56 protein-coding genes and 1 tRNA gene (2 of these 57 only partly in view) are annotated in these 57,317 nt (G+C 70.1%); 46 read left to right on the top strand and 11 right to left on the bottom strand.

Going from position 1 to position 57,317, the window contains the following annotated elements:
• Positions 1-2,127: the 5' portion of a xanthine dehydrogenase family protein molybdopterin-binding subunit gene (locus G515_RS0114870; protein WP_211221058.1), read on the bottom strand. It extends 210 nt beyond the left edge of the window; 2,127 of the gene's 2,337 nt are visible here — the first part of the coding sequence; its start codon is at positions 2,125-2,127; its stop codon lies off the left edge, out of view.
• 197 nt (positions 2,128-2,324) lie between these two features.
• Between G515_RS0114870 and G515_RS21715 the strand changes: the two genes are divergently transcribed.
• From G515_RS21715 to G515_RS0114975, 21 genes are all read left to right on the top strand, one after another.
• Positions 2,325-3,119 carry a helix-turn-helix transcriptional regulator gene (locus G515_RS21715; protein WP_084653630.1) on the top strand — a complete coding sequence of 265 codons (795 nt, stop codon included), beginning with the start codon at positions 2,325-2,327 and terminating at the stop codon, positions 3,117-3,119.
• A complete protein-coding gene (gene sufB / locus G515_RS0114880) occupies positions 3,116-4,558 on the top strand; it encodes a Fe-S cluster assembly protein SufB (protein ID WP_051218454.1) in 1,443 nt (480 codons plus the stop codon). Before G515_RS21715 ends, sufB begins: the two co-directional genes overlap by 4 nt.
• Positions 4,555-5,760 carry a Fe-S cluster assembly protein SufD gene (gene sufD, locus G515_RS21720; RefSeq protein ID WP_036555868.1) on the top strand — a complete coding sequence of 402 codons (1,206 nt, stop codon included), beginning with the start codon at positions 4,555-4,557 and terminating at the stop codon, positions 5,758-5,760. The genes sufB and sufD overlap by 4 nt, the downstream gene beginning before the upstream one ends.
• A 2-nt stretch (positions 5,761-5,762) precedes the next feature.
• On the top strand, positions 5,763-6,113 hold the full coding sequence (locus G515_RS0114890) for a non-heme iron oxygenase ferredoxin subunit (RefSeq protein ID WP_028660772.1): 351 nt from the start codon (positions 5,763-5,765) through the stop codon (positions 6,111-6,113).
• On the top strand, positions 6,110-6,874 hold the full coding sequence (sufC, locus tag G515_RS0114895) for a Fe-S cluster assembly ATPase SufC (protein WP_028660773.1): 765 nt from the start codon (positions 6,110-6,112) through the stop codon (positions 6,872-6,874). Before G515_RS0114890 ends, sufC begins: the two co-directional genes overlap by 4 nt.
• 61 nt (positions 6,875-6,935) lie before the next feature.
• Positions 6,936-8,213, top strand: a complete 1,278-nt coding sequence (locus G515_RS0114900; RefSeq protein WP_028660774.1) for a SufS family cysteine desulfurase — start codon at positions 6,936-6,938, stop codon at positions 8,211-8,213.
• Between the two features lie 2 nt (positions 8,214-8,215).
• On the top strand, positions 8,216-8,692 hold the full coding sequence (sufU, locus tag G515_RS0114905) for a Fe-S cluster assembly sulfur transfer protein SufU (RefSeq protein ID WP_036555869.1): 477 nt from the start codon (positions 8,216-8,218) through the stop codon (positions 8,690-8,692).
• 74 nt (positions 8,693-8,766) lie between these two features.
• Complete coding sequence (locus tag G515_RS0114910; protein WP_028660776.1) at positions 8,767-9,102, top strand: metal-sulfur cluster assembly factor; 336 nt, start codon at positions 8,767-8,769, stop codon at positions 9,100-9,102.
• Between the two features lie 185 nt (positions 9,103-9,287).
• Positions 9,288-10,169, top strand: a complete 882-nt coding sequence (locus G515_RS0114915) for an ABC transporter substrate-binding protein (RefSeq protein ID WP_028660777.1) — start codon at positions 9,288-9,290, stop codon at positions 10,167-10,169.
• Position 10,170: 1 nt separating this feature from the next.
• Entirely contained in the window at positions 10,171-11,040 is an 870-nt protein-coding gene (locus tag G515_RS0114920) for an amino acid ABC transporter permease (RefSeq protein WP_028660778.1), read from the top strand.
• Positions 11,037-11,774 (top strand): amino acid ABC transporter ATP-binding protein, encoded by a 738-nt coding sequence (locus G515_RS0114925; RefSeq protein WP_028660779.1) that lies wholly within the window; start codon positions 11,037-11,039, stop codon positions 11,772-11,774. Before G515_RS0114920 ends, G515_RS0114925 begins: the two co-directional genes overlap by 4 nt.
• A 76-nt stretch (positions 11,775-11,850) precedes the next feature.
• On the top strand, positions 11,851-12,684 hold the full coding sequence (locus G515_RS0114930) for an RNA methyltransferase (RefSeq protein ID WP_028660780.1): 834 nt from the start codon (positions 11,851-11,853) through the stop codon (positions 12,682-12,684).
• Positions 12,685-12,693: 9 nt separating this feature from the next.
• Complete coding sequence (locus tag G515_RS0114935) at positions 12,694-13,212, top strand: ASCH domain-containing protein (RefSeq protein ID WP_028660781.1); 519 nt, start codon at positions 12,694-12,696, stop codon at positions 13,210-13,212.
• Between the two features lie 27 nt (positions 13,213-13,239).
• Positions 13,240-13,863: an acVLRF1 family peptidyl-tRNA hydrolase gene (locus tag G515_RS0114940; RefSeq protein WP_028660782.1), complete on the top strand. Its 624-nt coding sequence runs from the start codon at positions 13,240-13,242 to the stop codon at positions 13,861-13,863.
• Positions 13,864-13,947: 84 nt separating this feature from the next.
• On the top strand, positions 13,948-14,874 hold the full coding sequence (locus G515_RS0114945) for an ABC transporter ATP-binding protein (protein ID WP_028660783.1): 927 nt from the start codon (positions 13,948-13,950) through the stop codon (positions 14,872-14,874).
• Entirely contained in the window at positions 14,871-16,436 is a 1,566-nt protein-coding gene (locus G515_RS0114950) for an ABC transporter permease (RefSeq protein WP_028660784.1), read from the top strand. The genes G515_RS0114945 and G515_RS0114950 overlap by 4 nt, the downstream gene beginning before the upstream one ends.
• A 10-nt stretch (positions 16,437-16,446) precedes the next feature.
• Positions 16,447-17,355: a phosphotransferase gene (locus tag G515_RS0114955; protein ID WP_028660785.1), complete on the top strand. Its 909-nt coding sequence runs from the start codon at positions 16,447-16,449 to the stop codon at positions 17,353-17,355.
• Between the two features lie 62 nt (positions 17,356-17,417).
• Positions 17,418-19,016, top strand: coding sequence for an ABC-F family ATP-binding cassette domain-containing protein (locus G515_RS0114960; RefSeq protein WP_028660786.1), 1,599 nt, complete (start codon positions 17,418-17,420; stop codon positions 19,014-19,016).
• A complete protein-coding gene (locus G515_RS22785; protein ID WP_051218455.1) occupies positions 19,013-19,795 on the top strand; it encodes a DUF3592 domain-containing protein in 783 nt (260 codons plus the stop codon). Before G515_RS0114960 ends, G515_RS22785 begins: the two co-directional genes overlap by 4 nt.
• Before the next feature lie 88 nt (positions 19,796-19,883).
• Complete coding sequence (locus G515_RS0114970; protein ID WP_028660787.1) at positions 19,884-21,773, top strand: ABC transporter transmembrane domain-containing protein; 1,890 nt, start codon at positions 19,884-19,886, stop codon at positions 21,771-21,773.
• Positions 21,774-21,901: 128 nt separating this feature from the next.
• A complete protein-coding gene (locus G515_RS0114975) occupies positions 21,902-22,648 on the top strand; it encodes an SDR family oxidoreductase (protein ID WP_028660788.1) in 747 nt (248 codons plus the stop codon).
• Between the two features lie 31 nt (positions 22,649-22,679).
• Here the strand turns inward: G515_RS0114975 and G515_RS0114980 are convergent, their stop codons facing one another.
• On the bottom strand, positions 22,680-23,591 hold the full coding sequence (locus G515_RS0114980; RefSeq protein ID WP_028660789.1) for an SURF1 family cytochrome oxidase biogenesis protein: 912 nt from the start codon (positions 23,589-23,591) through the stop codon (positions 22,680-22,682).
• Between the two features lie 33 nt (positions 23,592-23,624).
• On the opposite strand from G515_RS0114980, the gene moaA reads away from it, so the two are divergent.
• From moaA to G515_RS0115010, 6 genes are all read left to right on the top strand, one after another.
• A complete protein-coding gene (gene moaA / locus G515_RS0114985) occupies positions 23,625-24,656 on the top strand; it encodes a GTP 3',8-cyclase MoaA (RefSeq protein ID WP_425411237.1) in 1,032 nt (343 codons plus the stop codon).
• 143 nt (positions 24,657-24,799) lie between these two features.
• The gene (locus G515_RS0114990; protein WP_028660791.1) at positions 24,800-25,117 is read left to right on the top strand and encodes a DUF3099 domain-containing protein; all 318 of its coding nucleotides are present in this window, start codon (positions 24,800-24,802) and stop codon (positions 25,115-25,117) included.
• Positions 25,114-25,338 (top strand): hypothetical protein, encoded by a 225-nt coding sequence (locus G515_RS0114995; protein ID WP_028660792.1) that lies wholly within the window; start codon positions 25,114-25,116, stop codon positions 25,336-25,338. The genes G515_RS0114990 and G515_RS0114995 overlap by 4 nt, the downstream gene beginning before the upstream one ends.
• Before the next feature lie 109 nt (positions 25,339-25,447).
• A complete protein-coding gene (locus G515_RS0115000; protein WP_028660793.1) occupies positions 25,448-26,173 on the top strand; it encodes a beta-ketoacyl-ACP reductase in 726 nt (241 codons plus the stop codon).
• Between the two features lie 47 nt (positions 26,174-26,220).
• Positions 26,221-26,991 carry an enoyl-ACP reductase FabI gene (gene fabI, locus G515_RS0115005; protein ID WP_028660794.1) on the top strand — a complete coding sequence of 257 codons (771 nt, stop codon included), beginning with the start codon at positions 26,221-26,223 and terminating at the stop codon, positions 26,989-26,991.
• Between the two features lie 9 nt (positions 26,992-27,000).
• A complete protein-coding gene (locus G515_RS0115010) occupies positions 27,001-27,507 on the top strand; it encodes a SixA phosphatase family protein (RefSeq protein WP_028660795.1) in 507 nt (168 codons plus the stop codon).
• A 92-nt stretch (positions 27,508-27,599) separates the two neighbouring features.
• Here G515_RS0115010 and serB read toward each other — a convergent pair whose 3' ends face one another.
• Positions 27,600-28,829: a phosphoserine phosphatase SerB gene (gene serB, locus G515_RS0115015; protein ID WP_051218456.1), complete on the bottom strand. Its 1,230-nt coding sequence runs from the start codon at positions 28,827-28,829 to the stop codon at positions 27,600-27,602.
• Between the two features lie 44 nt (positions 28,830-28,873).
• Entirely contained in the window at positions 28,874-29,677 is an 804-nt protein-coding gene (locus G515_RS0115020) for a hypothetical protein (protein WP_028660797.1), read from the bottom strand.
• A gap of 45 nt (positions 29,678-29,722) precedes the next feature.
• On the opposite strand from G515_RS0115020, the gene G515_RS0115025 reads away from it, so the two are divergent.
• The 3 genes from G515_RS0115025 to G515_RS0115035 are packed head-to-tail and all read left to right on the top strand — an operon-like array spanning position 29,723 to position 32,000.
• The gene (locus G515_RS0115025) at positions 29,723-30,523 is read left to right on the top strand and encodes an ABC transporter ATP-binding protein (RefSeq protein ID WP_028660798.1); all 801 of its coding nucleotides are present in this window, start codon (positions 29,723-29,725) and stop codon (positions 30,521-30,523) included.
• Positions 30,523-31,278, top strand: a complete 756-nt coding sequence (locus G515_RS0115030) for a sulfite exporter TauE/SafE family protein (protein WP_028660799.1) — start codon at positions 30,523-30,525, stop codon at positions 31,276-31,278. Before G515_RS0115025 ends, G515_RS0115030 begins: the two co-directional genes overlap by 1 nt.
• 56 nt (positions 31,279-31,334) lie before the next feature.
• Positions 31,335-32,000 (top strand): nitroreductase family protein, encoded by a 666-nt coding sequence (locus tag G515_RS0115035; RefSeq protein WP_028660800.1) that lies wholly within the window; start codon positions 31,335-31,337, stop codon positions 31,998-32,000.
• Here G515_RS0115035 and G515_RS21730 read toward each other — a convergent pair.
• Entirely contained in the window at positions 31,973-33,010 is a 1,038-nt protein-coding gene (locus G515_RS21730) for an alpha/beta hydrolase (RefSeq protein WP_051218457.1), read from the bottom strand. The two genes, G515_RS0115035 and G515_RS21730, sit on opposite strands and share 28 nt — an antisense overlap.
• A gap of 94 nt (positions 33,011-33,104) precedes the next feature.
• On the opposite strand from G515_RS21730, the gene G515_RS0115045 reads away from it, so the two are divergent.
• The 6 genes from G515_RS0115045 to G515_RS0115070 all read left to right on the top strand — a co-directional run bounded on the left by G515_RS0115045 (position 33,105) and on the right by G515_RS0115070 (position 37,712).
• Positions 33,105-34,163: a prephenate dehydrogenase gene (locus G515_RS0115045; protein ID WP_028660801.1), complete on the top strand. Its 1,059-nt coding sequence runs from the start codon at positions 33,105-33,107 to the stop codon at positions 34,161-34,163.
• Between the two features lie 11 nt (positions 34,164-34,174).
• A complete protein-coding gene (cmk, locus tag G515_RS0115050; protein ID WP_028660802.1) occupies positions 34,175-34,864 on the top strand; it encodes a (d)CMP kinase in 690 nt (229 codons plus the stop codon).
• Positions 34,861-35,622: a lysophospholipid acyltransferase family protein gene (locus tag G515_RS21735; protein ID WP_245565427.1), complete on the top strand. Its 762-nt coding sequence runs from the start codon at positions 34,861-34,863 to the stop codon at positions 35,620-35,622. The genes cmk and G515_RS21735 overlap by 4 nt, the downstream gene beginning before the upstream one ends.
• Positions 35,622-37,025: a ribosome biogenesis GTPase Der gene (gene der / locus G515_RS0115060; RefSeq protein ID WP_028660803.1), complete on the top strand. Its 1,404-nt coding sequence runs from the start codon at positions 35,622-35,624 to the stop codon at positions 37,023-37,025. Before G515_RS21735 ends, der begins: the two co-directional genes overlap by 1 nt.
• Before the next feature lie 39 nt (positions 37,026-37,064).
• The gene (locus G515_RS0115065) at positions 37,065-37,544 is read left to right on the top strand and encodes a PPOX class F420-dependent oxidoreductase (protein ID WP_028660804.1); all 480 of its coding nucleotides are present in this window, start codon (positions 37,065-37,067) and stop codon (positions 37,542-37,544) included.
• A gap of 94 nt (positions 37,545-37,638) precedes the next feature.
• A tRNA-Pro gene (locus G515_RS0115070) sits at positions 37,639-37,712 on the top strand.
• Positions 37,713-37,846: 134 nt separating this feature from the next.
• On the opposite strand, the gene G515_RS0115075 is transcribed toward G515_RS0115070, so the two are convergent.
• Positions 37,847-38,620 (bottom strand): DUF427 domain-containing protein, encoded by a 774-nt coding sequence (locus G515_RS0115075; RefSeq protein WP_028660805.1) that lies wholly within the window; start codon positions 38,618-38,620, stop codon positions 37,847-37,849.
• Between the two features lie 476 nt (positions 38,621-39,096).
• Here G515_RS0115075 and G515_RS23955 point away from each other — a divergent pair, with 476 nt between their 5' ends.
• Positions 39,097-39,645: a Fur family transcriptional regulator gene (locus G515_RS23955; RefSeq protein ID WP_084653633.1), complete on the top strand. Its 549-nt coding sequence runs from the start codon at positions 39,097-39,099 to the stop codon at positions 39,643-39,645.
• Positions 39,646-39,710: 65 nt separating this feature from the next.
• Here the strand turns inward: G515_RS23955 and G515_RS0115085 are convergent, their stop codons facing one another.
• Positions 39,711-40,364, bottom strand: coding sequence for a TetR-type transcription factor C-terminal domain-containing protein (locus G515_RS0115085; RefSeq protein WP_036555871.1), 654 nt, complete (start codon positions 40,362-40,364; stop codon positions 39,711-39,713).
• A 167-nt stretch (positions 40,365-40,531) separates the two neighbouring features.
• Between G515_RS0115085 and G515_RS0115090 the strand changes: the two genes are divergently transcribed.
• Complete coding sequence (locus G515_RS0115090) at positions 40,532-42,037, top strand: class I adenylate-forming enzyme family protein (RefSeq protein ID WP_028660808.1); 1,506 nt, start codon at positions 40,532-40,534, stop codon at positions 42,035-42,037.
• Positions 42,038-42,052: 15 nt separating this feature from the next.
• The gene (locus tag G515_RS21740; protein ID WP_084653635.1) at positions 42,053-43,405 is read left to right on the top strand and encodes an MFS transporter; all 1,353 of its coding nucleotides are present in this window, start codon (positions 42,053-42,055) and stop codon (positions 43,403-43,405) included.
• A gap of 264 nt (positions 43,406-43,669) precedes the next feature.
• Here G515_RS21740 and G515_RS23355 read toward each other — a convergent pair whose 3' ends face one another.
• Together G515_RS23355 and G515_RS23825 are read right to left on the bottom strand one after the other, a co-directional pair.
• Positions 43,670-44,131, bottom strand: coding sequence for a hypothetical protein (locus G515_RS23355; RefSeq protein WP_157571136.1), 462 nt, complete (start codon positions 44,129-44,131; stop codon positions 43,670-43,672).
• A 403-nt stretch (positions 44,132-44,534) separates the two neighbouring features.
• Positions 44,535-46,376, bottom strand: coding sequence for a DNA/RNA non-specific endonuclease (locus tag G515_RS23825; RefSeq protein WP_028660809.1), 1,842 nt, complete (start codon positions 46,374-46,376; stop codon positions 44,535-44,537).
• 313 nt (positions 46,377-46,689) lie between these two features.
• On the opposite strand from G515_RS23825, the gene G515_RS0115105 reads away from it, so the two are divergent.
• A complete protein-coding gene (locus tag G515_RS0115105; RefSeq protein WP_028660810.1) occupies positions 46,690-47,421 on the top strand; it encodes a hypothetical protein in 732 nt (243 codons plus the stop codon).
• An 82-nt stretch (positions 47,422-47,503) separates the two neighbouring features.
• Positions 47,504-48,283 (top strand): hypothetical protein, encoded by a 780-nt coding sequence (locus tag G515_RS0115110; protein WP_028660811.1) that lies wholly within the window; start codon positions 47,504-47,506, stop codon positions 48,281-48,283.
• A 77-nt stretch (positions 48,284-48,360) separates the two neighbouring features.
• Here the strand turns inward: G515_RS0115110 and G515_RS21745 are convergent, their stop codons facing one another.
• Positions 48,361-49,641, bottom strand: a complete 1,281-nt coding sequence (locus tag G515_RS21745) for an MFS transporter (protein WP_051218459.1) — start codon at positions 49,639-49,641, stop codon at positions 48,361-48,363.
• A 92-nt stretch (positions 49,642-49,733) separates the two neighbouring features.
• Here G515_RS21745 and G515_RS0115120 point away from each other — a divergent pair, with 92 nt between their 5' ends.
• Complete coding sequence (locus G515_RS0115120; protein WP_028660812.1) at positions 49,734-50,600, top strand: LysR family transcriptional regulator; 867 nt, start codon at positions 49,734-49,736, stop codon at positions 50,598-50,600.
• Between the two features lie 310 nt (positions 50,601-50,910).
• Here G515_RS0115120 and G515_RS0115125 read toward each other — a convergent pair whose 3' ends face one another.
• A complete protein-coding gene (locus G515_RS0115125) occupies positions 50,911-53,562 on the bottom strand; it encodes a M14 family zinc carboxypeptidase (protein WP_028660813.1) in 2,652 nt (883 codons plus the stop codon).
• Between the two features lie 207 nt (positions 53,563-53,769).
• Here G515_RS0115125 and G515_RS0115130 point away from each other — a divergent pair, with 207 nt between their 5' ends.
• The 4 genes from G515_RS0115130 to G515_RS21750 form a co-directional block, all read left to right on the top strand.
• Positions 53,770-55,083: a GntR family transcriptional regulator gene (locus tag G515_RS0115130; protein ID WP_169570650.1), complete on the top strand. Its 1,314-nt coding sequence runs from the start codon at positions 53,770-53,772 to the stop codon at positions 55,081-55,083.
• Positions 55,084-55,307: 224 nt separating this feature from the next.
• Complete coding sequence (locus G515_RS0115135; protein WP_028660815.1) at positions 55,308-56,114, top strand: SigB/SigF/SigG family RNA polymerase sigma factor; 807 nt, start codon at positions 55,308-55,310, stop codon at positions 56,112-56,114.
• Between the two features lie 39 nt (positions 56,115-56,153).
• Complete coding sequence (locus G515_RS0115140; RefSeq protein ID WP_028660816.1) at positions 56,154-56,813, top strand: hypothetical protein; 660 nt, start codon at positions 56,154-56,156, stop codon at positions 56,811-56,813.
• 218 nt (positions 56,814-57,031) lie between these two features.
• Positions 57,032-57,317: the start of an MDR family MFS transporter gene (locus G515_RS21750; RefSeq protein WP_051218461.1), read on the top strand. It continues 1,733 nt past the right edge of the window; 286 of the gene's 2,019 nt are visible here — the first part of the coding sequence; it begins with the start codon at positions 57,032-57,034; the stop codon falls past the right edge of the window.

Consider the following 57,317-nt stretch of genomic DNA (forward strand, 5'->3'; position numbering starts at 1 on the left):
CGTCGAACCGATCGTCGCGGACTCGCCGATGCCCTTGGCACCGAGCGGGTTCAGCTGCGTCGGGGTCTCGGTGTTGAGGGCGTCGTAGTAGATCGCGTCGGCGGCGGTGGGGATGGCGTAGTCGGCGAAGGTCGAGGTGAGCGGGGTGCCCTCGGTGTCGTACTGGAAGTGCTCCCACAGCGCCTGCGACATGCCCTGGAGGGCCCCGCCGTGCTGTTGACCGCGCACCAGCAGCGGGTTCAGCACCCGCCCGCAGTCGTCGACCATGACCATCCGGAGAGGGGTGACGAAACCGGTCTCGACGTCGACCTCCACGACCGCGACGTGCGCACCGAAGGGGAAGGTCGCGGCCCCCGCGGTGAAGTCGTCGAACTCGTGGAGCGGGGTGCCCTCCGCGGCCGCGGCCGCCGCGATCTCGGCCCACCCCACGCTGGCCTCGGGCACACCCCGCACGGCCAACCCGGCGCCGCCGGGCTCGATGTCCTCGACGCCGGCCTCGAGGAGGCGGGCCGCGATCTCGCGGGCCCGGGCCAGCACCTTCTCCGCAGCCCGGCTGACGGCACTCCCGCCCAGTTGCAGCGAGCGGGAACCGCCGGTGCCGCCTCCCGAACGCACCTGGGCCGTGTCGGACTGGATGAAGTCGATCCGGTCCATCGGCAGGCCGAGCCGATCCGCCACGATCATCGAGTACGACGTGGCGTGCCCCTGGCCGTGGGCCGAGGTGCCGGCCTTCACGGTCGCCCGGCCCTCCTCGTCCAGCTCGACCGAGGCGAACTCGCTGCCGCCGAACCCGGTGATCTCGATGTAGGTGGAGATGCCGATGCCGAGCTGTCGTGGGTCGTTGCGGCGGCGTCGCTCGGCCTGCTCGGCGCGGAGCTCGTCCACCCCGGCGACCCGCAGCGCCTCGTCCAGGGCGAGGTCGAAGTCGGCGACATCGTAGGTGGCGCCGGTGACGGTCGTGAAGGGGAACTCATCGCGCGCGATGAAGTTGCGCCGACGGATCTCCTCCGGGGCGAGCCCGGTCTCCGCGGCCGCCACGTCCATCAGCCGCTCGATCAGCGCCGCTGCCTCCGGCCTCCCCGCTCCGCGGAACGCGCCGGTCGGTGCGGTGTTGGTCAGCGCCGCGATCCCGGCATAGGTGAGTCGCGGGACGGCGTACGCGCCCGAGGTCATCATGTGGGTCAGGCCCAGCACGAACCCGCCGCCGAACCCGCCGTAGGCGCCGGCGTCGCCGACCAGACGCAGCCGCACGCCGAGGATCCGGCCCTCGGCGTCGAGACCCATCTCGGCGTACTGCACCTGGCCGCGGCTCTGCATCGAGATCATCGCCTCGCTGCGGGTCTCGGCCCACTTGACGGGCGCGCCGAGGGCCCGGGCGGCCGCGACCACGGCGCAGTGTTCGGTGGTGGCGCCCGCCTTGCCGCCGAAGGCGCCGCCGACGTGGGGAGCCACCACTCGAACGCGCGCCGGGTCGAGCCCGGCGAAGCCGGCGAGGATGTCGCGCGCCTGATGGGGGTGCTGGGTGCCCAAGGTGACCTCGAGGTCGTGATCGGCCCCGGCATGCTCCCCGGGACGGACCAGGATCACGTGCGGTTCCATCGGCGACGAAGCCACCCGCTGGTTCTCGAACCGCGCCCGGACCACGTGGGCGGCGCCCTCCCACGGGTCCTCGCCGATGTCATCGCTCTTGCGCGAGCCGGCGATGTTGCTGCCGAGCACCGGGAACTGGAGCGATGCCTCCTCCTCCAGGGCTGCTTCCATGTCGGCCGCCACGGGCAGCGGCTCGAAGTCGGCGTAGACCAACTCCGCGGCGTCCACCGCCTGGGCGCGGGTCTCGGCCACCACCAGGGCGACGGGATCGCCGACGTAGCGGGCCACGTCGCCGGTGAGCGCGCCGCGCTCGATCCGGGGATTGAGCGCGGCGAAGGGAGGCACCGTCAGGTCCGCGAAGTCGGCGGCGGTGAAGACACCGACGACTCCCGGCGCCGCCTTCGCCTCGTCGAGCTCGATCCCGGTCAGTCGGGCGTGCGCGAACGTGCTGCGTACGAACACCGCGTGCAGGACGCCGGGTGATCGGTCGTTGTCGGTGAAGGTGGACCGGCCGACCAGCAGGTCGGGGTCCTCCACGCGGTGGACGGTTGTTCCCAAGATCGAGCCCGGCATGACGCTCCTGTCAACGCATCGGAGACACGTGAGTCGACGTACGGTTCTGACGCTCGTCAGACTAGGGGGTCGGAGCCGTCCCGTGGGGCAGGTCACACGGGCGGTGGAGGTTAGGTCAACCTTGCTTGAATGACGGTTTCGAATAACGGCACACTGGCGTTGTGAAATTCGACGAGCAGCCCCAGCGTGCCCTTTCCGGGCACGAGGGTGACGAGCCCACGCGTCAGCGCGTGGCTCGGTCCCTGCTCGTCGACGGCCCGTCCACCGCCGCCGAGCTCGCCGATCGTCTCGAGCTCACTCCGGCAGCGGTGCGTCGTCATCTCGACCAGCTCGTGGAGATGGGTACGGCGGAGGCCCGGAGTCCGCGTCCCGGTGCCCATCGCGGCCGCGGGCGACCGGCCAAGGTCTTCGTGCTGACCGACGCCGGCCGGGACAGCTTCGATCAGCAGTACGACGACCTCGCCGTGCAGGCGATGCGGTTCCTGGCCGAGACCGGCGGCGAGCAGGCCGTCCGGGAATTCGCGCACCGGCGCGCGTTGTTCATCAAGCAGGGCTTCGAGAAGGTGTCTGCCGCTTCGCCCGAACTCTCGCCGGCACAGGTGCTGGCGCAGGTGTTCAGCGACAACGGCTACGCCGCCTCGGTGACCCAGCTTCCGGTCGTGGGGGAGCAGTTGTGCCAACAGCACTGCCCGGTCTCCCACGTCGCCCACGAGTTCCCACAGCTTTGTGAGGCCGAGACGGCCGCGATCGGGGAGGTCCTGGGCACCCACGTCCAGCGGCTGGCCACGATCGCGCATGGGGACGGGGTGTGCACCACCTGCATCCCCGACCCGGCGCACGCCCTGGATCAGCAGGCCGATCCGGGCACCGGGACCCTCGGCAGGGCCGGAGCAGCTTCGCTCACCGAACACGAGAAGTCACCCCACCAAGAGAAGGAGCGGGTCAGCCAGTCATGACCTCCATCACTGAGCCTGATGGCTCGAAGATCGAGCAGCTCAACCCCGAGCTGAAGGGGATCGGCCGTTACGAGTTCGGTTGGTCCGACCCCGACGTGGCCGGTGCCGGTGCCGAGCGTGGCCTCAACGAGCACGTCGTGCGCGACATCTCGGCCAAGAAGGACGAGCCCGCCTGGATGCTCGACCTGCGACTGAAGGGCCTCAAGCTCTTCGGTCGCAAGCCGATGCCGACCTGGGGTTCGGACCTGTCGGGCATCGACTTCGACAACATCAAGTACTTCGTCCGGTCCACCGAGAAGCAGGCCCAGTCCTGGGAGGACCTGCCCGAGGACATCAAGAACACCTACGACAAGCTCGGCATCCCGGAGGCGGAGAAGCAGCGCCTGGTCGCCGGCGTCGCGGCCCAGTACGAGTCGGAGGTCGTCTACCACCAGATCCGCGAGGACCTGGAGGAGCAGGGCGTCATCTTCCTCGACACCGACACCGCGCTCAAGGAGCACCCGGAGCTGTTCCAGGAGTACTTCGGCACGGTCATCCCGGTGGGCGACAACAAGTTCGCGGCGCTCAACACCTCGGTGTGGTCCGGCGGCTCGTTCATCTACGTGCCCAAGGGCGTCCACGTCGACATCCCGCTGCAGGCCTACTTCCGGATCAACACCGAGAACATGGGCCAGTTCGAGCGCACCCTCATCATCGTCGACGAGGACGCCTACGTGCACTACGTCGAGGGCTGCACCGCGCCGATCTACAGCTCCGACTCGCTGCACTCGGCGGTGGTCGAGATCATCGTGAAGAAGGGCGGCCGTTGCCGCTACACGACCATCCAGAACTGGTCCAACAACGTCTACAACCTGGTCACCAAGCGCGCCACCTGCGATGAGGGCGCGACCATGGAGTGGGTCGACGGCAACATCGGCTCCAAGGTGACCATGAAGTACCCCGCCGTCTACCTGATGGGCGAGCACGCCAAGGGCGAGACCCTGTCGATCGCCTTCTCCGGCGAGGGGCAGCACCAGGACGCCGGCGCCAAGATGGTGCACGCCGCGCCGCACACCTCGTCCTCGATCCTGAGCAAGTCGGTGGCTCGCGGCGGTGGCCGCACCTCCTACCGCGGGCTGATCCAGGTCAACGAGGGCGCCCACGGCTCGAAGTCGAACGTGCTCTGCGACGCGCTGCTGGTCGACCAGATCTCGCGCTCGGACACCTACCCCTACGTCGACATCCGCGAGGACGACGTGTCGATGGGTCACGAGGCGAGCGTCTCGAAGGTCTCCGACGACCAGCTCTTCTACCTGATGTCCCGCGGCATGGCCGAGGACGAGGCGATGGCGATGATCGTGCGGGGCTTCGTGGAGCCCATCGCGAAGGAGCTCCCGATGGAGTACGCCCTCGAGCTCAATCGACTCATTGAACTGCAGATGGAAGGAGCCGTGGGGTGACCGCGGTGGCACAGAACCTGGCTGAGGCACTCGAGCAGGACTCGGTGGAGTCGCATCTCCACCCGCAGGGGTCCTTCGACCTCGAGGACCACGCCGTCCCGTCCGGTCTCGAGGAGATCTGGCGATTCACTCCGCTCAAGCGGCTCCGGGGCCTGCACCAGGACGCTCCGTTCGCGGACGGCGCGGTGAAGGTCGAGACCGAGCTCGCCGACGGCGTGGTCGTCGAGGCTCTGCCGGTCGACTCGCCGTACCGCGGGCTGTCCGGGCTCGTCCCGACTGACCGGGTCTCGGCCCGGGCCTGGGCCGCGGCGACCGGCGCGACCCTCGTGCGGGTGCCCGCCGAGGCGGTCGTGGACGGCGCGACCGTGCTCCGCCACCACGGCACCGGTAGCGAGATCGCCAGCGCCGGACACATCGTGATCGTCGCGGAGAAGTTCTCCAAGGCGACGGTGGTGCTGGCCTTCGACGGCACCGCCACCGTGGCCGACAACATCGAGATCGTCCTCGAGGACGGCGCCGACCTGACCGTCGTCTCGCTGCAGGACTGGGCCGACGACGCCGTCCATCACTCCACCCAGCACGCGCGGATCGGCCGCGACGCGACGCTCAAGCACGTTGCGGTCTCCTTCGGCGGCGACGTGGTGCGCCACGACGCCACCGCGGAGTACGCCGGTCCCGGCGGCTCCGTGGAGATGCTCGGCATGTACTTCGCCGACGAGGGTCAGCACATCGAGCACCGGCTCTTCGTGGACCACAACGCCCCCAAGACGAGCTCGAACGTGGTCTACAAGGGCGCGCTGCAGGGCGAGGGGTCGCACGCGGTCTGGATCGGCAACGTCTTGATCCGCAAGGTCGCCGAGGGCATCGAGACCTACGAGGAGAACCGCAACCTCGTCCTCACCGACGGCTGCCAGGCCGACTCGGTCCCCAACCTGGAGATCGAGACCGGCGAGATCGAGGGGGCCGGGCACGCCTCGGCCACCGGCCGCTTCGACGACAACCAGCTCTTCTACCTGCGCTCGCGCGGGGTCCCCGAGGACGAGGCCCGTCGGCTGGTCGTGCACGGCTTCTTCAACGACCTGATCCGCAAGATCAACGTCCCCGAACTCGAGGCCAAGCTGGTCGAGACGGTCGAGGCGGAGCTGGCCAAGAACGTGCTCAAGGCGTTCGCGTCCGCCGACGCCCCGGCAGAGCAGGGCTGAGGATGGCCTTCGAGAAGGTCGCAGCGCTCACCGAGCTCCGCACGGACGAGGCACTCGCGGTCACCGTGGGCGCCTACGACGTCGCGATCGCCCGCCACGGCGACGACGTCTACGCCCTCCAGGATCTGTGCAGCCACGCCGCGGTCGCCCTCAGCGAGGGCGACGTCGAGGAGTGCCAGATCGAATGCTGGATGCACGGCTCGTGCTTCGACCTGCGCACCGGCAAACCCACCGGCCTCCCGGCCACCGAACCAGTCGCAACCTTCCCCGTCGAGGTCCGCACCAACCCCGACGGCGAGCGCGACATCTATGTCGACACCACCATGACGTTGAACGGAGTCACCCCCTCATGAGCAAGCTGGAGATCAAGGACCTCAAGGTCTCGGTCGAGACCGAGGACGGTCCCAAGGAGATCCTCAAGGGCGTCACCCTGAGCATCGGTGACGGCGAGACGCACGCGATCATGGGCCCCAACGGGTCGGGCAAGTCCACCCTCGCCTACTCGGTCGCGGGTCACCCGAAGTACACCATCACCGAGGGCAGCGTGCTGCTCGACGGCGAGGACGTCCTCGCGATGTCGGTCGACGAGCGCGCCCGGGCCGGCCTCTTCCTGGCCATGCAGTACCCCGTGGAGGTGCCGGGCGTCTCGGTCTCCAACTTCCTGCGCACCGCCAAGACCGCCATCGACGGCGAGGCCCCCAAGCTGCGTACCTGGGTCAAGGAGGTCAACGGCGCCCTGGACCGGATGACCCTCGACCCGTCCTTCTCCCAGCGCTCGGTCAACGAGGGCTTCTCCGGCGGTGAGAAGAAGCGGCACGAGATGGCCCAGTTGGACCTCCTCGACCCCAAGGTCGCGATCCTCGACGAGACCGACTCCGGTCTCGACATCGACGCGCTCAAGATCGTCTCCGAGGGCATCAACCACTTCCGTGCGCGGGAGGGCAAGGGCGTCCTGCTGATCACGCACTACACCCGCATCCTGCGCTACGTGCAGCCCGACGTCGTGCACGTCTTCGTCGACGGCCGGGTAGCCGAGTCCGGCGGTGCCGAGTTGGCCGAGGAGCTCGAGGCGAACGGCTACGACCGCTTCGTCAAGGCTGCCGCCTCGGCCTGACCGGCGACGGCGTCCTGGACGCCGGCCGCGACGACGTACCGCACACCGAAAGGAAGAACCCATGGTGGAGCTACCGGGCCTGCTGCCCGAACTCGAGGTTGTCCGCAAGGACTTCCCCATCCTCGAGCGCTCGCTGGCCGGCGGCCTGCCGCTGGTCTATCTCGACTCGGCCAACACCTCGCAGAAGCCGCAGATCGTGATCGACACCATGGTCGACCACCTCGAACGGCACAACGCCAACGTCGCGCGCGCCATGCACCAGCTCGGTGCCGAGGCGTCGGCGGCGTTCGAGGAGGCCCGGGACACCGTCGCGGCGTTCCTCGGAGCGCCGAGCCGCGATGAGGTGATCTTCACCAAGAACGCCTCCGAGGCGCTCAACCTGGTGGCCAACACGCTGGCCTGGGCGAAGGGCGACCGGAAGATCGGCGAGGGCGACGTGGTGGTCACGACCGAGATGGAGCACCACTCCAACATCGTGCCGTGGCAACTGCTCACCGAGCGCACCGGGGCGACCCTGCGCTGGTTCGGCCTGACCGACGACGGGTTGCTCGACCTGTCGAACATCGACGAGTTGATCACCGAGCGCACCAAGGTGGTGACCTTCACCTGGGTCTCCAACATGCTGGGCACGATCAACCCGGTCGCCGAGATCACCCGGCGGGCGCACGAGGTCGGCGCGCTGGTCGTGGTGGACGCCTCCCAGGCCGCCCCGCAGTTGCCGATCGATCTGGCCGGCATGCCGGAGACCGACCGCCCCGACCTGTTGGTCTTCACCGGCCACAAGACGGTCGGTCCGACGGGGATCGGTGTGCTCTGGGGACGCCGAGAGGTGCTCGAGGCCCTGCCCCCGTTCCTGGGCGGCGGCGAGATGATCGAGACCGTCCGGATGGAGGGGTCGACCTACGCCGGCATCCCGCACAAGTTCGAGGCCGGCACCCCGCCGATCGTGGAGGCCGTCGGGCTCGGTGCGGCGCTGACTTACCTGGGCCACGTGGGCATGGAGCACATCCACGCCCACGAGCGGGCGATCACCGGATACGCCTTCGAGGGCCTGGCCACCGTGCCCGGCCTCACCGTGCTCGGTCCCGGTGACCCGGCCGTGCGAGGGGGCGCGATCTCCTTCGAACTGGAAGGGGTGCACCCGCACGACGTCGCGCAGGTGCTCGATGTCCGAGGCGTCGCCGTCCGCGCGGGGCACCACTGCGCCCGTCCGGCACACGCCCGGTTCGGCGTGCAGAGCTCGACCCGGATGTCGTCCTACCTCTACACGACCCCGGCCGAGATCGACGCCCTGATCGAGGCGCTGCACTACACCCGTTCGTACTTCAAGGTGGGATGAGCATGAGTCAACAGGCCACCGGTCAGGACCTCGATGCCCTGTACCAGGAGATCATCCTCGACCACTACAAGAACCCGCTGCACGCGGGCCTGCGCGAGCCGTTCGAGGCCGAGGTGCACCACGTCAACCCCACCTGCGGCGACGAGGTGACCCTCCGGGTCCACCTCGGCGGCCCCGAGGGTCGTACCGTGGAGGACGTGTCCTACGACGCCCTCGGCTGCTCGATCTCGCAGGCCTCCACCTCGGTGATGGCCGACCTGCTGATCGGCAAGACCGTGGACGACGCCCTGGCGATCCACACGGAGTTCCTCACCCTCATGCAGGGGAAGGGCACGGTCGTGCCCGACGAGGAGGTCCTCGAGGACGGGATCGCCTTCGCCGGCGTCGCCAAGTTCCCCGCGCGCGTCAAGTGCGCTCTGCTCTCGTGGATGGCATGGAAGGACGCCACCGCACGGACCCTGGAGGGCCAAGCATCATGACCCAGCACACCCACGAACACGACCACACCCACGACCACGGGTCGCCGGGCGAGGCGTTCGCTCCCGGCAACCAGATGACCACCTCGGTGGTGGAGGGCGCGACCCTCACCATCGAGGACGTCGAGGAGGCCATGAAGGACGTCGTCGACCCCGAGCTCGGGATCAACGTCGTCGACCTCGGCCTGGTCTACGGGCTGCACATCGAGGAGAACTCCCATGTCGTGGTCGACATGACCCTCACCTCGGCCGCCTGCCCGCTGACCGACGTGATCCAGGATCAGACCAACACCGCGCTGGACGGCATGGTCAACGACGTCGTGATCAACTGGGTCTGGATGCCGCCGTGGGGCCCGGACAAGATCACCGAGGACGGCCGGGAGCAGCTCAGGGCCCTGGGCTTCAACGTCTGAGAGCGTTCGCCGGACCGGGCCGGTGCGCCCGACTGGGCCGGCGCCTCACCGTCATCGCGATGCCCCCGCCGAACGGCGGGGGCATCGGCGCATCCGGGCCCGGCCGGTCCCGGGTCGTGGGAGCAGAACGGGCGCCGTCACGGAGAAGGTAAGGAACGCCTCCGGGTGGCCTTAGCATTCTGCTCATGCGCCTTCGCCGTAGTGCCCTGTTCGCCGCACCGATCGTGCTGGCTCTGACCTTCACCGCCTGCGCGGAGCAGACCGACTCCGCCGACTCGGCGGACTCGACCGAGGCCGAGGAGTCCGGCGCCGCGGCGGCGTCGTGCGCCCCCGAGGACCTCCCGCTCGAGCAGGCGGGCGTCCTCACCGTGGCCACCGACTCGCCGGCGTACGAGCCGTGGTTCTCCGAGAACGACCCGAGCAACGGCGAGGGCTTCGAGTCGGCCGTGGCCTACGCGGTGGCCGAGGAGCTCGGCTTCACCGCGGACCAGGTCACCTGGGTCAAGCAGACCTTCAACACCTCCTACACACCGGGGGACAAGAAGTTCGACTTCGACATCAACCAGATCTCGATCACCCCCGAGCGGGCCGCGGCGGTCGACTTCTCCAGCGGCTACTACGCCGCCTCGCAGGCGGTGGTCACGCTGAAGGAGAACGCCGAGCAGGCCGACTCCCTGGACGAACTCAAGCAGCTCAAGCTCGGGGCACAGACCGCGACCACCTCGCTCACCGCGGTGCGCGAGGACGTCGACCCCGAGCAGGAGCCGTTGGTCTTCGAGGATTCCAACCAGGCCAAGCAGGCGCTGCTCAACGGCCAGGTGGACGCGATCGTGCAGGACCTCCCGACCGCCTTCTACATGACCAGCGTCGAACTCCCCGAGGGCGTGATCGCCGGCCAGTTCGCCGGCAGCGGCGACCCCGAGGAGTTCGGGCTGCTCCTGGAGAAGGGGAGCGGCCTGACCGAGTGCGTCGACCAGGCCGTGCGGACGCTGCAGGACGACGGGACCCTGGCGGAACTCGAGCAGACCTGGCTCTCCGACGTGGTCGACGTACCAGTCCTGGACTGACGTGTCCTCGGCTCGAAGCGCCGTCGCGAGCGACGGCTGGGCGCCCAGCGCGCGTCAGCTGGAGCGCGAACAGGTCGCCCGACGGCTACGGATCCGACGCCGGTGGATCGCGTCCGCGGTCACCGTGCTCGTGCTGGCCGGCCTGGTCGCGGGAGTCGTCTCCTCGCCCGGCTGGGACCGGGTGCGCGAGTACTTCTTCTCCTGGCCCGACGCGCGTGACTCCTTCGCCGCCATCGCGGAGGGCTTCTGGATCAACCTCCGGATCTTCCTCGTGGCCGAGCCGGCGGTGCTGATCGTGGGCACCCTGGTGGCGATCACCCGGGTCACCGTGAGCCCCTGGCTGGCACCGCTGCGACTGCTCGCGGTCGTCTACACCGACCTGCTCCGCGGCGTACCCACCCTGCTCGTGGTCGCGCTGTGCGGCATCGGCATCCCGGCGCTGAACCTGGTGGGGGTCACCACCTCGTTGTTCTGGCTCACCACCTTCGCCCTGGTGCTGTGCTACGGCGCCTATGTCGCGGAGGTGATCCGGGCCGGCATCCTCGCGATCCACCCGACCCAGCGGGCCTCCGCCGAGGCACTGGCGCTCACCCGCACCCAGACGATGCGGCACGTGGTGCTGCCGCAAGCCGTACGCCGGGTCGTGCCGCCGCTGATGAACGACCTGGTCTCGCTGCAGAAGGACACCGCACTGATCTCCGCGGTGGGCGTCTTCGAGGCGCTGCGCGCTGCCCAGGACTACCAGGGCTACCACTTCAACGGCACCTCGATCCTGATCGCGGCCGGGTTCTTCCTGGTGGTCGCCGTACCGCTGACCCGGCTCACCGACTGGTTGATGCTGCGCTCGATCCGACGGGAGCAGGGCCGATGACGACGCCGCTGATCGAGGTCGAGGGCCTGCGCAAGTCCTACGGCGACCGGGTGGTGCTCCGCGACCTCTCCCTGAGCGTGCAACGCCACGACGTGGTCTGCCTGATCGGGTCCTCCGGCTCGGGGAAGTCGACGCTGCTGCGGTGCCTGGACCTGCTCGAGCCGATCGACGACGGCGTGATCCGACTTGAGGGGAAGGAGATCTCCGACCCCCTGATCGACCCGCGGGAGGTGCGCAGGCGGGTCGGGATGGTCTTCCAGGCCTACAACCTGTTCCCACACCTGACCGTGCTCGACAACTGCACCCTGGCCCAGGTCAAGGTCCACGGCGTCGGCCGCGACGAGGCGCGGGACCGGGCGGTCGACCTGCTCGGGCGCTTCGGTCTGGCCGACAAGGCCGGGGCGCGACCCGACGCACTCTCCGGCGGGCAGCAGCAGCGGGTGGCGCTGGTGCGCGCGCTCTGCACGTCGCCGGAGGTGCTCCTGCTCGACGAGATCACCGCGGCCCTCGACCCCGAACTCGTGGGCGAGGTGCTGGAGATAGTCCGGGCCGAGGCCCGGGCCGGCATGACGATGGTGCTCGCGACGCACGAGATGGACTTCGCCAGGGAGGTCGCGACCCGGGTCTGCTTCCTCGATGCCGGTGGGATCCTGGAGCAGGGCACCCCGGAGGAGCTCTTCGGGGCACCTCGGGAGGAGCGCACCCGCCGCTTCCTGGCGCGGGTGCTGCGCTGATGCGGCACCGGCCCGCCATCTCCATCGGCTGAGCCACCGACCACCCACTCGTCTCCATCGAAGAGGAAGGACTTCCGTGCCGACCGTCCAGCGGATCACCTCGCGCAACGCCCGTTTCCAGCAGTGGCAGGCGATGCTGACCAATCGCAACAAGCGGTCTCGGGCGCACGAGTTCCTGGTGCAGGGGGTCCGCCCGATCTCCCTCGCCGTCCAGCACGGGTGGCCGATCCACGCGCTGATCCACGACGCGGAGGCTCGACCGTCGACCTGGCTGGCCGAGCTGCTGGGCACGGTGCGGGCCGACCGGATCGAGATGGCCCCCGAGCTGCTGGCGGAGTTGGGGGAGAAGAACGAGACGCCGCCCGAGGTGGTCGCCGTCGTGGAGATGCCCGAGGACGACCTCGCCCGCATCCCCGTCTCCTCCGACTTCCTGGGGGTGGCACTGGACCGGCCGACGAGTCCGGGCAACATCGGCAGCATCGTCCGCTCCGCCGATGCGCTCGGCGCCCACGGCCTGGTCGTGACCGGACACGCCGCCGACGTGTACGACCCCAAGGCGGTGCGGGCGAGCACCGGATCGCTGTTCGCCCTGCCCGCGGTGCGGGTGCCCGCGCCCGGTGACGTCATGGACTGGGTGGCCGCCCGGCGTACCGCAGGCACACCGATCGCGGTGGTCGGCACCGACGAGCACGGCGAGTGCGACGTGTTCGACTTCGACCTCACCCGACCGGTGCTGCTGCTGGTCGGCAACGAGACCACCGGGCTCAGTCGCACCTGGCGGGAGGCGTGCGACCACCTGGTGAGGATCCCGATGGCCGGGGCCGCGAGCTCGCTCAACGCAGCCAACGCGGCGACCGCGATCCTGTACGAGGCTGCCCGGCAGCGGCGTATCGCGGGCCGCTCCGAGTAGGCTCCGCCCATGTCTGTCGAGAACGGTCAGGTCGGCCCCGAGGAGACCGAGATCAGCGCCTTCTGGGAGGTCGCCAAGCGGCACGCCCAGCTGGGCGACCTGCCCGGCTATTTCGGGGCCAGCCCGCTGGAGGCCCTCCAGCCCCCGGCCTGGGCCTTCGGCGGGACTCCGGAGCAGGCCGACGGACTGCTCGACCTGGTCCTGGAGGGCACCAAGACCGGTACGGCGAGCGCGCTGTGGGACTACGAGGTGACCGGTGAGCCCGTCCCCGAGGAGGGAGCCCTGAGCATCGTGCTCGACGGCCGCGGACACCCGAGGGCGCTGCTGGTCAGCCACGACGTCCGGGTCGTGCCGTTCGACGAGGTCGACGAGGAGCATGCCTACGCCGAGGGCGAGGGCGACCGCTCCCTGGCCCAGTGGCGAGAGGTGCACGAGCGGTTCTTCACCACCTACGCCGACCACGACCGCGGCTTCAGCCCCGACATGCCGGTCGTCGTGGAGCGCTTCAAGGTCGTGTACAAGAACTGAGTCCCCGCAGCCCGTAGGCTCCGGGGCATGCCCGAGGTGCGTGTGCCCGCCGACCGGATGGTGCACTGGGTGGAGAACTTCGAGCGACGGCACGGTGCCACCGCACTGGAGGTGGCCGACGGAGCACTGCTCGGGCGCGCCGAGGACGGATCTGCCTTCGTCGCCGAGCTCCCCTTCGCGAGGGCGTACGACGGTCCGCCCGACCCGGGCCGGCTGGTGCACGCGGCCGCCCTGCCGCCGGACTGGGGGATCCTGCTCGTCCGCAAGGGCGGCTTCGCGGTGGCACGGTTGCACGGCGCCGAGGTGGTCGCGCAGAAGGTGGGCCGTCGACATGTGCAGGGCCGGAGCAAGGCGGGCGGGTGGAGCCAGCAGCGATTCGCCCGGCGACGGGGCGAGCAGGCCAGGCAGGCCTTCGAGGCGGCCGCCGACCACGCCGCCCGGCTGCTCGACGGGTTGGGCCGGGTCGGCGGACCGCTGGTGACCGGGGGCGACCATGCCGCCGTGGAGGAGGTGCTCGACCGTCCCGGGCTCCGGGAACTGATGGTGGTCGGCCCGTGGCTCGCCGTACCCGACCCGCGCAGCGCCACCCTCGAGCAGGCCCGGGCCGATGCCTCGGCCGTGGCCGTGGCCGTCACCAACGCGGACGCGTGAGGCGCGGCCCCGGGCACCCGCCCGTGGTTTCCCGCGGTCGCGTCGGGCGGCGAACCGTCGGTGGCTCTCGGTAGCGTCCACCTCATGAGGGACGTGATCGAGATCCGCGGGCTGGTCAAGACCTTCGGCCGCTTCCGGGCGCTCGACGAGCTGGACCTGACCGTGGCCCAGGGGGAGGTGCACGGATTCCTCGGCCCGAACGGGGCGGGGAAGTCCACCACGATCCGGGTCCTCCTCGGTCTGCTGCGGCGCGACTCGGGCACGGCCACGGTGTTCGGTGAGGACGTGTGGAGCGAGTCGGTGTCGATCCACCGCCGGCTGGCCTACGTGCCCGGGGACGTGAGCCTGTGGCCCAACCTGTCGGGCGGCGAGGTGATCGACCTGCTCGGGCAGATGCGCGGCGGGCTGCGCGCCGACCGACGCGAGGAGCTGCTCGAGGCCTTCGAGCTGGACCCTCGGAAGAAGGCCCGCACCTACTCCAAGGGCAACCGGCAGAAGGTCGCACTGGTGGCCGCGCTGGCCGCCGACGTGGAGCTGCTGATCCTGGACGAACCCACCTCGGGGCTGGACCCGTTGATGGAGGCGACCTTCCAGCGGTGCGTCCGGGAGTTCTGCGACCGCGGCGGCACCGTCCTGCTCTCCAGCCACATCCTGGGTGAGGTGGAGGAGCTGTGCGACCGGGTGAGCATCATCCGCACCGGGCGGATCGTGGAGACCGGCACCCTGGCCGAGCTGCGCCACCTGACCCGCACCAGCGTGCGAGCCGAGCTGGCGGCACCGGCAGCCGGGCTCGGCGAGCTCGCCGGCGTGCACGACCTGATCGCCGAGGGGCGGCGGGTGAGCTTCTCCGCGGAGACCGACGCTCTGGATGCCGCCATCGGCCAACTGAGCGAAGCCGGCATCCGGACGCTCACGAGCCAGCCGCCCACCCTCGAGGAGCTCTTCCTGCGCCACTACGGCGACATCCTCGAGGACGAGCCCGGGGCGCCGACGCAGGACGACGGCCGATGACCGGCACCCTGCGACTGCTCCGCTCGGCTCTCCGGCGCGACCGCTGGATGCTGCTGTGGTGGGCGGTGGGACTGATCGCCCTCTACTGGCTCACCGCGGTCTCGGTCGCCGGCATCTACGACACCCAGCAGGCGCTCGACGAGGCAGCTGCCGCGATCGAGAGCAATCCGTCCTACGTCGCGCTGTCCGGCCCGGCGCAGGGGGTGGACACACTCGGGGGTCAGGTCGCGTGGAACTGCCAGGTCTTCGGCGGGGTCGTGATCGGCTTGATGACCATGTTCCTCGTCATCCGCCACACCCGGGCGGAGGAGGAGACCGGGCGCGACGAACTGCTGCGCGCAACCCCTGTCGGCCGGTTGGCGCCGGCGGCGTCCGGAGTGCTGGTCTCGCTGCTCGCCTCCCTGGTGATCGGTCTCCTGTGCGGCCTCTCGGTCATGGCGACCGGCCTCGCACCGGAGGACTCCCTGGCGATGGGCCTGGGCCTGGCCGGCTGCGGCTTCGTGTTCACGGCGAGCGCGTGGACCGCAGCCCAGGTGGCGTCCACCTCACGGGCGGCGTACGGCCTGGCCGGAGCAGCGGTGGGGCTGGCCTACGGGCTGAGGGCGATCGGCGACGTGAACGCGGCCTGGCTCTCCTGGCTCTCCCCGATCGGTTGGTACTCGGCCCTCCAGGCCTTCGCCGGCCTCCGCTGGTGGGTGCTGGGGCTCAGCCTGGCCGCGAGTGCGGTGAGCATGGCGCTGGCCGCCTGGTTGATCACCCGGCGTGACTACGGGGCCGGCCTGGTATCGGCACGGCCCGGACCGGCGGCGGGGCGGATGGGTAGCGCCGCCGCCCTGACCGCGCGGCTGCATCGTCCGACGGTGCTGGGCTGGATGGCCGGGATGTTCCTCGGCGGGATCGCCTACGGAGCCATCGGCGACAGCCCGGGGGAGATGCTCGGGGACAACGAGCAGATGACCGAGATGCTGGCGGCCGGTGGGGTGGACCTCCTGGACGGCTTCTACGGCACCGCGCTCGTGATGCTCTCGGTGATCGCGTGCGGCTACGCCGTCGGCTCGGCGCTACGCCCGCGACACGAGGAGGAGAGCACCCATGCCGAGCTCCTGATGTCCACCCGCGCCACTCGCGTCGGATGGCTGCTGGGGCATGTGGCCGCCACCCTCATCGGCTCCCTGCTGGTGCTGGCGAGTGCCGGGGCGGGGCTCGGGCTGGGCTACTGGCTGGTGACCGGGGACGGCGCCTACGCCTGGGGCATCACCTGGCCGGTCCTCCAGTACGTCCCCGCGGTGTTGGCCCTGAGCGGGGTCACCCGACTGCTGTACGGCGTCCTCCCGCGCTGGTGCGCGCTCGGCTGGCTCCCGGTCGTGTACGTCGCCGTCGTGCTGTTCTTCGGCGAGATGCTCGACCTGCCCGACTGGTCGCGCTGGCTCTCGCCCTTCGAACATCTCGCCCTGGTCCCGGCCGCCGATCTCGATCCGACGCCGATCCTGATCATCGGGGCGGTGGCACTGGCGCTGAGTGTCGTAGGACAAGCGGCCTTCCGGAGGCGCGATGTCGGCTAGCTTGTGAGATGTGTGGGAGCCGGAGCCCGACTGGCACCCGATGCCGGCCGGCACCGGGCCCTCCACCCTGGGGGTGTGGCGGGCCGAGGAGAGCGGCGTACCGCTGGTGGTCAAGCGGCTGGCCGCCCCGCAGGATCACGACCTGCCGGAGCTGAGCGACCGCAGGCACTTCGCCTACTGGCGACGAGCGGCCGACGTCGCCTCCTACTCACTGGTGGCGGACACCGCGGGATTGCGCGGGCCCTCCTACTCCCGGGTCGAGGAGGACGAGCACGGCATCACCCTGGTCACCGAGTGGGTCGAGGACGCCGCCAATTCGGGACTCTTCCTGGCGCACGCGATGGGGCGTTTCGCCGCCGTGGACCTGGCCGCGGTGCGCTGGCTGGCCCGTGACCAGCTCCGTGACCGGCTCGCGCGGGTCGAGCGTCGCGGCGGCTGGGCGACGCTGTCGCAGACCTCGGCCGCCGAGGTCGCCGAGGTGCTCTGGGAGCTGCGGTGGCGCTTCGTCGACGAGCTGGACCGGTTGCCCCAGGTGGTCCAGCACGGCGACCCGGTCCCGGCCAACCTGCCCGGTCGGCACGGCGACCGGGCCGTCGCGGTGGACTGGGGGTCGCTGGGCTACGGGCCGGCCGGCGCCGATCTGGGCTACTACCTGCTGAGCGCCCGCGAGGCCTTCGAGCCTCTCCTGGACGCCTACCTGCTCGGGCTCCCGGACGGGATCGCCACGCGAGACCAGGTGGCCCACGCGGCACAGGTCACCTCGGTCTACACCGTCTTCACCCGTGCCGACTGGGCGCTGTCGCGGGTGAGCGGCGGCGAAGGACCCGTTGGGGCGAAGTACCGCCATCCGGCGGTGGCACCCCATCTGCGTGCACTGCAGCGGCAATTGCCCGCGATCGAGGCGCTGCTGGAGTCCTGACCGGCCGGGGGAGCGCTGAGGAATTCGGACAGCGGTGCCCGGACTCCTAGACTGGTCCTCTGATGATCACCGCCCACCAGTTGGAAGTCCGTGTCGGTGCCCGTCTCCTCATGCAGGACGTCAGCTTCCGGGTGGGTCCCGGTGACAAGGTCGGTCTCGTGGGGCGCAACGGCGCCGGCAAGACCACCCTCACCAAGGTCCTCGCCGGCGACGTCCTCCCCGCCTCGGGCGAGGTGACGCGCAGCGGCGAACTCGGCTACCTGCCGCAGGATCCCCGAGTGGGTGACCCGGAGGTGCTGGTCCGTGACCGCATCCTGTCCGCGCGCGGCCTCGACGACGCCGTCCGCCGGATGCGGGCGGCCGAGGAGCAGATGCTCTCCGAGGACCCCGGCACCCGGGAGAAGGCGATGCGCCGCTACCAGCGTGCGCAGGACGCCTTCGACGCGGGGGGCGGATACGCCGCGGAGTCGGAGGCGCTGCAGATGTCGCAGTCGCTCGGGATCCCCGACCGGCTGATGGACCAGCAGCTGAAGACCCTCTCGGGCGGTCAGCGGCGACGGGTCGAACTGGCCCGGATCCTGTTCTCCAGCGCCGAGGTGCTGATCCTGGACGAGCCGACCAACCACCTCGACGCAGACTCGATCGTCTGGCTGCGGGACTGGATGAAGTCCTACAAGGGTGGCTTCATCGTGATCTCGCACGACAACGCGCTGCTCGAGGAGACGGTCAACCGGGTCCTGCACCTGGACGCCAACCGGGCGGTCATGGACGTCTACAACATGGGTTGGCGGCACTACCTGACCCAGCGGGAGACCGACGAGAAGCGTCGCAAGCGCGAGCTGATGAACGCGCAGAACAAGGCCAAGACGCTCACCGACCAGGCCAACAAGATGCGGGCCAAGGCCACCAAGGCCACCGCCGCGCAGAACATGTTGAAGCGGGCCGAGAAGCTGCTCTCCGGCGTGGAGGGTGAGCGCCAAGAGGACAAGGTCGCGGCGATCAAGTTCCCCGCGCCGGCCCCCTGCGGCAAGACGCCGCTCACGGCGAAGGACCTGTCCAAGTCCTACGGCGCCCTCGAGGTGTTCACCGCGGTCGACCTGGCCATCGACAAGGGCTCCCGGGTGGTCATCCTCGGTCTCAACGGAGCCGGCAAGACCACGATGCTGCGGATCCTCGCCGGCGTCGACCAGCCCGACACCGGCATGATGGTGCCCGGGCACGGTCTCAAGATCGGCTACTACGCCCAGGAGCACGAGACCCTGGACGTCGGCCGCACCGTCCTGGAGAACATGCAGTCCTCTGCGCCGGAGCTCACCGACACCGAGGCGCGCTCGGTGCTGGGCTCCTTCCTGTTCATGGGCGACGACGTGCACAAGCCGGCCGGCGTGCTCTCCGGCGGTGAGAAGACCCGGTTGGCGCTGGCCTCGCTGGTCGTCTCGGCGGCCAACGTGCTGCTGCTCGACGAGCCCACCAACAACCTCGACCCGGCCTCCCGCGAGGAGGTGCTGGCCGCGATCCGGCGCTACCAGGGCGCCCTGATCCTGGTCACCCACGATGAGGGCGCCGTCCAGGCCCTCGAGCCGGACCGGGTGCTGATCCTGCCCGACGGCGTCGAGGACCTCTGGAACGAGGACTACGCCGACCTCGTGTCGCTGGCGTGACGACCCGCAGCTGGCGCTATCGCTCCTCCGCTCCGACCTCGGACGCGAGCGGTCCCGATCGCCGACTGCTGACCCTGGTGGGTGCCGTGTTCGGCGTCGCCGGTGTCGTCCTCGTGGTGGTGACCGCCGTGCTCGGCTGGCGGACCTGGTCGTGGCAGTCGGACGCGGACCGTGTCGAGGGCTCCGTGGTCGCGCTGCACGAGCACCGGGACGACGACGGGTCGCTCACGTTTCGGCCGGAGGTGGAGTACACCGCCGACGGCGAGATCCGCCGGTTCACCAGCAGCACGGGCACCAACCCGTCGGCCTACGACGTCGGCGAGGACATCGAGGTCGCCGTGGATCCCGACGATCCCGGCGACGCCCGGCTCACCGGCTGGACGGCGTACCTGCCGCCGTTGGTCACCGGCGTCCTCGGAGTCGCCTTCACCGCGGTGGGCGGAGGGCTGCTGGTGCTGCGCAGGCGCACGCGGCGAGCTCCGGGCGAGCTGCCAGGGGCGGGATCGGTCGCCCCGACCTGGCTGCCGGCGTGGGGCGAGGTCGTCGAGTTGGCCCGTCCACGGAGCGGCGACCGCACTGCCCGGGCACGCGGCCCCGTCAACGTCACCGTGGTGTGGACCGACCCGGCTGGGATCGAGCAGCTCTCCGTGTCCGCCCACCCCGACCCCGGAGTCGAGCTCGGCGACCGGATCCGGCTCTTCGCCGATCCGGCCGACCCCACCGACGTGACCTTCGACTGGAACTCCGTCGGGTCCGAGGGCGACACGACGCCGCCGTAGCCCCAGTCGACCGGACGTCGACCGGACGCCGACCGGACGAGCGGTGCCCCTGGCGCGGGGGCTCCGGTCGCGAACTAGGCTCGGTGCCGTGGCTGGCAACGTGGGCATGGGCGGGGTCTGGCGGAATCTTCGGGCCGACCGAGCCGTGCTCGACAACCGGCTCGAGCCCGGCACCGTCCGCCGGGTCCTGGGCTTCGCCCGCCCGCACCGGTCGCTGATCACGGGGTTCCTCGCCCTGATGGCCATCGACGCGGTCCTGGTGGTCGTGACGCCGCTGCTCACCAAGTACGTCGTCGACGACGGCATCCTGGCCGGCGACCTGTCGCTGGTGATCTGGCTGTGCGCCACGATGGCCGTGGTGGCGCTGGTGAACGCACTGCTCGGCGTCCTGTCCGGCTGGATCTCCTCCCGGATCGGGGAGGGGCTCATCTACGACCTGCGCGTCCAGGTGTTCGCCCACGTGCAGCGGCTGCCGCTGGCGTTCTTCACCCGGACCCAGACCGGTGCGCTGGTGAGCCGGCTCAACAACGACGTGGTCGGCGCCCAGCGGGCCTTCACCTCGACGCTCTCCAACACCGTCTCCAGCCTGATCACGGTGCTGGTCGTCGGCGCCACCATGATGACCCTGAGCTGGCAGGTGACGGTGCTGTGCCTGCTGCTGTTCCCGCTGCTGCTGGTCACCTCCCGCTGGGTCGGGTCGCGACTGGCCGGTCTGACCCGGCGGCAGATGGACGGGAATGCCGTACTAGCCACCGGCATGACCGAACGCTTCAACGTCGGCGGCGCGCTGCTGCTCAAACTGTTCGGCCGGCGGGAGGAGGAGGACGTCGCCTTCGCCGTGAACGCCGCCCGGGTACGTGACCTGGGCATCCAGATCGCCCTGCTGACCCGTGTCTTCAGCATGGCCATGATGCTGGTGCCCGCGCTGGCGACCGCTCTGGTGTACGGCGTCGGGGGCTGGCTGGTCATCGAGGGCCGGTTCACGCTCGGCACCCTGACCGCGCTCGGCCTGCTCCTGCTCCGCCTGCTCACCCCGCTGCAGAGCCTCTCCAACGTCCGCATCGACGTGATGACCGCCCTGGTCAGCTTCGAGCGGGTCTTCGAGGTGCTCGATCTGCCCAGTTCGATCCGGGAGCGGCCGGACGCCGTTGTCCTGCCGCGGGAGGCCGGGCTGGTGGAGTTCGACCGGGTCCGGTTCACCTACCCCCGCGCCGACGAGGTGTCCCTGGCCAGCCTGGAGACGGTGAGCCCGGCCGCGGCCGACGTACGGTCGGGCCTGGGCGGCGAGGTGCTCCACGACATCACCTTCTCCGCGGGGCCGGGACAGATGATCGCGTTGGTCGGTCCCTCGGGTGCGGGCAAGACCACCATCACGCACCTGGTCGCCCGCCTCTACGACGTCAGCGGGGGAGCGGTGCGCGTGGGGGGCCACGACGTCCGTGACGTGACGCTCCAGTCGCTGGAGGACCTGGTCGGCTACGTCACCCAGGACGCGCACCTGTTCCACGACACCATCCGGGCGAACCTGCTCTACGCGCGCCCCGACGCCGAAGAGACCGAGGTGTGGGCCGCGTTGGAGAGCGCCCAGATCGCGGCCCTGGTGAGGTCTCTGCCCGACGGCCTCGACACGGTGGCGGGGGACCGCGGCTACCGCCTCTCCGGCGGCGAGCGGCAACGACTGGCGATCGCCCGCCTGCTCCTGAAGGCGCCCTCGATCGTCGTCCTGGACGAGGCCACCGCGCACCTCGACAGCGAGTCGGAGGCCGCCGTCCATCGCGCCCTGGACGCCGCTCTGGAAGGGCGCACCGCCCTCGTCATCGCCCATCGGCTCTCCACCGTCCGGCATGCCGACCTGATCCTCGTCGTCGACCAGGGCCGCGTCGTACAGTCCGGCACCCACGTCGACCTGCTCGCCACCGGAGGCACCTACGCCGACCTGTACGCCACCCAGTTCGCGCCCGGTACCCCTGCGGCGTGAGCCCTCGCACCGGTGGGCACTGCCCGGCCGGGGGCAACACCCCGGGGAGTGGGCCTGGGGCCGAGTAGGGTGACGGCCGGTGCCGGCGTGACGGAACGCCGGCGGTGTCGAAGAGCCGAGGAGTCTGGATGGACCTGCAGTTGCGTGATCGTGTCTACCTCGTGACGGGCGGGAGCCGCGGCCTGGGCCGCGCCACCGTCGACGCACTGGTCGCCGACGGCGCCCGCTGCGTGGTCTCCAGCAGGTCGGAGGAGACGCTGGCCGAGGTCGCCTCCGCCTACGGCGACGCGGTGCGCACGGTGGCGGCCGACAACGCCGACGTCGAAACCCCCGGCCGGTTGATCACCGCGGCCCAGGAGGCGTGGGGCCGGGTGGACGGCGCGCTGATCAGCGTCGGTGGCCCGCCCGCGGGTCCGGCGACGGCGATGAGCGACGATGCGTGGTCCGGCGCCTTCGAGTCGGTCTTCCTGGGGGCGGTCCGGCTCGCGCGCGAGGTCGGGGCGGTGCTGGGCAGCGGTGGCTCGATGGCCTTCGTCCTCTCCACCAGCGTCAAGGCACCGGTCGCCGGGCTCTCCATCTCCAACGGTCTGCGCCCAGGTCTGGCGATGCTGGCCAAGAACTTCGCCGACGAACTCGGGCCCCGCGGGATCCGGGTCAACGGCCTGCTGCCCGGCCAGATCTTCACCGACCGGATGAAGGAGCTCACCGGCGCGGCGTCGGCCGAGGAGGCCCAGGTGCCGCGCACGATCCCGATGGCACGGTTCGGGGAGCCCGAGGAGTTCGGTCGCGTCGCGGCGTTCGTGCTCTCGCCGGCCGCGTCCTACCTGACCGGCGTGATGGTGCCGGTGGACGGCGGCATGACCCGGTCCCTGTGAACGAGCACCGGAGCGCTGCGCCCAGAGGGGGTCAGCGCTCCGCGCGCTCCTTCTCGTACGCCGCCTTGTAGGCGTCGCGGACGGCCTTCCGCTTCGCGGCCTTGGCCTGGCGCGGCGTCATCGGCTTGGACGTCGTCCCGGCCGGCTCGGGTGAGCCGTCCGGGCCGTCCGGGGTCGGTGGGCCGGCCGGTACGCGCTCGCCGTCCGCCTCGTCGGGGCGGCGGGTGCGCCACTCGTCGTAGAGGAGGTACAGGAATCCGGTGACCGCCAGGACGCCGAAGAACCACCACTGAAGGCCGTAGAAGAAGTGCGGACCGTTGTCGAGCTCGGGCAGGGGCTCGGGCGCCAGCGCCTCGGCCGGCTCCGGGTCCTCGGCGTCGAGTTCGACGAAACCGTCGTACACCGGCAGCCCGGTCGCCTCGCCGACCTTCTTTGCCGACACGGCCCGGGTGGACAGGTCGGTGACGTCGGTGCTCGACCCGCTGCCGTCGGCACGGAGGTAGCCGGTGATCTCCACCTCCCCGGGAGGTGGCGCGGGGATGTCGAGGTCCTCGGCGTGATTGTTGGGCGCGGGCATCCAGCCGCGGTCGACCAGCAGCGCGGTGCCGTCCTCGGTGATGAGCGGTACGACGACGTCGACCCCAGCCGACTCGTCCCGGGTGCGGTAGCGCACCACGACGGTGTTGTCGACGTCGTAGGTGCCGGTGGCGCTGACCATCCGCCACTCGTCCTCGTCGGAGACCTCGGAGTCGGTGCTCATCACCTCGGCGACGGGCGCGGGCGCCTTGTGCTCGTTGGCCGAGATCACCGCGTTCGAGGCCTTCTTGGAGTCCAGCCGGTCGAACTGCCAATTGCCCAGCCACCACGTGCCCAGCACCAGCAGGACGACGACGATGCCGAACAGCACCCAGCGCCGGCTGAGCAGGAAACCGAACCTCCGCACCCAGCGAGATTATCCGGCCGGTGTGCGCACTCGATCATCGGCGGTGCGCCTGCCTATGCTGGCGTGGTGGAGACGACACTGCTGGCGGACACTCACGGCCGGGTCGCGAGTGACCTACGGGTCTCGCTGACCGACCGGTGCAATCTGCGCTGTCAGTACTGCATGCCCGCCGAGGGCCTCGACTGGCTGCCCGACGACACCGTGCTCACCGACGACGAGGTGGTCCGGCTGATCCGGATCGGGGTCGAACGGCTCGGCATCCGGGAGGTTCGGTTCACCGGCGGCGAGCCGCTGGTGCGCCGTGGCCTGGTCGACATCGTCCGACGCACCCACGAGCTCGACCCCGCACCGGAGATCTCGCTGACCACGAATGCCCTCGGACTCTCGCGTACGGCGGGCGCGCTGGCCGCGGCCGGTCTCGACCGGGTCAACGTCAGCCTCGACACCGTGCGTCCGGAGAGCTTCGCCAAGATCACCCGGCGCGACCGGCTCCACGACGTGGTCGCCGGTCTGGAGGCCGCGCACGCCGCCGGCCTCGGGCCGGTCAAGGTCAACGCCGTCCTGCTGCGCGACATCAACGACGGGGAGGCTCCCGAGCTGCTGCGGTGGTGTCTGGAGCGCGGCTACCAGTTGCGCTTCATCGAGCAGATGCCGTTGGACGCCCAGCACGGCTGGACCCGCGGAGGCATGATCACCGCGGAGGAGATCTTCGCCCGGCTGGAGGGGGAGTTCACGCTGACCCCGGCGGAGGAGCCGCGCGGCAGCGCGCCCGCCGAACTGTTCCTCGTCGACGGCGGGCCGGGCACGGTCGGGGTGATCGCCTCGGTGACCCGCCCGTTCTGCGGTGACTGCGACCGGGTGCGGTTGACCGCCGACGGTCAGGTGCGCAACTGCCTGTTCGCGCGGGAGGAGTCGGACCTGCGAGCCGCGCTGCGGGCGGGGGCCGACGACGCCGAGCTGGCCCGCCGCTGGGTGGCCGCGATGGCGACCAAGCTCCCCGGGCACGGCATCGACGACCCCGCCTTCCTCCAGCCGTCCCGCCCGATGTCCGCCATCGGCGGGTAGCCGCCGGGCCTGATCGGCGAGTCGGGCGAGCGCCGGGCCCGATGGAGCCCGGTGAAACCCGGGGGAGCCCGGCGCAGACCGACGGGGCAGATGGGTGGCCCCCGCGCGGCGTCATCCACCGCGGTCCGGCGTAGGCTGGAGGCATGGCCAGGGCACCTTTCGGGCGCGACGACGAGGCGATCAGGATCACCACCGCGCCGACCACGCACGGCGAGGACATCGCGGGGCGGCAGCGTGCCTACCTGGTCTCGATGAGCATCCGCGCCCTGTGCTTCGTGGCCGCCGGCGTGACCGCGATGAACGGATTGGTGTGGGTGTGGCCGTTCCTCATCGTGGCCGCCCTGGTGCTGCCCTACGTCGCGGTGGTGATGGCCAACGCCGCCCACACCAGGGGTGAGGACCTCACCCTGCGGGACAGCCCGTTCACCTCCCACCAGCTCCGCGGCGGGTCCAAGGGATGAGCCTGGCCGACAAGTCCGCCGAGGAACTCTGCTCGGCGAAGGGGTGCCAGGCGCCCGCGACCTGGCAGCTGCAGTGGAACAACCCCAAGATCCACACGCCCGAGCGCCGCAAGATCTGGCTTGCCTGCGAGGAGCACCGCGAGTCGCTGGGCGCCTTCTTGACCGCGCGCGGCTTCCTCAAGGACACCGTGCCCCATCCGGCGGAGTCGCCGGCCGAGTGACGCCTCGCCCACCCGGGTGTTCGCCCGCCCGCGCCGTGGCGCAGGACGCCGTTCCGGCTCGGCGGGGCGGATTCGAACTACCCCCGGGTATTCGCTAGCGTCGCCTTCCGTGAGCGACAGCGCAGCAGCCCAAGGCCGGTCCGTCCTCGTCACCGGTGGGAATCGAGGGATCGGCCGGGCCATCGCCGAGGCGTTCCTCGCCCAGGGTGACAAGGTCGCGGTGACAACCCGCAGCGGTGGCGCACCCGAGGGTGCGCTCGACGTACGCTGCGACGTCACCGATCCCGACCAGGTCGAGGCGGCGTTCAAGGAGATCGAGGCGGCGCACGGACCGGTCGAGGTGCTGGTGGCCAACGCCGGCATCACCAAGGACACCCTGGTCCTGCGGATGAGCGAGGACGACTGGGACTCCGTGATCCAGACCAACCTCTCCGGCTCCTTCCGGCTGGCCAAGCGGGCGGCCAAGGGCATGCTCCGGCTCAAGCGCGGCCGGATCGTGTTCATCTCCTCGGTGGTGGGTCTGCTCGGCAGCGCCGGTCAGGTCAACTACGCCGCCTCGAAGTCCGGCCTGGTGGGCATGGCCCGGTCGCTGGCCCGCGAGCTCGGCTCGCGCGGCATCACCGCGAACGTCGTCGCCCCCGGTTTCGTCGAGACCGACATGACCGGCGTGCTCACCGAGGACCAGAAGACCACCATCAAGGCCCAGGTGCCGCTGGGCCGCTACGCCCAGCCCGACGAGGTCGCCGGAGCGGTGACCTGGCTGACCGGTCCCGGGGCGGGTTACGTCACCGGCGCGGTGATCCCCGTCGACGGCGGCCTCGGCATGGGTCACTGACCCTCTCGGCTCTCCAACTCTCTCCCACACGACAGAAGTAGGCAGCAATGGGCATTCTCGACGGTAAGAAGATCCTGGTCGCCGGCGTCACGATGGACTCCTCCATCGGCTTCGCCACCGCGAAGATCGCGCAGGAGCAGGGCGCCACGGTGCTCATCTCCAACTTCGGGCGCGCACTCAGCATCACCAAGCGGATCGCCAAGCGGCTGCCGGTCGAGCCGCCGGTGCTCGAACTGGACGTCACCGACCCCGACCACCTCGCCGGGCTGGCCGACCAGGTCCGTGAGCACGTCGACGGGCTCGACGGCGTGGTGCACTCGATCGCCTACGGCAACCCCGCCACCCTGCTCGGCCAGAACTTCCTCGAGGGTCCCTGGGAGGACGTCGCGCAGGCGGTTCAGGTCTCGGCGTACTCGCTGGCCGGTCTCGCGAGGGCCACCAAGCCGCTGCTCCACGAGGGTTCCTCGGTCGTCGGTCTCACCTTCGACGCCACCGTGGCCTGGCCGGCCTACGACTGGATGGGCGTGGCCAAGGCCGGCCTGGAGTCGACCGCCCGTTACCTGGCTCGCGACCTGGGCAAGGAGGGGATCCGGGTCAACCTGGTCTCCGCCGGCCCACTGAAGACCCTGGCCGCCAAGGCCATCCCCGGCTTCTCCGACCTGGAGGAGATGTGGGGCACCCGCGCGCCGCTGGGCTGGGACAACACCGACCAGGAGCCCACCGCCAAGGCCGTCTGCGCCCTGATGTCGGACTTCTTCCCGGCCACCACCGGCGAGATCGTGCACGTCGACGGCGGCTTCCACGCGATGGGCGCCTGAGGGCCCCTCGTGACGGGCTCCCGTTCGCTGGTCGTCCTGCGGCACGCCAAGGCGATGCCGGAGGCGGCCAGCGACGCCGAGCGGCCGCTGGCGCCGCGAGGGCTCCGGGATGCCGAGGCCACCGGCGTGTGGTTCGCGGAGCGCTCGTTCACCCCCGACCTCGCCCTGGTGTCCTCCGCCGTCCGCACGCGGCAGACCTACGAGCAGGTCAGCGCCGCCGCCGGGTGGTCGCTGGCCGGCGAGAGCAGGCCCGAGCTGTACGGCGCCGGGCCGGAGGACGTCGTCGGCCTGCTACACGCCGTCCCGGATGAGGTGACCGCGGTCCTGGTCGTGGGACACAACCCGACCATGGCCGAACTGGCCCAGCTCCTCGACGACGGGTCGGGGCCGGAGGACGTACGTCGACACGTGCGCGCGGGCTTCCCGACCTGTGCCTCTGCCCGGTTCGAGCTGTCCGGCACCTGGCTGGAACTGGAGTTCGGAACCGCCCGGCTCGCCGACCACCACCGTCCCTGACCCCTACGGACCCCTGCCGACCGGGCCGCCGGTCTGCTCGGCGTCCGTCCCGCGCACCGCCGCGGGCGGGCCGGTGGGAGGGCCCGCCCGCCTCAGACCGGCGGTGCGGGGGTGACGATGCCGGCGTCGGCGTCGGCCGCCTCGATCTCCTCGCGGGTGATGCCCAGGAGGTACATGATCGTGTCGAGGTAGGGCACGTTGACCGAGGTGTCGGCCTGGGAGCGCACCACCGGCTTGGCGTTGTAGGCGACGCCGAGGCCGGCCGCCTCCAGCATGTCCAGATCGTTGGCGCCGTCCCCGATCGCCACGGTCGCCGCCTCGGAGATGCCCATCTCGGCGGCGATCTCCCGCAGCGCGCGGGCCTTGCCGGCCCGGTCGACGACCTCACCGACCACGCGCCCGGTGAGGACGCCGTCGACGATCTCGAGTTCGTTGGCCCGGGCGTAGTGGATGCCGAGATCGGCGGCCAGTCGGTCGGTGATCTGGCTGAACCCGCCGGAGACGATCGCGAACCGGTAGCCCAGTCGGCGCAGGGTGCGGACCAGGGTGCGCGCGCCGGGGTTGAGTCGGATCCGCTCGTAGACGTCGTCGAGCGCGGCCGCCGGCACCCCCTTGAGCAGAGCGACCCGGGAGCGCAGCGACTCCTCGAAGTCGAGCTCACCGCGCATCGCCCGGGCGGTGACGTCCGCGACGGAGTCCTCGCAGCCGGCGTGGGCAGCGAGCATCTCGATGACCTCGCCCTGGATGAGGGTGGAGTCGACGTCCATCACGATCAGGCGCTGACCGTGCAGCAGGAGGCTGGCCGGTTGCACGGCGATGTCGACGGCCAGATCGACCGCGGCCCGGGCCAGGGTGGTACGCAGGACGTCGACATCCGGGCCGGAGACGGCGAGTTCGATCGCGGTGACCGGGTAGGGGGCGAGCCGTTGGATCCGGTCGATGTTCGCCCCGGCCTCGGCGATCCGGCCGGTCACCTCGGCCATCACGGCGGCCTTCAGCGGGGCTCCGATGATGGTGACCTGGGAGCGGTGCCGGAGCCGGTGGTCCTCCGCGCCGCCACGCAGGATCTCCACATGCATGCCCAGCTCGCCCGCCGCCTGGGTGACCGCATCGCGCAGCTTCACCTCGTCGTCAGGCACGGTGACCAGCACGCCGAGCACCAGGCGGCGCCGGATCACGATCTGGTCCAGATCGACGACCTCCACACCGGCCTCGGCGAGGTGCTCGAAGACGGTGTGGGTCACGCCCGGCCGGTCATGGCCGGAGAGCGTGATGAGCAGGGTCTCGGTTCGGGCCTGGCCCGTCAGCTCCACATGGTTCATCGCGGCACCAGACTAGCCCCCCGGCGGCCCCTCGTCCGGACGGTTCAGGGCTCGGGCCACACCTCCGGTGAGCCCGCCGAGGTCAGGGCATGGCGCGCCGCCCGCGCGAGTGGTCGCAGTGCGTCCCGACGGGCACTCATCTCGGCGGCGGTGACCGCGGCACCGTCGTCCTCGAGGGCGAGCTCGACGATGCCGAGCAGTTGCAGGGCACGGGACGCCAGGTCCGCACACCTCTCCGGTACGCCGGCCGGCGCGGGCAGCGCAGCGCGGTGGCGGAGATCGAGCACCTGGTCGGCGACCTCGGGCCGCCAGCGGGCGACATCCAGGTCGGCCAGCGCGTCCGTGGCCGCCGGGAGGGCGCTGCGGACCGCGCGGTCCGCCTCGCCGACGTCCGGGATCTGCCGTCGGCGCGCTTCGTACGCCGTCCACGTCACCGCCGCTCCGACCCGGCCGGGCACCAGGCCGACACCGGCGGTGGCACACACCACCGCCTCGCCCGCCTCCAGAGCGGCGCTGTTGAACGTGGCCGGCCCGCCCAGGCCGGCTGGGTCGCCCTCCTCGGGGAAGGCCGCACCGAGCAACGTCCCGCCCTCCGCGCGGAGCCGGCCGAGCGCGGTGAGCAGCGGCTCGGTGCCCTCGGTGAGGGACCCGGGACCGCCCAGGCCCAGAGCACCGAGCCCGGTGACGAGGTGGATCGCGTCGGCGTCGGGATCCGGGCCGTCGAGGCCATGGCCGAGCACACCGTCCAGGAACGTGTCGGCGACCAGGTGCCCGCGCCACCAGCTGGTGCCCCACCAGGCGAGCCGGAGGCTGAGGGGGAGGTCGGCGGGGGAGAGCGGGGCGATCACGTCCCCCCACGTTAGTCCGCCGGAGCACTCGATAGAGTCGCGGCCATGGGAACAGCTGTCCTCGAGTTCGCCGATGTGACCGTGCGCCGAGGAGAGGCGGTCCTTCTCGACAAGATCACCTGGCAGGTCGACGACGGTGACCGGTGGGTCGTCCTCGGCCCGAACGGCGCCGGCAAGACGACGATGATGCAGATCGCCTCGGCGCAGATGCATCCCACCTCCGGTGTGGCCGGGATCCTGGGCGAGGTCCTCGGCGCGGTCGATGTGTTCGAGCTGCGGCCGCGGATCGGCATCACCAGCGCGGCGGTGGCCGAGCGGATCCCGCGGAGCGAGCTGGTGCGCGACGTGGTGGTCTCGGCGTCCTACGGCGTCCTCGGCCGCTGGCGCGAGGAGTACGACGACCTCGACTACGAACGCGCCACCTCGCTGCTTATCGAGCTCGGCATCCACCACCTGGCCGAGCGCACTTTCGGCACCCTGTCCGAGGGCGAGCGCAAGCGCGTCCAGATCGCCCGAGCCCTGATGGTCGACCCCGAACTGTTGCTGCTCGACGAACCGGCCGCCGGCCTGGATCTGGGTGGGCGCGAGGACCTGGTCTCCACCCTGTCGACGCTCGCCTACATGCCGCAGTCCCCGGCGACCGTGCTCATCTCCCACCACGTCGAGGAGATCCCACCCGGGTTCACCCACGTGCTGATGCTGCGCCAGGGCGGTGTGGTCGCGGCGGGTCCGATCGAGGAGACCCTCACGGCGACCAACCTCACCGCCACCTTCGGGATGCCGCTGCAGCTGAACCACGACGACGGTCGCTGGGCCGCGCGTCGGCGTACCCGTTCCGCGACCTGATGGGTGTCCTCGAGGTCGTCGCCATCCTGATCGCCGGGATGGCTGCCGGCACGATCAACTCGATCGTGGGGTCGGGGACGCTGATCACCTTCCCGACCCTGCTCGCCTTCGGCATCCCGCCGGTGACCGCCAATGTCTCGAACACCATCGGGCTGGTGCCCGGCTCGGTCGCCGGCGCCTGGGGTTACCGCCGGGAGTTGGCCGGTCAGCGCGGTCGCATCATCCGGCTGGCCAGCTGCGCCCTGGCCGGTGGGCTGGTGGGTGGGCTGCTGCTGTTGGTGCTGCCCGCCGAGGCGTTCGAGACGATCGTGCCGGTGCTCATCGCCGTGGGGGTGATCCTGGTGGCCTTCGGCCCGAGGATCTCGGCCTGGGTGGGTCGCCATCACGACGAGGTGCCCGAGCACGGGCACTGGTGGGTGGGCCCCGCGGTCTTCCTCACCGGCATCTACGGCGGCTACTTCGGCGCCGCTCAGGGGGTCATCCTGCTGGCGGTGCTCGGCATCGGCGTCGCCGACTCCCTGCACCGGCTCAATGCGCTCAAGAACATCCTCGGGGCCTGCACCAACGGGATCAGCGGCCTGCTCTTCGCCTTCGTGGCCGACGTGGACTGGCTGGTGGCCCTGGTCATCGCCGTGGGCGCGGCGATCGGCGGCTTCCTCGGCGGCCGGTACGGGCGGTTGATCCCACCCCCGGTGCTCCGCGGCGTGATCGTGGTGGTGGGCCTGGTGGCCCTGGTCGCCTTCTTCGTGATGTGATCGCGCGGCCCCGGCCGGGTCGGCCCGGGCCGGGAGGGTGCGGCAGACTGCCGGACATGGAGCTGTACGACGCGATGCGGACCACGGCGGCGATCCGGGAGTTCACCGGGGAACCCCTGTCCGATGAGACCCTCCACCGGATCTTGGAGAACGCCCGGTTCGCGCCCAGCGGGGGCAACCGGCAAGGGGCCCACGTCATCGCGGTCCGTGACCCGGAACGCCGGGCACGGCTCGCCGAACTGTGCACCCCCGGTGTGCAGCGGTACGTCGCCCAGGGCCGGGTGGGGGAGACGGGCTGGAACAGCATCACCCCGCCCACGCCCACTCCCGAGGAGATCGCCGCCACGCGGGTGCCGGAGTCCTTCACCCGGCCGGTGCTGACCGCCTCGGTGGTGCTGGTCTTCTGCGTCGACCTCAACCGGGTCGCCTCGATGGACCTCGAACTGGACCGGGTGGGACTTGCCAGCGGCGCCTCGATCTACCCGCTGGTGTGGAACACCCTGCTGGCGGCGCGTCAGGAGGGTTTCGGTGGGGTGCTGACCACGATGGCCGTCGCGGCCGAGCCGGAGGTCCAGGCGCTGTTCTCGATCCCTGCCGACCACGCGGTGGCCGCGGTCGTCCCGCTGGGCAGGCCGGTGCACCAGCCGACCAAGCTCCGTAGGCGCGCGGTGGAGGAGTTCGTCACCTGGGAGAGCTACGACGGAGCGCCGCTCACCGACTGATCGCTGGCGCGGTCGGCGGACGGCCCGCCCGGGGCGGCAGGGCCGGGGAGATAGGCGTCGAGCCAGGTGTCCAGCTCGGCGTACGCGCGGGCGCGGGGCTCGGCGCGGGAGAGCCAGATGTCGTGCTTGGCCTCGGGCACGGCCACATACGTGACGTGCCCGCCCACCGCGGTGGCCCAGCGCCGGATCTGGCGCACGTCGAGGACGACGTCGGCGCGGTGCACCCGCTCACTCATCCGGGTCGGCACGAAGCTGTCATCGGAGGAGAGCACCAGCACCGGGCAGCGCACGTCGAGCCCGCGGTGCAGCCGGTCGTGGCCCTCCCGGACCGCGCGGATCCAGCCGAGTCGGACCGGGAAGGAGGTCACCGGCTTCCAGGCCAGGTCGAAGTCCCACTCGCCGCCGTGCGCGGTGTGCAGCGACTGGGTGTAGTAGCCGCTGACGCTTCGGGGAAGGGCGGCGTGCGGGAGGGCGGCCCCGATCTGCCGGATCGCGAGCGTGCCGACCGACCGCATCAGGGCGTGGCCCTGGAGGTCGAACCACGGGGAGTTGAGCACCATCCCGGTCAGCTGTGCCGGCCTGCGGGCATCCGCCCACAACGGCAGGGTGAGCCCGCCGGTGGAGTGGGCGGTCGCGATCACCGAGGTGTGTCCGTCGCGCTCGGTGATGTGCTCCCAGGCGGCGTCGAGCTCGGGCCAGTAGTCGGCGAGGTCGGTGACGTAGTTGGGTGTGTGGTGGGGTCGCAGGGACCGGCCGTACTTGCGCAGGTCGAGGGCGTAGAAGTCGTAGCCCCGGGCGGCCCACCACTCGGCGTACTCGGTGTGGAAGAAGTAGTCGCAGAAACCGTGCACCTGGAGGACGGCACCTCGGCCAGGGCCACCGTCGGCCGGCCGGTGGATGAGGGTCGCGAACACCTCGCCCTCGTCGTCATCGGGCAGGGCGATGGTCTCGGTGGTGTACGGCGCCCCCAGGAGGTCCTCGATGCGCGCGCTCTGCTCGTTGGTGGGCATGGCGGCAGTGTGACAGAGCACACCGACAACGCACAGCCTCCCCGACCTCGCCCGCGATGGCGGCCGCGTGCGCCGGAGTCGTTAGCCTGTCGCGGTGCGACTCACCGGCCCCATCGAGATCATCGGCACCGGCCTGCTCGGTACCTCGGTGGGCCTGGCCTGCCGACGCGCGGGGTTCGAGGTGCTGCTCACCGACGTCGCAGCCGAGCACGTGCGGACGGCCTCCGGGCTGGGTGCGGGGAGGCCGCGGCGGCCGGAGGACGACCCTCAGCTGGTGGTCGTGTGCGTGCCACCGGCGCTGCTGGGTGATGTGATCGCCAACGCCCTGGCCGCCTCGGACGCGGTGGTCACGGACGTGGGCAGTGTGAAGTCCGCCCCCCTCGCGGCTCTCGGGGAGGACGTGGCCACGGGCCGCTACGTGGGCGGGCATCCGATGGCGGGCAGCGAGCGCTCCGGACCGCTGGCGGCGAGCGCGAGCCTGTTCGACGGGCGCCCCTGGGCGGTCACTCCGGGCGCTTTCGCCCGACCCGAGGCGATCGAGTTGGTCGAGGAGCTCGCGGTGCTGTGCGGCGGCGTACCGGTGCGGATGACGCCGGAGGAGCACGATTCCGCGGTCGCCCGGATCTCGCACGTGCCGCACCTGATGGCGGCGCTGATGGCGGCACGCCTGGCGCACGCCCCGACCGATCACCTGGCCCTGTCCGGCCAGGGCGTCCGCGACGTCACCCGCGTGGCGGCGGGGGATCCGGCGCTGTACGGCCAGATAGTGGCCGGCAACGCGCCCGCCGTCGTGGCGCTGCTGGGCGAGGTGCGCGAGCAGCTCGACGTGCTCATCGAGGCGGTCGGCTCGGCGGACCGCTCCCGGCTCGAGGAGCTGCTGGGGGAGGGGGTCGAGGGCACCCGCGCGATCCCGGCCAAGCACGGCGGGCCGATCACCCCGATGCGCTCGGTCTTCGTCTCGGTGCCGGATCACCCCGGCGAGCTGGCTCGGCTCTTCGCCGACGCCGGCGAGAGCGGCGTCAATGTCGAGGACGTCCGCATCGACCACGACCCCGGTCGCCCGGTCGGTCTGGTCGAGTTGGTCGTCGCGGCGGACTCGGCCGATCACCTCCTCACGTCTCTGGAGTCTCGGGAGTGGGTCACCCACCGGTAGGCTGCCGGTCCGTGAGTACCGGGATCGTCGTAGCCGTTGATGGGACCTCCGGGTCCGGTAAGTCCAGCACCTCGCGCGGTGCCGCCGAGCGGCTGGGGTTGCGCTACCTCGACACCGGCGCCATGTTCCGGGCGATGACCTGGTGGATGCTGCGGCACGCGATCGACGTCCACGACGCCGGTGCGGTCGCCGCACACGTCGACCTGCCCGTCCTGGTCTCCGGCACCTCGCCCGCGCAGCCCACCATCGCCCTCGACGAGGTCGACGTCAGCGCCGAGATCCGCTCGGACGCGGTGAACGCCGCCGTGTCCCCGGTCAGCGCCGTCCCCGCCGTGCGCGCCCGGCTCCTGGCGATGCAGCGGGCCATCATCGAAGAGGCCCTGGCCGGTCCCGGCATCGTCGTCGAGGGACGCGACATCGGCTCGGTGGTCTGGCCGCAGGCCCCCGTCAAGCTCTACCTCACCGCGGACGCCGGCGCCCGGGCCTCCCGCCGCGCCGCCGAGACCGGCAGCACGGACGACGCCGCGGTCGAGCGCACCCGCGAGTCCCTCCAGGCCCGCGACGTCATCGACTCCGAGCGGGTCACGGCGCCGCTGACCCGTGCCGAGGGCGCGGTCCACCTCGACACCACGCCGTACACCCTTGCCGAGGTGATCGACCTCGTCGTCGACCTCGTCGAAGGGGCCAAGGCCCAGGCGTGAACTCCGGTGTGACCGGGAGCCTGCCGCGGATCGATGAGGTCGCCGCACCGCCGCCCGGGCTGATCGAGAGCCCGCTCCGGCCGCTGGCCCGACGCCTCCTTCAGCGGTGGTACGACGTCCACCTCACCGGTGCCGAACACGTCCCCGCGACGGGGCCGGCCATCGTGGCCGGCAACCACATCGGACTGATCGACGGACCCCTGCTCGCCCTCGTCGGCCCGCGGCCGATCCATGCGCTGACCAAGCACGAGATGTTCCAGGGCCGCCTGGGCGGCCTGCTCCGGGCCACCGGGCAGATCAAGGTCGACCGGCTCCATCCCGACCCGGCCGCGGTGAAGGCCGCGCTGCGCCTGCTCGCCGAGGGTCGGGTGGTCGGGCTGTTCCCGGAGGGCACCCGCGGGGCCGGGGAGTTCGACACCTTCCGCGGCGGGGCCGCGTACCTCGCCCTGGTGAGCGGGGCGCCCGTCGTACCGGTGGTGGTCTTCGGCACCCGCCTGACCGGCGCGTCCAGCGGCTCGCTGCCGCCCCGCGGCACCCGGATCGACGTGGTCTTCGGCGAGCCCGCCACCGTGCCGCGGCAGGCGTGGCCACGGACACGGGAACAAGTAGCTACCGTGTCGCGGTTGTTGCAAGGGACACTGGTGGCCCATCTCGACCACGCTCGGCGCCTCACCGGGCGGAGCCTGCCCGGCCCGTTGCCCTCCACCGTCCCGCCCGATCAGCACGAACACGCGCACGAAACCGACCAGGGAGCATGATGACCGAGCACGAGCCCACTCTCGACCAGGACGCCGGCAGCGCCGGGGTCGCGGCCGAGATCGACGAGGCGACCGAGCTGACCGGCCCGCTGCCGGTGCTGGCCGTCGTCGGCCGCCCCAACGTCGGCAAGTCCACCTTGGTCAACCGCATCATCGGCCGCCGCGAGGCGGTCGTCGAGGACGTCCCCGGCGTCACCCGTGACCGCGTCTCCTACGACGCGGACTGGAACGGTCGCGCCTTCACGGTCGTCGACACGGGCGGCTGGGACCCCGATGCGCGTGGCATGGCGGAGCGGATCTCGGCGCAGGCCGAGATGGCCGTCTCCCTGGCCGACGCGGTCCTGTTCGTCGTCGACGCTCTCGTCGGCATCACCGATGCCGACGCGGAGGTCGTCAAGGTGCTGCGCCGCTCGGGCAAGCCGGTCATCCTGGCGGCCAACAAGGTCGACGACCTGCGCACTGAGACCGAGGCGTACGCGTTGTGGAACCTCGGACTCGGCGAGCCGTTCCCCGTCTCCGGCCTCCACGGCCGCGGCTCCGGTGACCTCCTCGACGCCGTCCTCGACGTGCTGCCGGAGCCGCCGCCGCTGGCCGAGCCCGTCGAGAAGGGGCCGCGCCGGATCGCGATCGTCGGCAAGCCCAACGTCGGCAAGTCCTCGCTGCTCAACAAGTTGGCGGGCGAGGAGCGGGTGGTGGTCGACAACGCGTCCGGCACCACCGTGGACCCCGTCGACGAGCTGATCGACCTCGGCGGCAAGACCTGGCGGTTCATCGACACCGCCGGCATCCGCAAGCGGGTCAAGACCGCTTCGGGCCACGAGTACTACGCGTCGCTGCGCACCACCACCGCGATCGAGCGGGCCGAGGTGTGTGTGCTGGTGCTCGACGGCGGCGAGAGCATCTCCGAGCAGGACATGCGGATCATCCAGACCATCCGCGACTCGGGCCGCGCCATGGTGCTGGCCTTCAACAAGTGGGACCTGGTCGACGAGGAGCGGCGGCATTTCCTGGAGCGGGAGATCGAGCGCGACCTCGTGCAGGTGCAGTGGGCGCCGCGGATCAACGTGACCGCTCGTACCGGGTGGCACATCGACCGGCTGGTACCGGCCCTCGAACGAGCCCTGAAGGGCTGGGAGACCCGCGTGGGCACCGGCGCGCTCAACACCTTCCTGGGTCGGTTGGTCGCCGAGCACCCGCACCCCGTGCGTGGTGGCAAGCAACCGAAGATCCTGTTCATCACCCAGGCCACCACGGCCCCGCCGACGTTCATCCTGTTCACCTCGGGCAAGCTCGACACGGCGTACGAACGCTTCATCGAGCGTCGGCTGCGCGAGGAGTTCGGCTTCGCCGGCACCCCGATCGTGCTGCAGCAGCGGGTCCGGGAGAGGCGCAGCCGCCGCTGACCCGGCGCCGTCGAGTGGCCGGCAGGTAGGTTCGGGAGCATGCCGCGAAGCATCGCCACCACGACCACCATCGGCCTCGACGAGCTCCTGGACTTCGTACGCCGGCGTCACCGGCTCGTGCTGCTCACCAGCCGCGCCGACGGCGGGCCGCAGCTCTCGCCGGTCACCGGTGGCGTCGACGACGTCGGCAGGATCGTCGTCTCGACCTACCCGGACCGGGCCAAGGCGCGTAACGCCGAGCGGCGTCCGCAGGTCTCGGTGCTGGTGCTCTCCGAGGAGTTCAACGACGCGTGGGTCCAGGTCGACGGCGAGGCGGAGGTGCTGCACATGCCCGACGCCCTGGACGGCCTGGTCGACTACTACCGCAGCATCTCGGGCGAGCACCCGGACTGGGACGAGTACCGCGAGGCGATGCGTCTCCAAGGCAAGTCCCTGATCCGGATCACCCCGACCCGCTGGGGCCCGATCGCCACCGGGGGCTTTCCCGCGGACGTCGCCGCCCGCCTCGACGCCCGCTGAGGCCATCCCCCGACGTACCGGGGGACCCGATTGGTGGGTCCGCCGAACGCTGCGGTAGTGTTCAGCACGCTTCGCCGCACAGCGGTGAGGTGTTCGGGCTGTAGCGCAGCTTGGTAGCGCACTTGACTGGGGGTCAAGGGGTCGCAGGTTCAAATCCTGTCAGCCCGACCGTGTGATGTCTCAGGACATCGGAATAGCCGGACCTACGAAGTTGTAGGTCCGGCTATTGCTTTGTGGTGCCTGGTGGTCCTCCGGTGGGTTCGGTAGTCGAGGGTGAGTTCGCGAGGATCTCACCGGAGCGGTCAGTCGCCCGGCATGGACGTGTCCGTCGGCTCGCCGTCGACGTACACCTCCGCGGGACGCCAGAAGCAGAGGTGGTCCTTGACGCGGAGGGCGTCGTGCAGGGGCTCGGGATAGAACCATGCGACATCGGGGGCTCCGTCCGCGCTCAGATAGGACGCGACCCCCTTGTAGGCACAGACCGTGTGTTGGTCCGAGGGCCTCAACAGAGCCATCCGGACGTCCTCGCGGGGTAGGTACCACCGAACCGGCAGCGAGGACTCGGCCAGCATCATCGGGCGGCTGGACTCGGCGAGCGTGCGGCCCTCGAGTTCGACGCGCACGTGCCGGTCGCTGCGCAGCACGTCGATCCGCTTGAATGGGTCGTGCGGGTGGGCCAGCACGCGTTCATCCTCCTCGAACCACTCGAACGGCTCCCACCGCAGGACGACGCGGCCTCCGAGGGCGGGCTCGTCCGGCCGGAAGGCCACCTCGCCATGGCCCTCGAGATGCAGCGAGCGGCCAGGCACGGTGTGCCACTCGTTGCGGCGGGGAGCGAGGATCGATGTGCCCAGCTCGGGGACCGGGGCCGGATCGTGCTCACGGAGATCGAGGTCGAGGTCACCGGGCGGTACGGCGTACCAGGGCACGACCCGCCTGGGCTCGTAGACCAGGAGCGCGTCGCGGGTGTCGACCACCGGCCGACCGCCCAGCAGCGCCCGGATCCGCTTCGGCGTCGCGGCGTACCGGAGTTCGGCGAGGTCCCGGAGCCACTGCTGCTGCAGATCGATGGCCATCATCGGAGTTTGCGCGGGCGCGGCGTGTGAGGCAAGCGCGACAGCCAACTCGGTGCCGGTCCGACCAGTCACGCGGCCGGGTGTCCAGGTCCCTCGCGAGACCCATCTCGGCACGGTCAAGGTCACGGCGACCCACCACAGCGCCACCCACGTCGAAACCGGACAGTGAGACCAACCGGCCTCCGGCTCACCCCGGTGGACCCACGGAGATGAATACGGCGGGGCCGGGTTCGGGGCCCCGATTGTCGTTGCGTGACTGGTCCGAGCCGGCCGCGCCAGCCTTCAACGAGACACGGTAGGCACCGTCCCGGTGTCGGCGATGAGCGCGCCCAGTTCGCACCAGGCTGCGGCGAGCGACCACGGCTCGGGCGGGGCCGGTCCGGACGCGGACGACGTCGAGCGGACGTTCCAACCCAGCGTCGGGTCTGCCGAGGAGTTTCGTCGAGCAACTGGAGCGTTGGAGTGCGCCGTTCCTCATGGCTGCCGAGACCCTGGGGGAGCGGCGGTCGCCCGCGCGGCAGCAGGTCCTCGACGTGGTCACCGCTGCGGGCGCCCAAGCCGAGCACCCCGGTCGCGGAGGGCCAGCGTGGTGTCGGTCTCGCCTGAACAAGGCCACCGCGGGCTCGACGGCCTCCGTCCCACGTGGCAGCGGCTCGCCGTCCTGGCCGCGGTGGAGCGCCTCGGGCTGTTCGCGAGTGCCAGGCGGTGCACCGCCACCTCGGCGAGTCGGGGGGCGGGTCGCGTTGTCGACGGTCTATCGCAGCCTTCATGCGCTCGCTGAGCATGGAACCGTGGACACCGTTCGGGGTCACGACGGAGAAGTGCTCTACAGCAAGTGCGTCGACGTGTCCCACCATCACCTGGTGTGCCGGCGCTGCGGGGACGCGGTCGAGATTCCGAATGGTCCGGTGCTTCTCGCCCCGGACCGACTGGTCCGCGACGCCGGGTATGCAGAGACCAAGGTGGGACTCGAGGTCTTCGGTCTCTGCCGCACCTGTGCCGCCCTGCCCCGCGGTCCGAGCTGAGCTCCGCCCGATGCATGGCCCGACGAGGGGTTTCGCGGGAGGGGCGACGGCAGACATCCAGCGGTCTAGCGGGGATGGAGGCCCGGCTGTCCCTTGGCGGTGAGCATGGCAATCCATTGGTCGCTGAACTCTTGAGCCACGAGGTCCACGGAGTCCTCGTGGGCGTTGGGAAACCAGGTGTAGACGGAGTTGCTCGCGCCGTAGAAGAAGTACGCGGCGAGGTCCGGACGCAGGTGCGCGGAGATTCGATCGGACTGCTGGGCCGTGGTGAGGAGATCAATGAGATAGCTGGTCATCAGTGCCCGCTGCGCTCGGGCGATGCGGTATCGCGGTTCTGAGAGTTGGCGCCAGCTGGTGTAGTAGACCGCCACCGCGACCCTGTTCGCGGCGTTGTAGGTGGTGTACGTCCGAGCGAAATCTCGGAGCTGCAGGAGGGGATCGTTATGGCGCGCTTCAGCCGCATTTGCGATATCGATGACCTCTTCGTTGATCTTGGAGATCAAGTAGAAGAGCAGATCCTCCTTGGCTGTCAGGTAGTGGTACAGGCTGCCTTTGAGGATTCCGCTAGCTGCCGCAATGTCTGCCACCGAGGCTGCGTCGTAGCCCTTCTGCGAGAAGACCGTGACGGCCGCGGAGCAGATCAGATCCAGCCGTGAAACAGAGGTCGGGGTCTTGGGCTGAGACTTGAAGGCCTCCGACGAGTAGCGGATGTTCTCCATCACCCTGCCGAGTCTAGACCGTTGCCAAACGGCCGTTTGGTAGATACGGTCCGGCGATGTGTGACTCAGCTCACCGGTCTGTGAGGGCTGTGTCGCTTCCCTAGACCGACCACAGCCGCGACCGACAACGAAGGGCAGGCCCGATGTCTGACAGTCCTCGATTCTCCGTGACCGACCTCGTCGATCGTCATGCCTTCGACCGGGCGCGACGAGACCGGACTGCGTTCCGATTCGAGGGCACGTCGCTGACCTTCGGTCAACTGCACGAGAGCTACCGGTGCGTAGCGACGGGATTGAGGAACCAAGGTATTCGTCGTGGTGACCGCGTTGCCCTCTACCTGCGCAACGGTCTGGAATGGATTGAGAGCCTCTTCGCTATCACCGCTCTCGGCGCCATCGCTGTACCTGTCAACGTGCTCCTGACCGGTCGAGACGTCAGCCGCATCCTGAGCATCGTCCAGCCGACGGCGCTCATCGCGGACAGCGACACCTTGGAGGCCCTAGGCGACATCGAGGGCGTACCGGACATCACCGTGGTCGTCGGGGACCGTCCGGCCCAAGGTGGTGTGTCCTTCGACGAACTTCGACAGACCGAGGCCGAGGTGCCAGGAGTGGAGGGCAGTCCCGAGGACCCGGCGATGATCTACTTCACCTCGGGTACTACGGGGGTTCCCAAGGGTGCCGTTCACACGCACCACACCCTTTGCTGGAACACGCTGCACCAGATTCGCGACTTGGAGGTTTCCAGCGACGAGAGGTTCCTTGTGGTGCCGTCGCTGACATGGGGGGCGGGACTGCACGACGTCACCCTGGCCCTGACCTGGGAAGGCGGATGCAACGTCATCCTGCCGACTGGTGGCAGCACCCTTGAACGCATCGTCGACACCGTGTGCACCGAGCGGATCACCCGGACACTCCTGGTGCCGACCCTGCTCAAGGAATTGATCCTCCGCGAGGACCTCCTCGAGCGGCTCCGCACCAGTTGCCTACGGCGCGTCATGAGTGGCGCTGAGCCACTCGACCTGGCCCTCCTGGAGAGGCTCTCCGAGGCTCTTCCCGACATCGCGATCACACAGACCTACGGGATGACCGAGTTCCCGATGATCGCCACGGTCACCACCGCTGAGGATGCCAGGAAGCACCCGGGCAAGGCGGGACGAGCCAGCTCGATCATCACCCTGGGTGTCTGCACCCCCGACGGAGAGATCCGCGATCGCGGCGCCGGTGAGATCGTCTTCAGGTCACCGGCCACCACCATCGGCTACTACGAGGCCGCCGAGCAGACCGCCGAAGCATTCCGGGACGGCTGGTTCCACAGTGGCGACCTCGGAGAGATCGACGAGGACGGCTACCTCACCGTGACCGGCCGACTCAAGGACATGATCGTCTCGGGCGGACTCAATGTGTACCCGCGCGAGATCGAATCGGTCCTCGCCGAGATCCCAGGCGTGGCCGAAGTCGCGGTCATCGGAAAGCCCGACAAGCGCTGGGGCGAAGTGCCCGTCGCCGTCGTCACCCGACGCCAAGGATCAGCCCTCACCGATACGGAAGTCCTCGACTTCTGCCGCCGCGAGTTCTCGGGATTCCGGCGTCCTCGAACAGCCGTCGTTCGAGATGAGCCACTTCCCAGAACGGTCACCGGCAAGATCCGCAAACTCGACATCGAAGTCTGACACCCAAGGAGCGATGTGAGCACCACGACGAAGGACCAAGTCTCCGACCGCACAGCCGCCCGCCGCGCAGCCCTGGCCAGCCTGGTGGGCAGCACCGTGGAGTGGTACGACTACTTCATCTTTGGCACGGCCTCGGCGTTGGTCTTCGGGGAACTCTTTTTCCCCAACGCCAGCCCGCTGGCGGGCACATTGGCAGCCTTCGCCTCGTTCGGGGTTGGCTTCCTGGCCCGCCCCCTGGGCGGAATCGTCTTCGGGGTCCTCGGTGACCGCATCGGCCGAAAGTCGATGCTTGTCGCAACCCTGCTGATCATGGGCATCAGCACGACCCTGATCGGGTTGCTGCCCACAGCCGCGCATGTCGGGATCCTCGCCCCGGTTCTGCTGGTTCTGCTCCGCCTGGCACAAGGGTTCGGAGTCGGTGGCGAGTGGGGCGGCGCGGCGCTCATCGCCGTGGAGCACGCGCCCGACCACAAGCGAGGGCGCTACGGCTCCGTCGCGCAGATGGGGGTCGGCCTCGGTGTGGTCCTCTCCTCGGCCGCGTTCGCGGCAATCCAATTCCTCACCACCGATGAGCAGTTCAAGGCGTGGGGCTGGCGCATCCCCTTCGTGGTCGGGTTCGTGCTGGTGTTCGTCGGTTTCTGGATCCGGCGAGGTCTCACCGAGAGCCCGGAGTTTCAACGCCTGAAGGAATCGGGGGAGGCGGCGAACTCACCTCTGGCAGAGACCCTGACCCACAACCGGGCAGGAGTGTGGTCCGCCCTCGGCATGCGCATCTCGGAGAACGTGTTCGGCTATGTGGTTCTGACCTTCTCCATCGCCTACGTCGTCGAGAACAACCTCGCGACCGCCGAGAACATCACCGGAGGGATCGCCCTAGCCGGACTGTTCGGGTGCCTGACCTACTACCTGGCTGCGTGGGCATCAGACCGAGTCGGCCGACGGCCGGTCTATCTGGCCGGAGGCACCTTCGCCGTCCTGTACGCCTACCCCTTCTTCTGGCTGCTCGACACCGAGAGCGTCCCGCTGACCATCCTCGCCCTCGGACTGGGCTGGGGAGTCGCCTCCGGGGTTCAGTTCGGAGTGCAACCGGCGTACTTCCCCGAGCTGTTCGGAGCGAATGTGCGCTACACCGGCATGTCGATCGGATACCAGGTGGGATCCGTCCTCGGCGGCGGATTCGCGCCGTTCATCGCCACAGCCCTCCTGGCCGTGGGTGGAGGCAGTCCGCGGTGGGTCATCGCCTACCTGATCGGATGCGGGCTGCTCTCCCTCTTCACGGCGTACCTTGCTCGTGACCCCTATCGGGACAGCTTGAGAATGAACGCTCCCAACACCACCGATGGTGTCCGTACGCCTCAACTGAATTGAGCGTTCGCACGTGAAGCCTAAGGTTCCCTTGGTAGGCGGTGCGGAGTCATCGGCTCCATGATCGACCACATAGCGGTGCCACTCAGGGACCGCCCTCGGTCTGGTTGACACTCTGACATGCCCCACAGCCGAGTTTCCACTCGGGGTGATGAGTCTTGCAACCGAACTCGGGGCAGTCCCGTCGATGCAGGGCGCTCGATGCTGGGACGCTGCTTCAGCTTCGTCGTAGAATCTCAGCCTTCTTGGCCGCAAACTCCTCTTCCGTCAAAACCGCGCGTCCTTGAGCTCGCCGAATTGTCGAGTTGATTGACGTGTCGACAACGTTCGAAAATGAGGCCGATCCGACGGGTCGCTTGGTCTCGTTTTCAAGCGTCGTCGACGAATTGACGGGTGACTTGTATTTGGCTCGTTGATCGCGCCCCGAGCAGTCGCTGTCAGCGCGGCTGGTTCACTTTGCGTGAGCTTGGGCGCTTGGGAGATGGTTTCTGGCTTGGGCACGACCGTTCCAGCCACCGTCTGCGGATGCATTGTGTGCTCAGCAGCGCCTTCGATTCGTCCTTCTTGGCGAACCGCGTTGGTTGCGTCATGGCGCTGCGCATCGATACGGATCGACCGCTGGTCGAGTGCAAGTCGCGCCTCAACGCTCGCTTGGGTAATGATCCATTGCGCGGCGGGGCCGTCTTGGATGTCGTCCATCGTGAAGCCGGTGCCGTCCTGAAGAGGCACGGACCACTGTGAAGACAGCTCGCGGCTTCTGGCTCGCCGACTGCCGTACATCCACATCGACGATGCTCGCGACGAAGACCCGCTGCCACTTCGTACGCATTGCGCCCTTGCTGCAATACGAATACATAGGGTCGAGGCGGTATCGGCCGGTGGTGACCTTGACAAGGTTCTTGCCAATCGCCGACCGCAACGTTGCTTCGGCGAGATCGTGATCGTTCGAGGTGAGGCTTGAGGCAACCGCGGACAGCGCTCCTCGGCGTCGCTGTTCGGAGACCCTCCCTGGCGCCAATGGCGACTTCGAGTGATCCTCGAGTGGAATCGGGTGAACGTGCTCTATCCACTTCTAGCCATCCCGATAGTGCATCTCATTGGCGATGCGATCCACAAGGCGGGTCGGGGCAGGTCAGACCCAGGCGATGTCCGAGAACTCGGACAGCGGGTTCGGCGAGGCAGCAACCTCCACCGCCCGAGCCGGCTGGGTGTCGGCGTCGCGCAGTGCTTGGGGGAACCGCACCTGCGTTCTCGCCTCCAGGTCTGCGAGGGAGACTTGGAAGACTCTGAACTCGTCCAGATCGAGAGCCTCCAGCTGACTGAGGTTCTGCGTGAGGAGGAATGCACTGGCCCGGAGGGCGCCGTCCTTGACGAAGGCGATCACCTTCCAGAACTCGTGCGGCACTGCGACACCACGGAAGACCCGGTCGTCGGCTCCGAACACGGGACCACCCAACACACTCACCCGCAGGTCGTCCACCTCGACGTCCTCGAACACCGCGTCCTCGAGCCTGCCCCACAGCCCGTCGCGGCTGCTCTGGTTGAAGTCGTCCATCTGCGGGGTGATGTTGGTGAAGAAGAACGAGTCCCGGTTCGCCTGCTCGGCTTCGTCCATCGGGCCCCACAACAGGTCGGCCCTCCGGGCGATGTGACCGCGGTCGAGACGATTGTTGCTGTAGAGCTCGTCACCGATCTGGACATCGGCCGGCAGCCTCCTGTCCTTGACGAAGGGGATTCCGCTCCTGTCGATCCGCTTCATCGACGCTCCGTCGATGTTCCACGCCACCCAGTGGGCGAACTTCCGCTGCCGGCTCAGGCTCAACGAGAAGTGTGTGTAGTCGATGCGTGGCGAGCCGTCCAGGAGGACCGCGTCGTGCGAGGCCGCGGGGTCGAGGTCCGGTGCGGGGAACTCCACGCTGAGGAAGGCAGGGTCGAATCCCAGCCCTCCGGCCGGCGGCTTGGTCAGTGTCACCCCGAGCTTGCTGAAGATCGACCGCGGTAGGCACGCGAGTGCGTGCTCGTCGAGTTCGCCGGTGCTCTCGCCGGCGAAGTGGATCCCGGCCAGGACCCGGGTGGGGGCGCCGTCGCTCGACGTGAACACCCAGGCGGCGCCGGAGTCGCCGCCGCGGCTGACCTCGCCGTCGCCGGGCGGTTGGGCCGGGTCGACGCCGATCTCGAAGCAGCCGATCTCCACCAGGCCCGCGGGCGGGTCGTAGTCGAGTTTCACGAGCGTGTCGATGCGTCTGACCACACCATGCGTGACGCCGGTGGTCCGGCCGCTCTTGACGACCTTGTCCCCGAGCTCCGGCTCCCCGAGCTCGGCGGGTGCGACGTCGATCCCCAGGATCGAGGGGTCCACCCCACGCCCCTCGACCTCCGCGACCGCGCCGTCCCCGGCCGCACCGAGATGGGACCGGAGCAGCGGGCCCAGCCGGTTCGCGGTGATCCGGTTGTCGTCGTGCGGACCGGGTTGCACGACCACGTCCCCGGGAAGCCCCTGGTTGCCGTGGAGTACGTGCCAGTTGCTGAGTACGCAGGGCCGCCCGGATTCGACGTCGTACACGATGACGCCGACGGTGCCGGCCGTGATCGTCGGATGGCCGACGCTGACTCCCGGACGGACCGGATCGACCCGTACTTTGCGTTCGTCGGCCTCGGCCTCGGCAACCAGCCGATAGCCGGGCCGGTAGGTCCGCTCGAGGACGTCGGTCGGAACGTCGATCCCCGCGACCTCGATGGTCTCCGGGATCGCCGCCGTGCCGAGAACGCCGAGAACCTCCGGCTCCACCTTGGACCCGACGGTGAACTGGATGCACAGCTCGTCGGTCTGCTCGCCGCCCCGGATCTTGTAGCCGATCCCGATCGAGGACACATTCGGATCCCGCAGGTAGGCCGATCCCCTGGTGCGGATGAACTCACGAAGCGCGACGGTGAGGTCGTCGGCGCCTCCCGACGCATCGCTTTGACCAACCACGGAGACCTCCCAGCAAGCACTTCACACCAGGCGATGATTCGACGATCCTCCGAAACCCATGGCCGAGCAAGGCCTATCGGAGGAGTTGGGCGACCAGATGGGGGACGGGGTACCCGGTTGTGCGTACCTGCGCGGCGCCTCGACCCGGCGGGACGCGGCACCCGCCAGCATGAATGTGATGGCAACGATGTGCGAGGTGGCGGATTGGTCCACGAGCGCGACGCGACCGGTATCTGGCGGCGCGGTCCGGCCTCCCTCTTCATAGAGGGGCCTCGTACGAGACCCGCAGCAGGGGGCGAGGATGAGGTGCGCGATGGCGTTGGCCGCGTGCGCGGCGGTTCTGGTGCTGGCGGCCTGCGCGCCGGAGGACGACGCAGGGTCACCCGGGTCGGAGTCGGAGGTGGCCGGCCAGGGCGCTGCCGGCATCGGCGAGGTCGGCGGTGTGGACGGACCGGACGCGCCGGTCTCCGCCGATGCCCAGGGGTCGGCCGACCTGCCCACGCTGCCGATCGGCGGCTCCGTGAGCATCGACGCCGTGGACACCCCGGCGTGTGTCGTCCTGGCCTGGAGCGGTGAGCCCCTGCCCGGCGGGGCGGTAGCGCGGATCACCGCGCTCGCGCCCCCCGCAGCGGTCGCCGTCGCCGCGGACAGGATCTGCGACGGACGGCCCTGCCTGGGCGGTGACAGCTTCCGGGCCGGCGAGGACACCTGCACCGTGGCCCTCAGCTGGGACGGCACCGGGTCGAACGGCGGGGAGGGGCTCCCGCTGGGGGCCAGCGGGCTGGTGGTCTGCGAGCGCCAGCAGCTGTGTGACCAGGTCGCAAGCGCCGCCGAGGCCCAGGGAGGTACGGCGAACATCCAACTGTCGCTTCCGACCGGGTCGGAGGAGTCGACCGACACACCGACCTCGGAGGGGCCCTCCGAGTGGACCGACGCACCGACCTCGGAGGGGCCCTCCGAGTGGACCGACGCACCGGAGTCGCAGGATCCGCCGGAACCGCAGGACTCCACCGAGCCGCTGACCGACCCCGAAGCAGGGGGCTGACTCCCGGTCCGGTCCGCCCGGTCCGGCGCCTAGGCAGAGACACCCGTGGGCGAGAGCGCCCCTCGAGATTGGAGACAAGGAAATGAGATATCGACCGATCGACGATGACCCACAGGATCCCAGACTGGGCCGCTTCATCCCGGACGACTGGGCACACCTCGACAACTATCCGTTGACGGCGCTCGCGCCCGAGGAGCGCCCGGAACGGGTCCCGGTGGTCCTGGGCGTCAACTGGTACAAGGAGTTCGATGAGCCCGAGCTCGACCCTGAAACGGGTGACTTCTGGGTCGCCCGGGGTGGCGCGGCCTCGCTGTCGCGGATCCGCGGCGGCCACTGCGTCTGTCTCGAGCCGGGTGGTGAGCCCGACCCCGAGGCGCGATGGGAGTTCTACGACCAGGGCAGCGAGGGGGCGTGTGTGGGGTTCGGCTGGTCACGCTGCATGTCGCTCCTCAATCAGGGAAGTCTGTACGCCGCCCGATGGCTCTGGGATCGCTCGAAGGAGAAGGACCAGTGGCCGGAGACCAACCCGGGCGACAACGAGGGCACCTCGGTGCGCGCGGCGGGCGACGTGCTGCGAGCAGCCGGGCACGTGGCCTGGGAGGCCGACTTCGCCGATGACGACCACACCGAACGGCTCCGCTACTCGGCCGCACTCGACGCCGGCATCCACCGGTTCCGGTGGGCGACCTCGGTCGACGACGTACACCAGGTGCTGGGGAACGAACGAGCCGACGAGCTCGGCGCCGTTCCGTTCCTCAACTCCTGGGGCCGCGACTACCCGCACCGTACCTGGATGCCCGACGACGTCCTCGCGCGGCTGATGGCAGAGGACGGTGAGGTCGCCGTACCCACGGACAGGTAGCCGCCGACATCCCCCGGGCGCGATCGCCCGAGGCCGAATGCGAGCGTGGTTGTCCCACGGTCCGGCGGCCGGACAGTTCAGTGGGACACGACGGCGGGGTCGGCCGCGCCGTGGGTCAGGGCGCGGGTCTGGCGCAGCACCAGGCCGAGCACGCCGGTGATCGCGAACAGGGCTACCGCGAACCCGGCCACGGCGGCCCAGCCGCCCGAGGTCCAGGCATGGCCGGCGAAGGTGCCGAAGACCGAAGAACCCGCGTAGTAGGTGAACAGGTAGAGGGAGGCGGCCTGACCGGTAGCGACCCCGCCCGCATGGGCACGGGTGGGGACCCAACCGCTTGCGACCCCGTGGACGACGAAGAACCCGATGAGCATGAGCGCCACCCCGGCGACCACGGTCGGGAGCCAGGCGGGCACCGTCAGCACCACCCCTAACACCGCCACGGCCGCACCGACGGGCAGGACCGCGCGGCGGCCGTACCGGTCGGCGAGGCGGCCGGCGTACGCCGAGCTGAACGAGCCGAGCGGGTAGACCAGGAAGAGCAAGCTGGTCGCGCCGACCCCGAGGCCGAACGGCGCCTCCTCGAGCCGGAATCCGACGGTGTTGAACACGCCGACCAGTGCACCCATCGCGCACCCGCCGACCGCATACAGCATCAGCAGCGCGGGGTCGGCCAGCGCCCGCCGGGTGGAGGTGAGCAGCATCCGGACGCCGGCGGGGACGGGGCGGAAGCCGCGCGAGGCGGGCAGAAGGACTCGTACGGCGATCGCGCAGCCGACCGCGAGGACGGCGACCGCGGCCAGTGCCCACCGCCAGCCGGAAAGGTCCGCGACCCAGCCGGTGAGCAGCCGCCCGGTCATGCCCCCGATGGCGGTGCCCCCGACGTAGAGGCCGGCGGCCCGGCCGTGGGTGGACGCGTGCAGTTCCTCACGGAGATATGCGGTGGCGACCGCGGGGAGCCCGGCGAGGGCGACTCCGGCCAGCAGGCGGAGCGCCAGCAGGGTGCCCCAGGTGGGGGCGGCGGCGGAGGCGAGAGCGACCAGGGCCGAGCAGGTCAGCGAGAAGTGGATCAGCCGGGTCCGGCCCACCACGTCCGAGAACGGACCGGTCACCAGCAGCGCGACCGCCAGGCCGAGGGTGCTCAGCGAGACCGTCCAGGTCGTGGCCGAGGTGGAGACGTCGAAGGCCCGAGCGAGGTCGGGCAGGATCGCCTGGGTGCTGTAGAGCAGGGCGAAGGTGGAGAGCCCGGCGAAGAACAGGGCCAGCACGATGCGACGGTGGCCGGGTGTGCCGGGCAAATAGCCCTCCTCGGTGCGCGCTGAGGGAAGTGCGGGGGAGTCGTGGCCGGCTGGCTCGGGCATGCGGAGGACTCTGCCTTCGTCGCGGGGATGCGTCCAATGATGTCAACGCAGAAGCTTCATACGAAATCCGCATCAGGCCGTAGGGTCGGTGCATGCAGTTTCGCGATCTCGGATGGCTGGTGACCCTGGCCGACGTCGGTCACATGACGGATGCGGCCGCCGTGCTGCGCACCAGCCAACCCACCCTGTCGCGGGCGCTCGCCCGGGTCGAGGCGGAGCTGGATGCTCGGCTGTTCGAGCGCGTACCGAGCGGACTGCACACCACCCCGGCCGGCAGGAAGGCGGTGGAGGCGGCCCGGGATCTGACCGCCCGCTACCAGCGGCTCCGGCGCGACCTCGCCGCGGACGTCGATCCCGATGGTGGGGTGGTCCGACTGGCCTTCCTCGACTCGATCGCCACCTCGCTGGTCCCCCGCGTACTGGGTGCGGTCCATGTCGCAGCGCCGGGGCTTCGCGTGGAACTGGCCCAGGAGCCCGGGCACGAGATCCTGGCCGATCTCGATCGGGGCGAGGCGGACCTCGCGATCCTCTCGCCCGAGCCGGAAGGCGGGTACGGCTGGTTGGGCCTGCAGGAGGAGAGATTGGCTCTGGTGGTCCCACCCCGGCACCGCCTGGCCGGTCGGGACCGGGTCGCCCTGTCCGAGCTCGAGGGCGAGGAGATGGTCACGGCGCCGGAGGGGTTCGGCTATCGCAGGCTGGTGGACGGCCTGCTCCGGGAGACCGGCGTGAGCACGGTCGTCTCCTTCCAGAGTCAGGATCTCGCGACCATCGAGGGCCTGGTCGCTGCCGGCCTCGGCGTGGCGATCCTCCCGGAGACCTTCGCCGGGGCGAGTGGCAGCACCGGCGTGCGGATCACCACGCCCGGCGCCCGCCGTACGATCGGACTGGCCTGGCGCACCGACCGCGACCTGTCCCCGCCGGTGCTCCGCTTCCGTGACCTTGTCCGCGAGCGGTTCTGAGCCCGGTACGCCGCCAGGGGTCGCGCGCCCGGCCGCAGACGGTTGGGTCAGGCCGCGTCGACGTTCGAATGCGGAGTCGTGGACTCGACCGTCCGGGAGGACCGACTCGACCGTCCGGGAGGACCGACTCGACCGTCCGGGAGGACCGACTCGACCGTGTCAGCACACGGCGGGACAGGGCTCGATGGCAGGGCGGGCACGAGGTCACCCTCATGCCCGCCCCGATCTCTCACGTGCCCGCGCCCTTCACCCGGTGACTGCGGGTGCCCGCTGCACCGAGATGGACGGGTACGGTCGAGGCGCGTGCTAGTCAGCGGTCGACCGGCGTGCCGTTGGGGGTGAAGGCGGGCTGCAGGTTGCGCAGTTGGGTGCGGCTCACCTCCTCGGCCGGACCGCCGTAGACCGCGTTGTAGAGGAGGTTGAACGACGAGCGCGGGAGTGAGCGGAACGTGATCTCGCTGCCGTAGGTCACGACCTTGCCCTTCCCCACGTCGAAGGAGAGCACGTTGGCCTCGCCGGCGATGTGCTCCTCACCCTTGAGGTAGCCGCTCGCGAGGACATCCGTCTCCGGGTAGTTCGACACGATGTCAGCCTTGTTGTTCGTCGGTCTCCAGGCCTGGGTGTTGTAGAGCCAGACCGGCCACTCCTCCGGCATGCCCCAGGCGACCATGTCGGTGTTGTCGAACTCCTGGTTCAGCAGGCTTCCGCCGGTGGCGAACTCGTCACGACCGGGCAGTGCCGGCTCGATCGGCAGGTCGAGCAGTTCCTGTGCCGTGGCGACCGACGAACCGATCGCGAGCAGCGTGCCTCCCTTCTTGACGAACTTCCGCAGCTTGCCCCAGCCCTCCTCGCCCACGCCGTAGGCCCAGGCGAACTCCTCGTCGTACCGTGCGGGGTCGAGCCCGTCCACGATCCGCGTCTTGGTGATGCCCTGCGGGAGCACGATCGTGTCGTAGACGTCGTTGAGCTTGCCGGACTGGTAGTCCTGCGCGCTGACGACCTCGTAGTCGATGCCGTACTGGTCCATCACCCACATGTCCCAGCCACCCGGCATGTTGTTCGCACCGCGCAGCAGCCCGACCCGCGTCCGTGGCTTCAGCTGGATGCCCTCGACCCGCGGCGCGGCCGCGGTCGCCGTCACCGGGACCCCGACCTTCTTGGTCGCCGTCGTGAGGACCGAACGTGCCTGCGGTGTCGCCGGGATGACGTAGGTGCCCGGGGGGTACGACGTCCCGCCGTCGGCGAACTCCTTGCTTGCACGGAACGTGGTGATGTTGGACTTCTGAAGCGCAGCGACGACCTGGATCGTGCCGTACGACTCGGGACGCACCAAGTAGGCCCCGGATGCCCCAGGCGCCGCGGGCATGGTGACGGCGGGGACCGCCACGGAATCGACCCTCTCGACCTGTGCCTGGACCGGTTCCTTCACCGCATCGACATCGACGCCCAACTGGATCGGCAGGCTCGTGGTCGCCTCGGCGTAGGGGAGTTCATCGACCGGGTACTCGTCGCTGCCGAGCACCTGATCCACCCAGTTGCCGCGCGGCTGGTGGGTCTGGAGCAGGTACGAGCCGGCGGGGTACTCCTTGCCGCCGGCGGTGAACGGTGCCGTCGCCCGATCGATCTCGACCTCGGTCCGCTGGAGTGTCTCGAGCATCTCGTACGTCGCGTACGGATCGCGCTGCTCGGCGTCGACGACGTACGCCTGAACACCCGAGGCGACCCCGTCGTTCATGTACTTCGCCGGGGTGGCGTACAAGTTGTCGTACAGGAGGTTCTCACCGTTCTGCGCGACGTATTCCATTCCTGCGTACGCGGCGCTCTCCCCGTAGGCGACCTGGTCCGCGAGCGTCCAGGTGTCGCTGTCGTAGGGCTGGGGCATGTTCTGGTCGGGGAGCTGCGGGCCGAGGTTCGACCCATCGCTCGACTTCTGCGGGTAGGCCAGGTCGGTGACCGACGCGATCTCACTGAGGTACGCCGCGGTACCGGTGAACGGGAAGAAGCCCATCGGCTGCTCGAGGGTCCAGTAGATGTCGTAGCCCACGTCGTTGCCCACCCCGGTCTTGCCCTCCGCGGTGAGTGCGCGTTGCGCGTGCTGGCCGATGGCAGCAGTCGACGCGTTCGAGTTCGGCGGGACGTTCGGGCTGGTGACACCGCCGTACGGCGGGACGAAGATGCGCTGGCGGGTGGCCCCCTGGCCATGCATGATGTGGGTGACCACCGGCCGGTACTTGTTCTCGAGGGCGACCCGGTACTTCGCCTCGACCTGGGTGAACATCGTCCAGTCGCGGTTGTCGTCGTGCCCCGTGTACTTGTGGTAGAGGTCGGGGTAGACGCGTGCGAGGTTGGTGCCTGCGGTCCGGTTGAAGTGGTCGATCACGAGGTGCTGGCCGTCGGGGTTCTGCGACGGCACCAGCATGATCACAGCGTTGTTCAGCACTTCATCGGTGAAGTCGGAGTCCTCGGTGGCGAGCCGGTGGACGATGTTGTTGATCGCCTGACCGTTGCTGATCTCGGTCGAGTGGACCGTGGCCTCGAGGTGATAGAGCGGGACGCTGTCCGCGGCGAGTTCCCTGGCCTGCTCCGGCGTGGTGTTCCGCGGGTCGGAGAGGCGCTGATTGGCCTCCACGATCTCGTCGAGGCGGTCGAGGTTCTCCGGTGAACTGATGAAGACCGTGGCGTACTCGTTGCCCATCGTCGTCTCGCCGACGGTCTCATAGGAGACCCTGTCGGACTCCTCCGCGAGCAGTTTCATGTAGTCGAGCACGTCGGGGTAGGCGGCGAGCTTTCCCTCCGTGCCCATGTCGAACCCGAAGAAGTCTCCGGGCGTGGGGATGCCCTTCGCAGCTGGTGCTGCGGCGGCCTCGTCCCCGGCTGTGGCAGGCGACCCGACCAGACTGGTCCCCCCGAGCAGGACCACGGTCGCCGCGATGGCGACCGTGGCCGATCGTCGATGTTGCATTCATGCCCCTTCCAGAGGTGCCCGCCACCTAGGGAGCGGCGGGCGTTGAGGGCACGCTAGTGAGCTGCGGCGCCCGAGGGACCAGAGGAATGTTCCGCATTGTGCGGACTCGCGAGCGCGGCGACGGCCCCGCCACCGGTGGCGAGTCGGGAACGGCTCTGCTAGGACTCGATCATGGGAGCAGTCCGGCCCGTTCGCATCGCGTCCGTGTCCGCCGGGGAGGTGGCCGCGGGGATCCTCGATGCCTCGGCGCGTGGGATCGCCGAACATCTGGCGGACCTGATCCGCGCGGGACGGCTGCCGAACGGCACCCGACTGCCGACCGTGCGTGCCCTGGCGGCGACACTCCACGTCGGTGCCACCACCGTGGCGACGGCGTGGGCAGTGTTGCACCGGGACCGGCTGATCCGCTCCGACGGGCGCAACGGCACCTTCGTCCGGGATCTGAGCCCCGTGCTCGATCGCTCGGCTGGTGCGTTGCTCGATCTGACGGGTTTCGAGCACCCGGCCGAGTTGGTGCCCGACCTATCCCCGTTCCTGACCCGTGCGGCCGACGAACTCGGTCGCGGTCACGTGGGCGGCGTCGAGGTCGATGACGTCCTGGGCAACCTGCTGCGAGAGACCTGGCCGTTCCTGCCGGGATCGACAGCGGTCACGTGGAGCTACGCCGAGACGTTGGCGCATCTGGCGGCCGGCACCGTCCGGGCCGGGGACCGGGTCGTGGTTGAGGAGGCCTGCTCTCCCGAGACCGCGGCAGTGCTGGCGCCGCTCCACGTCCAACTCATCCACGTAGCCTGTGACGCTGCCGGGATGCTGCCCGATGAGCTCGAACGGGCCCTCAGTTCGCGGCCGGCGATGGTCATCATCCAGCCCCGATACGCCGATCCATTGGCACACCGGATGACCGAGGCAAGGGCGCGGCAACTCGCGGTCGTGCTGGCGAAGACCGACGTGCTGGTGGTCGAGCAGGATTGCGCCACCGCGCTCGCCACCTCGGAGGGCGTCTCAGTCGGCCGGCACCTGCCTGATCGGACCGTCCTTGTCCGGGACCTGCGTCGGGCGTACGGCCCCAGGGTCCGGGTCGCCCTGGTCGGCGGTGCCTCGCCCGTGGTGGAACGGATCCGTCACCGGCAAGAACTGCTGGGCAGCTTCCTGGCGCCGATCGCACAACGCGCGGTGGCCAGCATGCTGATCGACCCCGTCGTGTCCGATCTGGTGGCCGCGTCCCGATGGCGGTTCGCGCGACGCTGGCACGTGCTCGCGCGCTCCGTTCGCGCCCTCGGCCTCGAGGTCTCGGGCTCGGGCGGGCTCGCGTTGTGGGTCGGCGTACCGGCCGCGGAGCAGGTCGTGTCGCGACTCCACGAGGGTGGGGTCCTTGTGCGTCACGGATACGGATTGACGGAGCCGGACCGGGCCGATCGACACGTCTGGATCTCCGCCACGAGCCCGGCTCCTCATCACCGGCGCGTAGAGGCATTGCTGGGGGAGGCATTGTCGGACCGCGGTGCAGTCAGCTGCTGATACCTGCCGTTGGGGGTCCCCGGGGATGCGCGATGGTTGATTTCGGCCTCACGGACGCTCGACTGGTGCGCTGCGGACGGTCTGGGAGGTACGGCTCGACGCTCCGGGAGGCCCGCCCCAACGGTGGCGGAGGCGGTTGTGTCGGGACTCGGGATCTGGTTGATTGGGGGACAAGTGGTTCCACCAAGTGCCACGAGAGTTCTGATTCTCGAGCGGTGATTCGCGTGTCGAACCATATTTCCACCCTCACTCCCGTCAACTCCGGGCGGGCACAATCGCGTGCCGACCTCACCCGTCGGCTGATGGCCGACCTCCAGGGACTGGACCCCGAGGCCGCGGCGGAGGTCAAGGAGCGCATCGTCGAGGTCAACATGGACGTCGCTCGCACGCTCGCCCGGCGCTACTACGGTCATGGGGAGCGGTCCGAGGATCTGGACCAGACGGCCTACCTCGGTCTGACCAGGGCGGTGGGACGATTCGACCCCGGTCGGGGCAAGGACTTCCTGGCGTTCGCCGTACCCACGATCCTGGGGGAGCTGCGCCGGCACTTCCGGGACGCCTGCTGGATGGTGCGACCGCCGCGCCGGGTGCAGGAACTCCAGGGCCGGATGGTGCCGGCGATGGAGAGCTTCGCCCAGGAGCACGGCCGCAGCCCGGACCCCTGGGAACTGGCCGAACTCCTCGACGTCTCGCTGGAGGACATCGTGGAGTCGCTGACCGCGGACGGGTGCTTCACCCCGGCCTCGCTGGACAAGCCGGTCGAGCCCGACGCCTCCGCCACCCTCGGTGACCTCCTGGCGGGCCATGACCGCGGCTTCGATCGGGTCGAGATCCACGAGATGCTCAAGCAGCCGATCGGCGAACTGTCCGAGCGGGAGCACCGGATCATCGAGTTGCGGTTCTTCCGAGACTGGACCCAGACCCGCATCGCCGAGGAGATCGGGGTGACCCAGATGCAGATCTCCCGGATCCTGAGCCGGATCATCCAGCGGTTGCGCGCCGAGCTAGACGACACCCGCGCGGCGGCCTGAACGGCCAACGAGCCGGGGCCGCGGTCATAGACTCAGCGCGTGCCCGATCCGGAGGATCGACGAGCGCCGCAACCGGAGGTCCTGGAGGCGTCGCCTGGGTCTCGCTCGCGGATCTCGGGGTTCCTGTCCCGGTTCCTGCGCCGCCTGCTGAAGTGGGTGCCCGGCAGGTGGCGCACGCCGCTGGCGGGGGTGCTCGGGCTGATCGTGGGGGGTGTCGGCACGCTGGCGGTTCTGGCCGCGCTGGACCGGCGTCCGGACAGTGCCACCCCGGCACCGCTCCGGGTGGACGAACACTCCGTCGAACTCATCCTGACCCGGACGGCGAACCCACGACCCGGGCAGGGCGAGGAGGTCGTGCCGGTCGGCCTGCACCTCGACGGGGTCGTGCTGTTGTCCGGGTCCGTGCGCTCGACGGTGCTGTGGATCGACGCCCCCGGCGGTGGGCTGGAGGTGGTCACGGCCGGACTGCCGTTGACCGTCGACACGTCCTCCCGGCTGAGCCCGGTGAGCTTGAGCGTCGCCGTTCGAGACTGCGCGGCCGCACTCCGCTGGGAACCAGCGGACCGTCCGTTCACCATCGCCTGGCGCGACGAGTACGACGGGGAGCACGTCGACCGAGCCGGAGACTTCGACCAGTCGGTGGGGGAGGCCCTGGAGCGGTTCATCACGGCGTCGTGCCCGGCTGCCGAGGACGGGTGAGGCCAGGTGCGCTCGGGTGCGGTCGGGTGAGGTGATGCCGCCCGCAGGGAGGGCGTGCCGGCGGTCCGTGTCGCCGCAGCGCTCGACCGACCCGGCCGGCGAAATCACCGATCGGGACCCCACCCGCGCGGCGTGCTCCCCAAGGTCGTGGGATGTTCGGCATGATGAGGCTGGCCAGCACCGCCGAGGCTCGGGGGAGCCACTGAGGAGACGGACTGATGACAGCAGCCGTGGCCGAGGACGAGCCCGTGGCGGGCGAGCTCAGCCGTCGCCGGATCAACCTCATCTTCGGAGCGGTGATGCTGGGCATGCTGCTCGCCGCGCTCGACCAGACCATCGTCTCCACGGCCCTGCCCACGATCGTGGCCGACGTCGGGGGAGCCGAGCACCTCTCCTGGGTGATCTCCTCCTACCTGCTTGCCGAGACCGTGGCGGTCGTGCTGGCCGGCAAGTTCGGTGACATCTTCGGCCGCAAGCTCATGCTGCAGCTCTCGGCCGCTCTCT

The sequence above is a fragment of the Nocardioides insulae DSM 17944 genome (assembly GCF_000422825.1).
GTDB lineage: Bacteria > Actinomycetota > Actinomycetes > Propionibacteriales > Nocardioidaceae > Nocardioides > Nocardioides insulae.

Bases quoted from the DNA above. Each gene is read 5' to 3' on its own strand.
- sufB (WP_051218454.1), top strand. From the start codon at position 3,116: ATGACCTCCATCACTGAGCCTGATGGCTCGAAGATCGAGCAGCTCAAC.
- G515_RS0114890 (WP_028660772.1), top strand. From the start codon at position 5,763: ATGGCCTTCGAGAAGGTCGCAGCGCTCACCGAGCTCCGCACGGACGAG.
- sufC (WP_028660773.1), top strand. From the start codon at position 6,110: ATGAGCAAGCTGGAGATCAAGGACCTCAAGGTCTCGGTCGAGACCGAG.
- G515_RS0114900 (WP_028660774.1), top strand. From the start codon at position 6,936: ATGGTGGAGCTACCGGGCCTGCTGCCCGAACTCGAGGTTGTCCGCAAG.
- sufU (WP_036555869.1), top strand. From the start codon at position 8,216: ATGAGTCAACAGGCCACCGGTCAGGACCTCGATGCCCTGTACCAGGAG.
- G515_RS0114910 (WP_028660776.1), top strand. From the start codon at position 8,767: ATGACCACCTCGGTGGTGGAGGGCGCGACCCTCACCATCGAGGACGTC.
- G515_RS0114915 (WP_028660777.1), top strand. From the start codon at position 9,288: ATGCGCCTTCGCCGTAGTGCCCTGTTCGCCGCACCGATCGTGCTGGCT.
- G515_RS0114925 (WP_028660779.1), top strand. From the start codon at position 11,037: ATGACGACGCCGCTGATCGAGGTCGAGGGCCTGCGCAAGTCCTACGGC.
- G515_RS0114935 (WP_028660781.1), top strand. From the start codon at position 12,694: ATGTCTGTCGAGAACGGTCAGGTCGGCCCCGAGGAGACCGAGATCAGC.
- G515_RS0114940 (WP_028660782.1), top strand. From the start codon at position 13,240: ATGCCCGAGGTGCGTGTGCCCGCCGACCGGATGGTGCACTGGGTGGAG.
- G515_RS0114945 (WP_028660783.1), top strand. From the start codon at position 13,948: ATGAGGGACGTGATCGAGATCCGCGGGCTGGTCAAGACCTTCGGCCGC.
- G515_RS0114950 (WP_028660784.1), top strand. From the start codon at position 14,871: ATGACCGGCACCCTGCGACTGCTCCGCTCGGCTCTCCGGCGCGACCGC.
- G515_RS0114960 (WP_028660786.1), top strand. From the start codon at position 17,418: ATGATCACCGCCCACCAGTTGGAAGTCCGTGTCGGTGCCCGTCTCCTC.
- G515_RS0114975 (WP_028660788.1), top strand. From the start codon at position 21,902: ATGGACCTGCAGTTGCGTGATCGTGTCTACCTCGTGACGGGCGGGAGC.
- G515_RS0114990 (WP_028660791.1), top strand. From the start codon at position 24,800: ATGGCCAGGGCACCTTTCGGGCGCGACGACGAGGCGATCAGGATCACC.
- G515_RS0114995 (WP_028660792.1), top strand. From the start codon at position 25,114: ATGAGCCTGGCCGACAAGTCCGCCGAGGAACTCTGCTCGGCGAAGGGG.
- fabI (WP_028660794.1), top strand. From the start codon at position 26,221: ATGGGCATTCTCGACGGTAAGAAGATCCTGGTCGCCGGCGTCACGATG.
- serB (WP_051218456.1), bottom strand. From the start codon at position 28,829: ATGAACCATGTGGAGCTGACGGGCCAGGCCCGAACCGAGACCCTGCTC.
- G515_RS0115025 (WP_028660798.1), top strand. From the start codon at position 29,723: ATGGGAACAGCTGTCCTCGAGTTCGCCGATGTGACCGTGCGCCGAGGA.
- G515_RS0115030 (WP_028660799.1), top strand. From the start codon at position 30,523: ATGGGTGTCCTCGAGGTCGTCGCCATCCTGATCGCCGGGATGGCTGCC.
- G515_RS0115035 (WP_028660800.1), top strand. From the start codon at position 31,335: ATGGAGCTGTACGACGCGATGCGGACCACGGCGGCGATCCGGGAGTTC.
- G515_RS21730 (WP_051218457.1), bottom strand. From the start codon at position 33,010: ATGCCCACCAACGAGCAGAGCGCGCGCATCGAGGACCTCCTGGGGGCG.
- der (WP_028660803.1), top strand. From the start codon at position 35,622: ATGACCGAGCACGAGCCCACTCTCGACCAGGACGCCGGCAGCGCCGGG.
- G515_RS0115065 (WP_028660804.1), top strand. From the start codon at position 37,065: ATGCCGCGAAGCATCGCCACCACGACCACCATCGGCCTCGACGAGCTC.
- G515_RS0115075 (WP_028660805.1), bottom strand. From the start codon at position 38,620: ATGGCCATCGATCTGCAGCAGCAGTGGCTCCGGGACCTCGCCGAACTC.
- G515_RS23955 (WP_084653633.1), top strand. From the start codon at position 39,097: ATGGCTGCCGAGACCCTGGGGGAGCGGCGGTCGCCCGCGCGGCAGCAG.
- G515_RS0115085 (WP_036555871.1), bottom strand. From the start codon at position 40,364: ATGGAGAACATCCGCTACTCGTCGGAGGCCTTCAAGTCTCAGCCCAAG.
- G515_RS0115105 (WP_028660810.1), top strand. From the start codon at position 46,690: ATGGCGTTGGCCGCGTGCGCGGCGGTTCTGGTGCTGGCGGCCTGCGCG.
- G515_RS0115110 (WP_028660811.1), top strand. From the start codon at position 47,504: ATGAGATATCGACCGATCGACGATGACCCACAGGATCCCAGACTGGGC.
- G515_RS21745 (WP_051218459.1), bottom strand. From the start codon at position 49,641: ATGCCCGAGCCAGCCGGCCACGACTCCCCCGCACTTCCCTCAGCGCGC.
- G515_RS0115120 (WP_028660812.1), top strand. From the start codon at position 49,734: ATGCAGTTTCGCGATCTCGGATGGCTGGTGACCCTGGCCGACGTCGGT.
- G515_RS0115125 (WP_028660813.1), bottom strand. From the start codon at position 53,562: ATGCAACATCGACGATCGGCCACGGTCGCCATCGCGGCGACCGTGGTC.